Source organism: Clostridium sp. Marseille-Q5894 (assembly GCF_946902305.1).
In the GTDB taxonomy this organism is placed as follows: domain Bacteria; phylum Bacillota_I; class Bacilli_A; order Erysipelotrichales; family Coprobacillaceae; genus Thomasclavelia.
On the sequence record NZ_CAMPPT010000006.1, the window covers coordinates 57,672 to 115,342 of the forward strand.

Below are 57,671 nucleotides of genomic sequence, written 5' to 3' on the forward strand. Positions count from 1 at the left end.
AATATTAGTGCTAAAAAAGAAAATGATCATATTATCATAAAATTATCAAATTCTGTTAATTTTGTTGATAAGAATAAATTAAATCATATTTTTGAACCCTTTGTCCGTTTAGACGAATCACGAAGCAGTAAGACCGGTGGTTCTGGATTAGGGCTAGCGATAACTAAAAAGATCATCGAACTCCATCATGGGACAATTCGTGCTGATTTAAATAATAAATTAATTATCTTTACAGTTAAATTACCATTGTAAGAAATTTGTAAGAATTTCTTTAGTAAATGTCAATACATAACCTATTTTATCTTGTTATGATAACAATATAGAATAGGTTTTTAGATTGGAGGTAATATTTATGGCATTAAAAAAACCACATCTATCCAATTTTGTCCTGGGGTTTTGTTCTCTGATTTATTTTTGGATGTTAATTAAGATCATTTTACTTAAAAATGGTTTTACTAATCAAGGTTATAAAATAAATTTTATATTATTTGATTTTATTAACCAGTATTATGATCATGGATTAAGCCAAACTTTATTGATTAATATTTTAGGAAATATCGCATTATTTATTCCTCTAAGTATTATTTTATTAAATTATTTTAAATCCCTTACTTACAGTAATGTTATTTTTACAAACTTTATAACTAGTCTATCATTTGAATTAATTCAATTAGCAACAGGATGGGGAGTTTTTGATGTTGATGATATTTTTCTAAACACTTTAGGTGGTATTATCGGTTTAGTCATATACCATTTAATTACTCACAAAAAACGTAGTAAATTACCTTCAGCAATATTTCTCGTTAGTTTTGGCATGATTGGTTATCTTTCACTTCATGAGTTCTATCCTGTTCTATTACCATCATTTATACTATAAAAAGGAGCTAAAATTATGGAAAAATTATCTATTAAAGAAAAAGCAATCATCGTTATCATTCTTGGAGCAATTGCCATCTTTTCAATTGCTATTAAATACTATTCAATGACATTATGAAATTAAAAAAAGCACCTGCATTTATTTGCTTTATTCTTGTTCTAGCAATTGGCTATCTAGGTATTCAGATAGTTCCTCATTTCTTATATGATAATAACAATGATTGCCCTCAATATATCGAAGAATTTGTCAAAAATAACCCTCAGGCAATAGAATTAAAAACAAATTATCAAAGCGAAGAAAACGACGATCCGATCACTTTAGAAATCAATGATAAGATCCCCTTATTTATCCAGTGGGATAAGCGCTGGGCATATACTCCCTATGGTGATGAAATCATCGGAACTGCTGGCTGTGGTCCTACCTGTATCGCGATGGTAGCTGTCGGTCTTACTGGCAATACTGATTACAATCCTCGTTTTGTTGCTAAATATGCTAGTGAAAATGGTTATTTAGAAGGCAGTAAAACAACCTGGACTTTTATGGAAAAAGGATGTCAAGCTTTTAATTTAAAAGCCTCAGCCGTTCCCTTGGACAAAAATTCTATGATCAATCAACTAAATCAAGGAAATCCCATTATCTGTAGTGTTAAACCAGGTGATTTTACAACAACCGGGCATTTTCTAGTAATAACTAAAACTATTGATGGTGAATTCTATCTCAATGACCCCAACAATAAGGAAAACAGTCAACGTTCATGGACATATGAAAGACTTGCATCACAAATAAAAGCGATGTGGTCATACTCTCTTATATAATAAAATTGGGAGTGTAAAATAAAGTGTGTAAGTAAGTAATATGTGTTATATTACTGCTACACACTTTTCTTATTATCAAAATTAAAAATATGGAGGTTAATGAAATATGGCAAGAATAAAAAGAGATCCAAAAACAGTAGCTTTGGCTCAACAAATTATTGATACTTATAATCCACAATCAGCACAGGATATGGATGAAGCTTTAAAAGATATTTTTGGACCATTATTTGAATCAATGCTTCAGGGAGAAATGAACAACCATCTTGGTTATGCATCTAACAGTAAAGAAGAAAAAAAGACATTAAACAGAAGAAATGGTTATTCTCCTAAAAAAATAAAAACATCAAGAGGAGAATTAGATATTAATATACCTAGAGACAGGGAGGCATCTTTTGAACCGCAAATTATTCCTAAGAGAACGAGAGATGTTTCGGACATTGAAAATAAAGTCATCTCAATGTATGCAAAAGGAATGTCTCAAAGAGATATATCAACCACAATTGAAGATATCTATGGATTTTCGGTTTCTCATGAAATGATTTCCGATATAACCGATGCTATCATTCCTGAACTGGAAAACTGGCAAAACCGACCACTATCTCAATGTTATGCATTCTTGTTTGTTGACTGTTTATATGTGACAGTAAGAAATGATTATGAGGTAAAGGAATATGCTGTATATGCTGTTTTAGGCTATGACATCAATGGAAACAAGGAAATACTGGGGTTATGGTTAAACGAGACAGAAAGCAAGCATAAATGGATGCAGATTTTTGATGAAATCAAAGCGAGAGGTGTGGAAGATGTTTTCTTTATATCTATGGATGGTGTTAGTGGACTTGAAGATGGTGCGAAAGCAATATTTCCCAATGTTGTGGTACAAAGATGTATTGTCCACCTTATAAGGAATTCTATTAAATATGTCCCAAGCAAGGATTATAAGCGATTTACACAATCATTGAAAAAAGTTTATGGAGCTCCTAGTTTAAAGGCGGCCAAAAACGCATTTGAAACATTCAAGAATGAGTGGAAACAATATCCGGGAGCAGTTGATGTATGGGAAAGGAACATTCATCATGTAGAACAGCTGTTTGATTATGGATCAGCCATCAGAAAAGTTATGTATACAACCAATGCAATTGAAAGTGTCAATTCAAGTTTTAGAAAGGTCATAAAAAAAGGAGCATTTCCAAATGAGACAGCGGTATTAAAAGTGTTATATTTAAGAGTTCTTGAATTATCGAAAAAATGGTCAGGTGGGCGTGTATCAAATTGGGCAATGGTTATGAATCAATTAATGATGGATGATAGATTTTCAACAAGAATCCAAAAATATTTAGAAAAATAAAATGACCTATATATACTCGATATAAGTCATTTCTATAGTTCTTTGACAATTTAATAAAATTACTTACACAAATTTCTTGACATTCCCTCGATATAAGTCATTTCTATAGTTCTTTGACAATTTAATAAAATTACTTACACAAATTTCTTGACATTCCCATAAAATTTCAACAACACAGCATTTAAAATCTGCTGTGTTTTTTATTCTTTTCATAAAATACTACAATTCAACTAATTATTTATTATGTGCGCTGTAATAATCGTATAACTAGATGAATTAATCGTTATTTTAAGATTATCAACTTCACAGTACCAGTTTTTACCTTGTCTATAAATATTACAAGTTTCTTTCAAAACTTTATTTTTACAATATTCAACTACATCAATTTGATCTATTTTTAAATTTCTTTTAATTCTCTCAATTCCCATTTCCGTCGTATGAATTTTATCAATATTATCTAACAATATTTTTCTATCTTCCATTATTTTATCCTCCTATAAATTTCGATTTATTATGACATAATATATTTCATCCCATAATAAAAGTCAACCTAAGATACTATCTTAAGTTGACTTCACTTCATTAATCTTCTTTTCGTTTGCTTACTAAAACCGTAACCATACTTATTAATCCTAATCCCGCAAATACTCCAGTTAAAGTATCATCACCTGTTTTAATACTTACTGTTGAATCTCCAACTTTGACTGGATTACCTGCTTCAATTACTTCTAATCCGGCCATTGCCTTAGTTAAAGTATCTTTAGCATTATCAACCTGCTCTTGACTTGCTTCAGAATTATTTAACACTGCCTGTACATTGTTTAATGTTTCTTGTAATACATTCCATGATTCAGCACTATAACTTGCTGCATTTAAGCTGTTTGCTTTATTGATCAACTCTTGTAATAGATCCTTATTTGGAATCAATCTTAAGTTTAAGTATGCTCTTATCAATGCCTCATATGCTGCATCTACTTCTATTTGTGTCGCATCTGGATCTTCTAATACTACTATTGCATCATTTAATGCTTCATTCATTACTTCCCATGATGCTACTGTATAATTTGCCTCATTTAATCCATTTACTTTATTGATCAAAGCACTTAGTAAATCCTTATTTGGTTTTAATCTTAAGTCTAAGAAAGCTTTTACCAATTCTATATACGCTTCATCTATTTCTTCCTGCATTGCATTCTCGTTACCTAGTACATCATTTGCTTTATCTAACGCTGATAACATTGCATTCCATCTAGATTCAATGTATTTATCTGCTTCTAAACCATTGATCATATCTACTTGTTTTTGTAATGCTGTTTTATCACCTTTAAAGAATTCTAACATATGCATAGCATTCGCTAGTCGATCGAAAGCGTTATTTACTTCAACTTGTGTAGCTTTAGTATTATCATATACTTCTTTAGCATTTTCTAAAGCCTCATTAAATTCTGTTACTACAACTGGTAAGACATATTCTAAATTTACATCTTCAGCCATTTCAATAGCAATTTGTAAAGCTAATTTATCTGTTTCAATTACTTTTTCAACTAAAGCTTCTATAGCTGCATTTAAATTTGCTGCTGCAATATCAATTTCTTCTTGAGTCACATCTTCTTTAGCTACAACAATTTTTGCATTTGTTAAAGCATTTTGCATTACAGTCCAGCTTTCTGTCGTATAATCAGCTTCGTTTAAATTTTCAGCAACAATGATTGCCTCATTCAATCCTGCTTTATCTAAAATTTCGACATATACGATTTCAAATTTATCAAGCTGTGGTGATCTGCCTGCTGGTCCTGTAAACACTAATATTCCCTTACCAGCTTCTTTTACATTTAAGTCAAATTCTGCAATATGTGTTGCTGCTGTACTGCTAGCTCCAGCTGACACACTGCCACTTTCTATTTTTCCGCTTTCTTCTGACCATGCTAAAGCATTTGTCGTTGATCCACTTCGATAATATGCTTTTACATGATATATTCCAGCTTTTATCGCATTGTAATGATATTTAACGACATCACCTTGATTGATAGCATCAATAAATTTTCCATTACTTGCCCATGAACCTTCAGTAACGACACAAGGCCAGCCATTATCATTGCTTGGATCGTTGATGATCTCGCTTGCATATTCAGCTTCAAGAACTATCGTATCGTTTCCTTCAGGGAAAACAAATGGATTATTCTCTGTATATTTACTAAATACAAATATTACTTCAATTTTAGCGTTTGCACCAATATTTTCAAAAGTATAAGAATCAACTATACCGACAGATTTGCCATCTACAAGAACATCTTTGATTTCATATCCTTCATCAGCAATAATATTATATGTTTTACTATCACCTTCAGTAACCTCAGTTATACCTTCGTCACTAATTGTACCACCAGCACTGGCAATTGCTTCAATATTATATGTACTCAATTCAATATCACCAGGCGTAAAAACTAATTTATCAAGCTGTGGTGATCTGCCCGCTGGTCCTGTAAATACTAATACCCCATTACCAGCTTCTTTTACATTTAAGTCAAATTCTGCAATATGCGTTGCTGCTGTACTGCTAGCTCCAGCTGACACACTGCCACTTTCTATTTTTCCGCTTTCTTCTGACCACGCTAAAGCATTTGTCGTTGATCCACTTCGATAATATGCTTTTACATGATATATTCCAGCTTTTATCGCATTATAATTATATTTAACGACATCACCATGATTGATAGCATCAATAAATTTTCCATTACTTGCCCATGAACCTTCAGTAACGACACAAGGCCAGCCATTATCATTGCTTGGATCATTGATGATCTCACTTGCAAATTCAGCTTCAAGTACTGCTGATGTCTCTTTTTGCCAAGGGAAAACAAAAGGATCTTCTTGAGTATATTTTTCTCTTTTAACTAATCCATTTTCAGCAATTCTTAGATCCTCAATTGCTTTTTCAATTTCAGAAATAGCAGCATCTGATTTTTCAGCAATTTCTTGTGCATATATCAATGCAGCTTTAAACTGTACCCAACCTGATATATACCAGTCTTCAATCTTTTGTTTTCCTGATTCAAGAAGCATATTCAATGTTTCTAAAGAACTCGTTTCAGTATCTTTAATAGTAATATTTGCTTTATCATTAAATCCTAAAATCAAACCACTACTTGGTTCTGTTAATTCGACACTAAATACTCGATCACCTGTTGCATTAGTATTTCTTCTTGTTTCTACAGGAGCATAAGTTTCATTAACACCATCTTCCATTACGATATTAGTAATCAGTTCAGTATTAAAATCATCTTGAATCGCACTTCCTGGATTAGGTTGTAATTTTGCAGTTATTGTCCCTTTGTTGCCACCAACCCGAACTATTTTAACATTGATTCTCTCATTTTCATTCATTGTATAACTAGATTCTTCTAATCCAATCATACCTTTGCCACCATTGTTAATAACATATGCAGCTTCGATTCCAATCGCTTTTGAATCTACACTTAATGTTAAAGTATGTTCGCCATCTTCTAAATCTTTTGAAGCATAAATTATTTGTCCAGTTGCCCGTGAACTAGCATTTGTATCTATTTTTTCTGCTTCACCACCATCTATTGTAATAGTAGCAGTACCATGATTTGGATCCTTTGTACCCATCAGATAAACTTTGCTGCCTGTAAATGTAAGGGTTAAGGATGCCCCCGCATTAGCATAACGGTTTGTCCCATTAATACAAGTTGTAATATTTTCTTTATACCATGTACCATTAAATGTATAACCCATTCCATCTGAAATATCAGTATCCTCAATATCAATAACATCCATTCCTTCAGGAGCCATACCCGCTAGCTCAAATCCTTCGCTAGCTTTATATACACCTACTTCACTGATGATCGGCACCGCATCGCTTTTGTTTGTATCGACTGTAATTCGAATCTGATCAGCTCTTACAGTTGCTGTCCGGACTAATCTTTTAGCTCCGATCGTTTCCCCTTCATCCATGACTTTCCATTCGCTATTTTCGCCATTACGATATTCAACTTTATATTCATTGATACTTTGACCAAACTGAATGGCTTCTTCGATAGAAACAACATCAAATGATTTTGTTGAACCTAAATCTATTAACAGAGTACCTTCTTGTATCCCATCATCAACCGTCCAATATGTTTCATCATTTCCATCAATGACATTTCCTGGACCATAGGTAATGTCGTCACCACGCACACTTGAGGCTTTTACTGAGGCATTTGTTGAAGCTGCTAAATTATTATTAAATGTTTCTTCAATATTTTTCCCAAATTCAGCTAATCTATCTAATATTGCCTGATCAACTGTTCCATCTGAGTTTGGTGGTACATTTAATAACAATGGTGCATTATGACCAACTGAATTAAAATACATATTTCCTAAATCGGCAAGACTTTTAGGGGTATTCTTTCTTGTCCCCCAGAACCATCCTGATGTAATCCGCGCATCAGCTTCAGGTACTGTCCATTTATTGCCATTTTCATATCCCAATGAATAACTTCCCTGGACATTATCATCACATGTATCAGCTTCGATATCAACATTTGATTTTGACCAGGTATTTTTTGAAGCAAAACCATTTTCATTTCCAATCCAGCGAACTGTCGTATTAGCACCACATTGGAAAATCATGCATTCACTATCAAAGCCAGCTTCTAATCCTTCTTGTGTTTGAATCGTCTCATACCAACGTTTAAAATCATATTTTTGGGCATTGGCACCACTTCCTTTAGCGCCATCCATCCAAATTTCTGTAAAATGACCATTATTACCATATTTATCATTTCCTAAAATTTCATTTAACTGATTTACATAATAGTCATTATAATCTAACACATCATTTTCTTCAGTTGTCGCATTACCATTTTCATCATAATAACCATAACTAGAATCATGAATATCCCATGGTGATAAATACAATCCCATATCAATATCATATTTTGTACAAACTGCTGAAATTTCTGCCAAGATATCACCGTTACCATTTTTATAGCTTGTATTTGCAACATCATAATCTGTATATTGACTATTCCAAATACAAAAACCGTCATGATGTTTAGCAGTTACAATGATCTTCTTAAATCCAGCATCTTTAAATGCTTTTACCAATGTCTCGGCATCAAAATCATTTTCTAATTTAAATATTTCGTCTGGGGTTTTATTCCCATAATTTTCTCCCCATTCAATTTCATTGAAAGTATTAGGTCCAAAGTGAACAAAACCTGCTAATTCTTCTTTTTGATAACGATACTGCTCATTTGTCGGAGTAACTCCCCAAGGTTCTGGAGCTGCCACCTGCATAGTTGATAAATCACTATCACTAATATAACTTTCAGCTGCATTTATATGGTTTATTCCCGGTACCAGAGTCATGATCATCGTTAGTGATAACGCTATTTTACTTAACTTCATCATTTTTATCCTTTCATTTAATATTCTTTTCCCATAATTATCTTTTTAATTAAAATTCGTCTTATTATTTTATTTATCGCCTCCTCGTTTTAAATTCTATTTATTAACAAAACCGTTTTACTTAAACACAATAAAAATAGTATATTACTTGATCATGTGATGTAAACGGTTTCATAAATTTATCGTATCTTATTTATATAAAAACGTATTTAGTTTTTTAAATATATTTTTTGTCTTTTTTAATTTAATAATAAAAAATGATGATAACTAATTCACATAATAGTTTCATCATTTAATTTATCTATATTCTACTTAAGATCCTTAGTCCCATATTTAAGATGATACAGTGCTTCCAATACCTCAAAAATATACGTAATAGAAAACTTACCAATCAAAGACTGGTGATCTGTTCCTACTTGTAAAATCATATCTACTGAATTACTATATACAAACTCATCTAATTGCGTTATTACAATTTTATAAGCTGGAGATTTAGAAATCGCACGCATCACATCAGGATGATCGATCATAAAACCACCAGCAATACTCGATACAATAATCACATCATTTTTCGTTAACTGTTCAATTACTAAAAGCTGCTGCGATAAAGGATACATCCCGCTACATTCTTTTCCTAAATAAGAAAGTTCGATCTGTAGCTGCATGGAAACAGACTGCGTAAAAAAATTGCCTGCGAAACAAATTTTATTAGCACTATGGATCTTATCAACAATAAACTCTAGATCTTCATAATCGATATTATCGTAAGTTGCTCGTAAATTATCAATGATATTTTCAAAGTGTGCTTTAAATACTTCTTTACCTTTATGTAAATATTTCCGCTGCGGTAATTGATGATCAAACTGCAGTCTTAGAGCATCACGATTAAAATAATTAAGATTCATTGTAATATCCAATTTAAAATCAGCAAAAGATTCATAGTTAAGTTTTCGACATAATCTAGAAATCGTCGCTGTTGAAACAAAACAAAAATCAGCAACATCAGTTATCGTACTTTGAGGAATCAAATAAATATTCCGTAAGATCATCCTTGCGGCATTTGCATAAACGTCATTAATATTAGCTGTATTAATAAAATTAACTAAATTATAAAAAGCACTTCGCATCACTTATCCTCCCTTATGAATCACTGTAATTTGACCATCATTCAAACATAAACAATTTAATTGTCCAACTGTTCCACAAGCTAAACCACCATCAATTCCAATCTTATTATGATGAACTTCATCAAGCCAGATATTAAAACTATAATCCTTATTTAATAATGCCGTTGGTGTATGTCCAAAAATATAAATTTTAGTCAAATCACCACGTTGTAAATAAAATCCTTCCCTGATCCAAAGCAAAGTATCTAGATCCTGCTTATCTAAAGGACGTTTTACGTCAATTCCTGCATGGACTAAAACATAACTTTGATTATTAACTTCTATTTCTAAATATTCTGGTAAATTGTTTAAATATTCATATAAATTCTTTAAAAATGCACTTCTAACCACCCGATAATCCTCATGTTTTAATTTATCTTTTTGAAGATACTCGCGAATATTCTCCATCGTTGTATTTCCGCCATTAGCAATCCACAATTTAAAGGCTTTTGAAGGATAATCAATATCATCATAATAAACCCCATAATACAATGCCTCTTGCATCATATATTCATGATTTCCTTTAATTAAAATTATATTATCATGTTCTTGAATATAAAATAAGATCTTTAAACTATCTGGTCCTCGATCACATACATCACCAATTATATATAATAAATCAAATTCACTAAATGAGATTTTTTCTAATAATTTAATAAACAAATCATAATAACCATGTAGATCACTTATGACATAAACACGTCTCATTATTTCACCACCCACAAATATAATAACATAAACAAAGCCAAAATTTTTGATTATTTTCTTATCTTATCAGATATAACCACATTTATAACCACATTTTTAGCTCTTTTAACATTTTCCCTAATTATAATTTTGATCATAAACCCATTTGCTTTTTATACATAAAATCTTATCCCTTTATAGCTAGTCAGCTCAATAAGAGTCTTTTATCATAAGCATATCAAAATATTAGCATACTCAAAATCCTTTTTCACGAGATTTATTCCAATTTCAAACTTATCATTTTTACCTAAGATTTATCTTTTTATAAAAATAAACGAAGCATTGCTTCGTTTACTCTTTTCCTAAAGTTGCAACCATTACTGCTTTAATTGTATGCATTCTATTTTCAGCTTCATCAAAAACAACTGAATTAGCACTTCTAAATACTTCATCTTCTACTTCACGAATATCAATACCTTGTTCATATTTTTCTTTTGCCACAGTCGTTTCAAAATCATGGAACGAAGGTAAACAATGCATAAATAAAGTTTTTGGATTACCTGTTTTAGCCATCATCTCTTGTGTTACTTTATATGGTGATAAAAGCTTTACTCGTTTTGGATAAAGCTCTTCGGCTTCCCCCATTGATACCCAAATATCAGTATAGATGACATCAGCATCTTTAACAGCTTCATCAACATTGCTAGTAATTGTTAAACTTCCACCAGATTTAGCTGCCTCTTCCTTGCAATAAGCAACTACTTCAGGATCCATTTTTAATTCATCTGGTCCTAAAGCCACAAAATGCATTCCCATTTTAGCAGCTCCATACATTAAACCATAACAAACATTATTACGGATATCACCTGTAAAGACAAACTTCACTTCATTTAAAGGTTTGTCTAAATGTTCTTCGATCGTTAAAAAGTCTGCCAATGTTTGGGTTGGATGATCAACATCTGTTAAGCCATTCCATACTGGTACGCCAGAATAATCACGCAATGCTTCTACAGTACTTTGTTCAAAACCTCTAAATTCAATTCCATCATACATTCTTCCTAATACTTTAGCTGTATCTTCAATTGATTCTTTTTTTCCCATTTGTGAGTTAGATAAAAAAGTTACGTGTCCACCTTCATCTAATGCTGCTACTTCAAAAGCACATCTAGTTCTTGTTGATGTTTTTTCAAATAACAAAACAATATTTTTTCCGGCTAGACGATTACCTAAAATTCCTTTTTTCTTGTCTGCTTTTAATTTGTGAGCAAGATCCAGCAAATATCTTATTTCTTCTTTTGAGTAGTCTTTAAGTGTTAAAAAACTTCTTCCGTGTAGATTCATTTCTAATTCCCCCTTTATTCTATAGATTTTAACAAAAACAAAAGCAATAATCAACTAATTGATTACTGCCGGTTTTTCTTCCTTTTCAAACATTTCTTTAATATTGTCTTTAGATTGAATTATTAATTCTCGAACTTGTTTTAATGTTTCATCAGTTACTAAAATATCAAACGCTTCTTTAGCTGAATTTGCCTCAACAGCAATCGCTAAATCTAATCGAAATAATTTCTTTTCGTCCATGATAAAACCTCCTTCAATTTTTTAATAAGTATTTACTATATTTAGCTATTTGACTAGGATGCATCTCTATTTTTAAATAAATACTATCTTCTAAATACTGAAATTCTAGCACTAAACTATGTTGATGTAAATACTTAAATACTTCACCATCTTGATAAGGAATATTTAAATCATAAATTGCATAATCTTTAAAAAGGATACTGCTGATAACTGTTTCTAACTGATCTAATCCAATTCTCTCCTTAGCCGAAATAAACACATATGGTTCTATCGGTACAATAAAACCATATTTATTTAAATCAACTTTATTATATGCATAAATCATCGGGGTATCCTTTACTCCCAATTCATTCAATACTTGATTAGTCGTTTCAATATAAGCTTCATAATTAGGATTTGAAGTATCAACTACATGTATCAATAAATCAGCCTCAACAACTTCTTCAAGCGTTGAACGAAAAGCCTGAATCAAATGATGAGGTAAACGATCGATAAAACCAACTGTATCTGTAAGTAAACAGGCATGTTTATTTATTAACACATTACGAGTAGCTGTCTGCAAGGTTGCAAATAACATGTCCTTTTGCAATACCTGCTTGTTTTTATTAAGACAAAAAGCATTCATCAAGGTACTTTTGCCACTATTAGTATATCCAACTAAAGCAATAACTTTCATCTCATTATTCTTACGTCTTTTTCGTTGATTCTGACGCTGTTTAACAATTTTTGCTAATTGTCTTTTAGCCTGCGCTATTTGATTAGAAATAAGTCTTCGATCTAATTCTAACTGCTTTTCACCACTACCGCGAAACCCCGAACCACCTTGTTGACTATACAGATGTTCTTTCATCCCAGCTAATCGTGGTAATAAGTATTGTCCTTTAGCTATTTCTACTTGTAGCTTAGATTCTTTGCTTTTAGCTCTTACTTCAAAGATTCGCAAAATCAAATCTGTACGATCAGTTACCTCAACATCTAAAATATCTGTTAAATTTTTTACTTGTAAAGGTGATAATTCTTCATTAAAAATAACAATATCGATACCATCTAACTGTGCTTTGATTTCTTGTACTTTTCCTGTTCCAATATACAATGATGGATTGATCCTATCTAAATTCTGAATACATCTTTTAACTACCTGAATATTACACGCTTTACATAATTCTTCTAATTCAATCAATGAATTATCCAAATCATAATTCATTTCTTTATATTTAACACCTACAATTAAGGCACCCATTTTTTCACCTCATCTAATTTTACCCTATCTTATTCAATATTACTAGAAGGAAAATGTTGAAAATGAAATTTGTTGTTTATTAAAAATCAATAGTATTTAAATAATAATAGAAATGGAGGAAGACATGAAAAAGTTAAATTATTATTTTACTTTAGTTTTAGTCGCATTTATTACTTTATTTTCCTTTTTTAATATGTTTCAAATTGTTTCTCTTTCTAATAATGTGATTAAAATAGTTATTAATAATCTCCTTCCCTCGCTTTTACCTTTTATGATTTTAATATCACTATGCTTATCACTTGGTCTACTAAATTTATTTAGTTATTTAATTCAATGGATATTCAAACCATTATTTAAATTATCACCGATCATGTCTTCAATATACTTTATTTCTTTCTTTTGCGGTTACCCGACAAATGTTAAAATGATCAAAGAAGCTTATGAACTAAACTACATTAATCAAAATGAATTACAGCATCTACTCTCCATTGCCTCTTTTGCATCAATTTCTTTTATCTTTGTATCATTAAATTTAGAAAATCCCGCAATTATTTATTTTTGCCATTTACTTCCTAGTATTATTAAAGCCCTATTTTATCATCAACATTATCAGTTCCAAACTCTTCAAGAATCACTTACTAAATTAAAACAACCCCATTTGAACTTTGTTGAAGCCTTAAAGCAAAGTATTCTTAGCTCCTGTTATGCTTTTATTTTTATTTTAGGTTACATGTTAGTTTTTCAATTTATTGGTTATGCTTTATCACATATTATTAAAGACAGTTTTATAAACGCTATTATTCAAGGTATTCTTGAATTTAGTTCTGGCAGTTTACAGTTATTAGAATTTAAGCATACACCGCTTGTTTATAGTTTAATATGTTTTAATTTATCTTTTAGTGGCATTAGTGTAATGATGCAAACAGATAATTTATTGTATGGCATCGAATATAGTTTTAAAGAATATTTTATTGCCCGTTTATATCATGGTATTTTTTCATTTATGATCTGTTTAGTTTTATATACATTTATTTTATGATATTTATTGATTTAGTCTTATTAAGAATAATTATCATTAGTGTTGACTGTTTTAAAATAATATAATATTATAATAGTAACCATTACTATTATAAAAAGGAGTAAGCATATGACAAAAACCAGATATTCAAAACAACGGGAACTTATATATGAAAATCTAAAAGCCAGATGTGATCATCCGACTGCCGAAACAATTTATACAGAATTAAAAAAAGATAATCCTGGTTTAAGTTTAGGAACAGTGTATCGTAATTTGAATTTTTTAGCGGAAGCTAAATTAATAAGGAAATTGGATGTGGGTCAAACTACTGTACACTTTGATGCTGATCTTTCAGCGCACCATCATTTTATTTGTAAAGAATGTCAACAAGTATTTGATATTATTTATGATGATGAACGTATTAGTAATGATGTACAAAAGGAAACTGAACATCAAATTGAAAAAATCGACCTTGTTTTCAGTGGAACTTGTAAAAATTGTTTAAAAACTAAAAATTAAAAGACTTATGGAGGAAAACAAATTATGACACTTAAAGGAACAAAAACAGCAAACAACTTAATGCATGCTTTTGCTGGCGAAAGTCAAGCACGCAATCGTTACACTTATTATGCATCAATCGCTAAAAAAGAAGGATACGTACAAATTCAAAATATTTTCTTAGAAACTGCTAACCAGGAAAAAGAACATGCCAAAAGATTAATGAAATTAATGAATAAAGATTTTGCTGGTGAAAGTTTATATACAGATGGCAGCTTCCCTGTATTACTTGGAAATACTGCTGAAAATTTAAAAGCTGCGGCAGCTGGTGAAAATGAAGAATACACTGAAATGTATCCAAGCTTTGCTAAAACAGCACGTGAAGAAGGATTTGAAGATATTGCAGCTATTTTAGACAGCATCGCAATTGCTGAAAAACATCATGAAGAAAGATATTTAAAATTATTGGCAGCTTTAGAAAATGGTACAACATTTAAAAGAGAAACACCTGTAGTTTGGAAATGTAATAACTGCGGATTTGTTTATGAAGGTTTAGAAGCACCTGAAAGATGTCCAGCATGTGATCATCCTCAAGCTCATTTTGAAGTAAATACTTTCTTTTTAGGATAAAAGCCTTGCTATCAAGGCTTTTTATTTTGAAAAATATAATTCGATACTAAATTCAATTATTTCTAGTAATTCCTTGATTTTATTCATTGCTATCACCTCGTATTTTTAGCATACACCTGTAATAAATGAAAAACCATCGAAGTAAATTACATAATCTTACAATTTTGTCATTTATCATGTTATAATGTCCAAATGGAGGTGTATGAATGAAATTAATATTTGTCTGGTTGATCAATAACATCATCATCCTGCCTTTTAAAATAATAAATGCCATCATTAAAGTTATTTATCACATTATTAAAAATATTTATTTTAATAATTTTGATCTTGAATATATCAATAATCTTGATGGCTACCAATTCGAATCTTTTACTAAACTACTATTAGAAAAAAATAGTTTTAAAAATGTATCAATATCAAAAAGCAGCAATGATTATGGTATTGATGTCATTGCTACAAAAAATAATTATACTTATGCAATTCAATGCAAACGTTATAATAAACCTGTTGGAATCAAGGCTATCCAGGAAGCTATAAGCGGCTGTACATATTATAATTGTGATATTCCCGTAGTTTTTACTAATAACACATTTTCTAAAGCAGCCATAAATCTCGCTAAAAATAATGAAGTAGAGCTATGGGATCATGAAACGTTATGTTATTTTTTGAAAAAATCTAAATTACTAACTAAATCATTACCATTCTATTATCCTCTTATTTCATTATTGATAACCCTTTTATTGTTTTATGGAACAATAAAAAAAGAATCTTTTTTGATTCCTTTACTAATTAGTTTATTTTTCTTTATTAGCATTATCATTAAAATTATCAAAGATAAAACAAAGGCTTCGTTAAAAACAAAGCCTAAATATCTCATCCATGATTACCACGATACTATAGATTAGTATCGTTTATTATTTGCTTTTGTTTATACTTATAAAAAAGTAAACAAAATAGTGCCAGCATAATAACAATTACAACGATCAAGATAAAACAGTGCATAAAAAACGTTTCGGGTAAAATCTTAATTACCGGATCGCTTCGATAATCAAATATCCAAAAATCATTTCTAAATACTATTTTATGAAATATGACAAAAGCACGATCAAAATCTAATGCTACCACAAATCCTAACATCGCCGGAATGATGATCGTCAACATCCCTGTCAATTTAAAAAAGCGATACTCTTTTTCCTTTAAACGCCTAATCATCATCAAAATAGCTATTGAGCCACTGATAATCATTGTAATTTGAATCACTTCAAAAATAACTTTAACTTCTTGAAAATGAATTTTTCCACTAGCTGACATCGTAAAATCAGGTAAGCTTAAAGCCCCCTGATAAAAAATAGACTGGTAATTGATCAAAATATCATAATTTTCTTTGATCACCTTTTCACTCATACCACTGAGAGTATCAATATGCAAATAATCAATATCAAAATAATATAACTGTTTAAAAAAGACTGTAAAGACTATTGCTAATGTAATAATAAAAAGCATTAACATGATTGATAAAAAAATATCTTTTTTACTATAACTCATATAAAAAGTCTTCTCCCTTTTGAACCTCTACTTTAGAAAGATCGGGATAATTTTGCTGTCTTAAAACTTCATATATACAAATAGCCGCACAATTTGATAAATTCAAACTTCTAACTTTATCACTCATTGGGATTCTTAAACAACGCTCTAAATGCTTAGTCAAGATTTCCTTAGGGATTCCATCATGTTCATGACCAAAAAATAAGTAGTGCTCTTTGCTGTTATCACTAAAGTCCTGATCAGTGAAACATATATTTGAATAACGGGTAAAAAAATGATATTCACCAGGGTTATTTTGTTCAAACTCTTCATAACTGTCATAAACATGTAGATCTAGATCTTTAACATAATCCAAACCAGCCCGTTTCATTTTTTTATCATCTAAATCAAAGCTCATTGGTTTAATGATATGAAGACTAGTGTTTGTAGCAACACAAGTTCGCATGATATTTCCCGTATTTTGAGGAATTGCGGGATGTACTAAAACAATATGATTCATTATAATATCTCCTTTAAAATTGTATATAACTTTTTTAAAGCTTTTGCACGATGTGAGTGTTTATTTTTTTCTTCCATTGACATCATCGCAGAAGTCATCTTACAAGGAGGGAAATAGAAAATTGGGTCATAACCAAAACCATTTTCACCTTCTATTTTATCATTGATCATTCCTTCCATTGTCTCTTCGATTAAAATCGGTTCTTGACCAGGAATCACTAAAGCCATTGCACAAACAAAACGAGCTTTACGATCTTTATCTTTAACAGCATCGATAATATATTGATTTTTTATCTCGTAACTAGTATCGGCACCTAAAAAACGAGCTGAATATATTCCCGGCTGTTTATCTAAAGCATCAACTTCTAAACCACTGTCATCAGCTAAGACTGGTTTATTTACGATCTTGGCAATCGTACTCGCTTTGATCAAGGCATTTTCTTTAAAAGTTGTGCCATTTTCTTCAATTTCAATATCATCATCTAAAACATCATTCATTGCTAATACTTCAATATCGATATCTTTCAACATTGCTCTAATTTCTTTGATTTTTCCTTGATTTGTTGAAGCAACGATTAACTCTTTCATTCTTTTACCTCGATTCCTAAAACTTCTTTAACTTTGTTGATTGGCATATCCTGCCCCGTCCAAATTTTAAAAGACTCCGCACCCTGATACAATAACATCAATTCTCCATTCATTATTTCACAGCCTTTATTCTTAGCCATTTGCAGCATTTTTGTAACTGCTGGCTGATATATAATATCAGCTACTTTTAAACTGGGAACAAAATATGATTCATCAGGAACAACTGATCGATCAAGCATCGGTTCCATTCCTACTCCGGTAGTATTAATAAACAAATAGCTATCATGCATATCTTGTTTTAAGGCATTTAAATCACTTAATGATTTAAATGTAATCTTACAATTAGTTTCTTCGATCGTATTATTGATGATTTCTATAAATTCAGGCCGTTGACTACGATTATAAATAACGATCTCTTTTGCTCCATCCATAGCCATTTGAACCATGATCGCAGTAGCAGCGCCACCAGCTCCAACCATTGTAATTTTGTTATTTTTAATTGACCAGTTTTGTTCTTCCAAGCTTTTAATAAAGCCAACACCATCAGTAATAGTACCGTAATATTTATCATCTTCTAATTTAATTGTATTAACAGCATTACATAATCTCGATACTGTTGAAATATTATCTAAATAAGGAATGATCGTCTGCTTATGTGGCATCGAGACATTCGCCCCTTTTACTTTTAAAGCTTTTAAACCTTTAACAGCTGCTTCGAGCACTTCACTTTTAATATCGAACGCTAAATAAACGCTATCGATATTTAATTCTTTAAAAGCACAATTATGCATCGCTGGTGATTTAGAATGATGAGCTGGACTCGCAATAAAAGCATATAAACTAGTTGTTGCACTTATTTTTGATTTCATGATATTCCTCCGTATTTTGTGGTTATTATAGCATATCTGTAATTAAGTTTGCAGTTTTAGAAAAAAATATATTTTATTTTTTTTATCTATTATAATATAAATTATCAGAAAGGGGAAATTAATGTATGTCTAATTATGAATTGATTGCTTTGGATATGGATGGCACATTACTAAATAGTCAAAAAAAGATTTCAAAACCAACTATCGCAGCAATAAAAAAAGCAACATCCTTAAATAAGTATGTTGTTTTATCAACAGGAAGAGGTTTAGCTGAATTAAAAGATTATGAAAATGAAATTTGTGATATCCAATATGGAGTTTTAGAAAGTGGAGCTTTAGTCTATGATTTAAAAAATAGAAAAATAATTCACCAGGAATATATACCATTTAATATAGTTGATAAAATAATGGCGGTAGCTAGTCAAAGTGATATAATGGTTCATCTTTTTAATAATGGTTCTTCCATTGTTTCTAAAAAGAATCTTAGCGAAATGGCAAGATATCATATGGGAATATATCAACCAATGTTTCAACGAGTTACTACAATTGTCGATGATATTTATAGCTTTTCTAAAGATAAAATGATTGAAAAAATCAATCTTTATCATCTAAACGAAGAAGCACGCAAAAAAAGTTATCAATTATTAAAAGATCTGCCGCTTACATTCGCATTAGCTGAAACAACATCTTTAGAAATTTCGCCTTTAAATGTTACTAAAGCAAGTGGATTAATTAAATTATGTGATTATTTAGATCTTAAATTAGATGAAACTATTGCTGTAGGTGATGCTAATAATGATTATGATGTTTTAAAAACAGCAGGCTTAGCAGTTGCAATGCAAAATGCCAATGATGAGATTAAAGAAATTTGTGATGTTATTGTAAGTGATAATAATCATGATGGCTGTAAAGAAGCAATTGAAAATTATTTGATTCGATAAAAGGTTTTTACTAAGATCAGTAAAAACCTTTTTTAAACATTATAAATAATATTGTTGATAATAGTGGACTCTAAGCAGATCACAAATCGTCATGATCTGATAATTAAAATCAATTCCATCAAACTTACCTGGAACCTGGATTACATAATCTGCAATTTTATGTTTTCCAAAAGCATAATTCTTATTTTGAGTTATAAGAATCGATGTCGCTAAATCAACATCTTCTTCCTTTTGGATTTGCATAAAAGAATTCATCGCCCGTCCAGTAGCCGAGATAAAAATTATTACATCTTCTTGATCAAATTTAATATTTTGATCAAAACTATGATATTGAATTACTGGTTTACCAAAACTAACTAAATCAGTTTGAAATTCAACCGCAATCGACATTGGATATAAAGCCCCAATCAAAATAACTCTTTTTGCTTTAAAAATTGCTTCACAAATAATTGAAATATACTCTTTCATAGTTTCATTCGAACATGATTTTTCCATTCCCGCAATTAATTTTTCACTACTTACACCTAACATCCGTGCCCGAATTTGATCCAAACGAATCATATGATCTCTAATTAAACGCGCTTTAAACTTCTCATAATTATTAAATCCTAGTAAATCGCAAAAGCTTAAAACATCTGCTTCGCTAATACCGCTTTTTTCAATCACTTCACTAAAAGTCATATCTTCTAATTCTAAATAATTATAAATAACAAATTTACAAAAACGATAATGCTGATCATATATCAATGTCCCATTTAAATATGTTAATATTCTACTCAATAATAAATTCATAATCTTCCTCCCATTATAGCTCACCTTTTTTTATCACAAAAACTTCCATCGTATTTAAGCACATACAATTTAACTGTCCATTTTCAAACGGCCCCAAACCACCATCGATCCCAATCTTATCTTTAAAAACCGGATCATACCAAACATCAAAACACTCACCATTTTGATGGATATAACATGTTGGCGTATGACCAAAAATAATGATCTTATCATCCAGTCCTTTGGACATAAAAAAATATTCTCGCATCCAGGCACATTCTTCTTCTGTTTGTTCATATAAACCTTTTTCAGGATTAATTCCCGCATGAATTAAAACATAATCCTGATCATTACAATTAATTTCAATAAACGACGGACAACTATCTATATATTCAATCATCATTTTATAAAAAGCCGCTTTTAAAACTTTATAATCATATTCATCAAAAGCCTTTTTATGTAAGTATTGATGATAACTTGTACAAGTTTTATTACCACCATTTTGAAACCACATTCTTCTTTGTGAAGAAGCAGGATCATCAACTTTAAAAGCATCGCGCATCATAATTTCATGATTTCCTTTAATCAAATGAATATTTTTAAATTTTTGAATATATAAATATATCTTTAAACTGTCAGGTCCCCGGTCACAACAATCACCTAAAATATACAATACATCATCTTGACAAAATTTTATTTTTTCCAACATTTTAATAAATATGTCATAGTGACCATGCAGATCTGAAAGGACATAAATATTTTTAGGCATACTATCACCCCTTCTTATCTTAAGTTTATCATTATTCTAATCTTTTTTAAACTCCATCTTTTTATCTTTTAAGATTAAAAATAATCCAAATTTTAAAACTAAGTTCTTGAAATTTCTAAACACTTTCAAAATAAGATAATTGTAAGACAAACATGGAACAAAGTTGAGACAAAAAAACATATCTACCATGATAAAATATAAGCAGGTAGCTGCCTGCTGTTTTAATGGAAGGAGGAAACGTATGGTTAACATATTCCAGCGGGCTTATATTAAAAATAGTAGAGTTTCCAATTATGGAATACCTAATAATATTATTTCTAATTTTATATCTAATTAATTCTAAACGGATTTAATTAGAATAATAGCCCGTAAAACAGCGAAAAGGAAGAGTCGCACCTCTTCCTTTTCTTTTAGAATACCTAATTTACAAGTATATTTTACTCAATTATAAAAAAAAATCAAGAAATTTTATCATTTTATTTACTTTATATTCTTATATCCCATCGATAATTGATTATCTTACTACTAAAAAATCTCCAGTTAACCTGAAGATTTATTTCTTTGGTTTTATCATCATATATAGCGGGAATCCTAATAATATTCCCCCACCAACAATATTACCTAACGTTGCAATCAACATATGTAAAGGTAATAATGACCAGTCAAAACTTGTTCCTAATCCTGTTATTCCTAATGTAAAATATCCCATATTAGCAATACTATGTTCAAAACCTGGTAAAACAAACGCCATTACAACAATCATCATAATAATTGTTTTTGCTGTATCATCCTGCATCTTCATTCCAACATATGCCCCAACACAGACGATAAAATTACATAAAACACCTTTAATAAATAATTCTAATACATCAAATGTTAACTTACCACTAACAATGCTTTCAATATAAGTAACAAATAAATCATGATTGCTGCCACTTTTAACAAATAAAAAACAAATTAGTGCAATACCAATAAAATTCCCGATATAGCAAATGATCCACATAGGAATGATCTGGGTAAATTTTAACTTTTTACCATATACTGGTATCATCGTTGTAAAACAATTTCCTGTGAATAACTCAGACCCCAAAATAACGATAATAACTAATCCGATTCCAAAAGATGCCGCTACAGCAATCTTAGAAGCAATTAAATTACTTTGAAACAATAACGTTCCTAAAGTAACCGATAGAACCGTCGCTAACCCTAAATAAAGACCAGCTACTATCGAACGTGCAAAAAAACGTCCTGGTTCGTCACGACACATTTCATATTTTTTTATCCCTAAATTTGATAACATTTCAAAACTCATAGAAAAGCCCTCCAAATATATATAATTATAAACCATATTTCCCCTAAATTCAACAAACCATCAATTCTTAGCTATGCTTTAAAATTATAGGCTTATATACGAAATTAAATATATCGCAATTTTAAACAATTTCCCAGGAAATACTATCTTTTTATCTTCGATTTTCTTAAAAAAAACAATTATTCATTGTTAAGAAATAATATAAAGTGTACAATATAAACATTGGAGGAGATATAATGAAAGACGGATATATACGTGTTGCTGCTGCTTCATTTGATACAAGCATTGCTAACGTAAAAAATAACAGTTTACATATTTGTGAATTAATCAATCAAGCTTATGAAAATAACACTAAAGTTTTAGTATTTCCAGAATTATGTTTGACGGGATATACTTGTGAAGATCTATTTAACCAAGATCGGTTATTAAATGAGGCTAAAAAACAATTAGCGATCATTATTGATGAAACAATCAATAAAGATATTATTGTTGTTGTTGGAATGCCTTTTCAACATCTAAATAGTTTATATAATGTAGCTGCAGTTATTCATCAGGGTAAATTATTAGGGTTAGTTCCTAAAACACATGTACCTAATTATCAAGAATTTTATGAAGCTAGACGTTTTGAACCTGCACCAGAGGAAAATACGACAATTATTTTTAATAATCAAAAAATTCCTTTTGGAAAAAACTATATTTTTGCTTCCGCAACTAATCCAGAATTTAAATTTGGAGTTGAAATTTGTGAAGATTTGTGGTTACCAAACGCTCCTAGTATTAATTTAGCTTTAAACGGTGCAACTTTAATTTTAAATCCTTCAGCTAGTAATGAAGTTACTAGTAAAAAAGATTATCGCCATTTATTAGTAAATTCACAATCAGCTCGTTTGATTTGTGGATATGTATATAGTAATGCCGGCAATGGTGAAAGTACGACTGATGTCGTATTTAGTGGTCATCATATTATCAGTGAAAATGGAACGATGATCAAAGAGAGTCATGGTTTTGATAGTGAAATCATTTATGGTGATCTTGATCTAAAAAAACTATCTAGTGAAAGACGCAAAATGACCACATTTAAATCATTAAATACTTATGAAACTATTTTCTTTGAATCAACTAATATCGATCTAGATACGACCTATTACTATGATCCTCATCCTTTTGTTCCTAGTGATTTTAGGTTAAGAGAAAAACGTTGTAAAGAAGTATTTGATATTCAAACGCGTGGTTTAATGCAAAGATTACAAGCAACCAATATTAAAAAAGCGGTAATTGGAATATCTGGTGGATTAGATTCAACATTGGCTTTGCTTGTCTGTACGATGGCATTTAAAAAGTTGAATTATGATACTAAAAATATTATTGCTATTACGATGCCATGTTTTGGAACAACATCAAGAACTAAAAATAATGCTTTAGGTTTAATGGAAGAATTAAATGTTACTAGCTACGATATCGATATTACTGAATCTGTAAGAGTTCAATTTAAAGATATCCAGCAAGATGAAAATATTCATGATGTGACATATGAAAACGTCCAGGCAAGAACAAGAACTGAGATTCTAATGAATAAAGCTAATCAAGTTGGTGGTTTAGTTATCGGAACCGGTGATTTATCAGAAGTAGCATTGGGGTGGTCTACATATAATGGTGATCATATGAGTATGTATGCTGTCAATGTTTCAGTACCAAAAACTTTAGTTCGTTATTTAGTCGATTATGTTGCTAGTTTATATCACGGTCAAAAATTGGAAACAATTTTAAAAGATGTTTTAGATACACCAGTTTCTCCTGAGCTATTGCCACAAGAAAATGACAAGATCGTACAAAAAACAGAAGATATCGTTGGTCCTTATGAATTACACGATTTCTTTATTTATCACATGGTTCGTTTTGGTGATGAACCACGTAAGCTATTTAGAAAAACTAAACTTGCATTTAAAGACAAATACAATGATGAAACGATCAAAAAATGGCTTACTAAATTTTACTGGCGCTTCTTTAGTCAACAATTTAAACGCAGCTGTATCCCTGATGGTCCTAAAGTTGGTACTGTTTCTCTATCACCACGTGGTGACTGGCGAATGCCTAGTGATGCTAATGTAAAAGAATGGATCAAAGAAATTGAAGAATTATAATCCTAAAAAGGTAGTCGTTTGTTTAAGGTTCTTACTCGCTTATGGGTAAATGAACTTATTAGACAGCACAAGAAATTGTGCTGTTTTTGTGTTCTAAAATATCAATTAGCTTAAAATCTTTATTATTCATTAAAAATGGTATGTAACATTTCCTAAAAAGATTGACTATTTTACTTCTTCCATATAAAATACGTTTGATGAGTTTGAATTTGTTGTTGTTTCCTTCAACAAATCCCGAACTATATGGATAAGATATTGCGTTCTTGATCGGGGCAATATCTTTTTCTATACCTTCTATAAATCCTTTTAATACTGATTCTCTATAATTATCAATAAACTTATCTAGCTGATCAGTATCTGCCTCCTTGATCGTGCTGTAAAACGAATCATATATTTTTTCTAGTTCAGTTATAATTGGATATCTTTCCTTGATTATTTGAATGTTTTTTTCAACTGTTTTATTTTTCTTTGTTTTCTCATTTTTAGTTGTTATGTATTTTAATATTTCATTTCTTTTTATGATGATGATATTATCTGGATATTTATACTTAATATACCACCCCATTGAAAGAGAAATACTAAAATTATTTTTTAATAAGTATACAATTCTGTTATCCAATGACTTCCACGTACCTTTATATCCTTTCATAATGACATAGCTAAAGATTATTTCTGGCTTTATTCCATCCAGGATCATTTTATAGATCATATTGATATAGTCATCTGTAGCTGTTTTTCTTTGTTTGTATTTCTTTGGACTGTCCAACAATTGAATATCCTCTTCACTCATATTTACATATTTTTTAGCTACAATATTTGATATTGAAAATTCTTTAGCTATTGTTGTGTATTTCTTTTTTTCGAGTTCCTCCCATCTTTTTTGAATGTCAATGATCATTTTCTGTTTTTTTTACGGCTTTCAGCCTGCTGTCTGTGTTGTTTATCGTTTTTATCATAACATACCGCATCAAAATCAATCATATTTCCTTCTTTATCAACTGGCATACTGTTGTCATAGTCATATTTTTCAAGTTCCTTTGAATTTGGATCGATTTTTAATGCTGGAACCTTTTGAGGTTCCTCTTCCAGTACCTTTCCATCTTTTATGAATACTGTTTCCGGTATTTCCGTTTTAAAAATATCTTTTATTCTGTCAATTAAATTTTGAAGAAGATGAAATCTGTCTGCAATCTGGATACATTCAGGTAAAACTTCACTGATTGCAGAAGCGTATGCACTTGCTCTGTCACGTGTGGCAATCTTTATTTTTTGATGATTTTTTAGCCATTCAACAACTGTTTCCTTATCTCTTCCATCTAAAAGCGCAATAAGATGATGATCTTCCATATCATATATGGCAGTTGCATAAGCCTTTCCTTTTCTCATCGCCACATCATCTATTCCAATAGACTCGACATCAGGGTCATCTTCAATAATGATCTTATCAGTCAGGCGTTTGATAGAGTCATTGCTTACATTGACCCCAAGAAGTTTCAGTACTTTACTGGCACCTTCATTGCTTAAAAAGAGAGAAACTGCAAGGATAAGACAGTTAAGCTCATATGTTCTTCTTTGAGAGGGAGAAACAAAAGGAAGATTCTGCATAATAACCTTTCTATTGCATTTGTCATTAGTACAGTCATATTTATAAGCAATCACATCAATAAAAGTTGTTTTATTTCTAACAGGATAAGCCTGAATCATTCTATGATAGGTATTATGTAAAGAACTTGTAGGAGAACCACATACAGGACATACATCATCATGAGAAGTCGCTTTCACATATATTATGATTTTATTATCTGATTCTTTCCAGTCATAGACAATGAAGTCATTACCAAAGATTTTTTCATTCAAACTGATTTCATTATATTTCATATGTATCACCATCCATACATATATTGTATCAAAATGCCCAAAAACAAGAAATACAAACTAAAGAAAAACAGCACAATTTCTTGTGCTGTCTAATAAGTTCATTTACCCATAAGCGAGTAAGAACCTCAGTAAAAAGATATCTGTTTTTTAAAAGAATCAATCGTTTTTATATCAATACTGATTCTTTAACAACTGAAGAAAAAAATTACATTATTAATCATATTAATAAAAGAAAATCTTTACTATAGAGACATCTTATTAAAAGATTTTAAAAATGTAGCGATTTAAATTTCACCTCATATAATAGTGTTCTAATATAAACTGGTCTTAACTACAAAACCATTATATTATTTTAAATTGATGAGATCATCTATTCATTGATTTTCAAATAAATTTTATTATTATCCTCTTTAAAAGTAATCATTCTTTCTTTAATAATTCCATTATTATATTCTATCAACATTTTAATTTTACAAGTTTGTAATACTTGTATAACTTCTTTTTTTATCTCTTGATCAGTTATACTTAAATCATCAATATTTAAAGGAGTATATATCATACTTCTATAATTTAATCTATCTTGTTGATTATATAATATAGACATCTCTTTTCCTTGTTTGATTCTAATCCAAAATAACCAACCATATTTTTTTATACTATCTTGACTATAATCTGCACTTTCTAATCCTTCTAAACATGTCTTTTCAATTTTCAAAACATCTTCATTATAATATTCTTCTAGTTCATCTGCTTCTATGTTATACCAGCTTTTTAAAATCAGCTTATCACTTTCACGTAACTGGTCAAACAGTTTATACTGCATATTTATATTATTGTTATTTTTTAAATCTATCAAATTGTCTTCAAGTAGATCTAATGATATTACTCGATATAAATCAATATTTCCACTTTCAATTTCATAAGTTATTTTATTTATATTATGTCCTATAACTCGTATATCAAATGGCAAGAATGCTCTTTTTCGATTATACTGCCAGTATGATCCAAACATATCTGTGCTCATATCTATAGTTATATCATCATCATTTAATTCATAACTTTGGCTATTAGCATAAATATTGGTAATAAAATAATTATTATCATTAGTCTTGATATCATTATTTAATCCTAAATCAAAATACATTATTCCAGCTATTATAATAGCTGCTATTACTGGATATAATACCAATTTACGCTTACTGCTTTTTTTTGTTAAAATCTTGATTTTAATTTGATCGAGTTTTTGCTCAGAAATATTTATTCTATCAATAATCTTTTTATAATCATCAGCCATCATGATCCTACCTCCAGTTCTATCTTCAATTTCTCACGTGCTCGTTTTAAACGCTGTTTAACCGCTGAATCACTAATTTTCAAAATTGCAGCTATTTCTTTTACAGAATAACCTTCGTAATAATATAAGTGAACCACACCTTTGTATCTAGGAGATAATTTAAATATTAGTTCCTGCAAATTTAAATCTCTATTATTTTGAAAATAATATTTTTCTTCAAAAGAAACAACATTTCTCTGCCAATAACTTTTTAAATTATTTTTACATAAATTGACAGTAATTCTAAGCAGCCATCTTTTTATATGTTCCTCATTATTAAAATCCTTTTTCTTTAGTAGCTTAAAAAAAGTATTTTGAACAATATCTAATGCATCAGCCTCATTTTTCAAATATAAAAATGCAATCTTATATACCATTTGACTATAACATTCAAATATCCGTTCGAATTCAATTTCATCCATTAATTCTCCTCCCTTCACTAAACTAACAATTCAATACCATAAATAGTGACAAAATATAAATAAAAAACAACCTATTTCAATTACCAGGTTGTTTTTTATCAATCAAAACTTGATTTTTAGCTTAATAGCACATAACTAAACCTCTATAATTTATAGCTATTAACCCTTCTAACAAAAAATATTTTATCTGTTTCATATACATCTACATGATTACTGCTTTCAAGCCAGACCCTATATTCAACATATATTTTATCATTATTAAATTCAATTTTCGTCGTATCAATATTAAATATCGCTTTATTAAAAATAGAAAAAGAAAAAAGGATGATAATCGTAATTATACTAAACCCAGTTCCTGTTATAATGGTCTTTAATATTATTTTAATGATTGATCTTTCTTCTTTTAAAATATCAATTATTATAAAAACAGATGGTAAAATCAAGAAATTTATTATAAGCAGGATGTTTATAAAGATACTAATTAATGGGTGAAAATAAACGCGAAAATCTAATTTACGATTTATCAAACAGTACAAAAAAACAAGACCAAATGAACAGATATACCATATTAAAATATTTCTATTAATTTTATTAGAATTAAAATCAATAATAACTTTCTTTACTTTTTCCAACATATCCAAAACAACTCCACAACTAATATCAAAATTTATTATTTATATCACATATTTTAAATAGATAATATTAGTCTATACTGTATGAGACATAATGTAAATATTTTAATACTTGATTTTTACTAATAAAAATAGGTTAATTAAATCATAAAAAAGCTTATTTATAAGAATTTGCTGTAAGATATAATAGAAAATAAACCGAGAGTCGATAAAGATAAAATAAAAAATTAATATGAATTATTGCAGAAGACAAGAAAAATGATATTATTAAAGTGACCAGAACAAAAAGGTATTGCTGTTACTCATTGACAAACATATCAATTAATAAAGGTTAATCGTTATTTTAAAACATCTTAACTATTCATAAAGAACTATTATGAATCGTACATTGCTGTTATAGTTTAGACAACGATTTTATCATTGATGTGCATTAGCTAAGAAAACAACAATATTTGGAAAATCTAAGCTATACTCGTCTTACAAATTTGAAAAACCAAGTAATAAAGATAGATGGTCACAAAGAAAGAAGGATATGTATGGAACAAATCATTTTTAAACCAAAACTTTATAAATTTAATACGTGCAAAGAATTTATCGATGAATTTAATCTTACAAATAAAGATCTTATTCTTACAAACAAATATATCTTTGACCCGTATTTTGATCAAGAAAATTGTCCAGCTGCAATTATTTATCAGGAAAATTATGGTAACGGTGAACCTACAGATATTATGGTTGATGCTATTATTCAAGATGCTTCTAAAAATAATTATGATCGTTTGATTGCTATTGGTGGTGGAACCGTCATTGATATTGCTAAAATACTGGCAGTAACTAAAGGAAATAATGTAGATTATTTGTATGAACATAAAAATGAACTAACTAAGTATCATCAATTATTGATCATTCCTACTACTTGTGGTACTGGTAGTGAAGTAACTAATATTTCAATCATCAATCGTACTCGTTTAGGCGTAAAAATGGGCTTGACATCTTCTAATATGTTTGCAGATTATGCTATCTTAATTCCTGAATTATTAAAAACTCTACCCTTTAAAGTTTTTGCAACTAGTTCTATCGATGCTCTAGTTCATGCTGTAGAATCAAGCTTGTCACCTAAAGCAACTGCTTATACAAAGCTTTTTGGTTATAAAGCTATTGAAATGATCATCACTTCTTACCAAAAATTAGTTGATCAAGGAAAAGAAATTTTACCTGATTTAATGAGTGATTTTTTAACTGCTAGTAATTTTGCTGGATTAGCCTTTGGAACTGCCGGATGTGCTGCTGTTCATGCATTAAGTTACCCACTTGGTGGTACTTATCATGTTCCTCATGGTGAAAGTAATTACGCTATTTTCACTGGTGTATTAAAAAATTATAAGAAGATCAAGACTGATGGTGAACTTGCTGTAATGGAAAAATATCTAGCTAATCTATTAAATTGTAATACTGACATAGTTTATGATAAACTAGAAGCTCTATTAAATCAAATCTTACCCAAAAAAGCACTTCATGAATATGGTGTAACAAAACAAGACCTTAATGATTTTACTGATAATGTTATAAATACTCAGGAACGCTTAATGGCTAATAATTTTGTTCCTTTAAACCGACAGCAAATATATCAAATTTATCAAGAATTATATTAGAAACAAACTTATGAGGGTTCATATGAACCCTTTTCATTTTAACTAATTCTTTAAATGTTCTAGCAGTTTATTATACTAAAAAGAATAGAAAATTTTAGCTTCCTATTCTTAATGTTATAAATTTTTAATTGATTCTCCAACCTTCAGCTTTTTCTCTGATTTCAATGAAACGCTTATAAATTCCTTCTTGTTCAATCAATTCATGATGAATACCTTGTTGCACAACTTTTCCCTCATCAATAACAAGAATCTTATCTGCATTTTGAATTGTTGCTAAACGATGGGCAATCGTTATAATTGTCTTACCATCTGTTAATTCGCTGATTGCTTCTTGAATCAAATGCTCATTTTCAGGATCAATACTTGCTGTTGCTTCATCAAGGATGATAATCGGAGCATCTTTAAGAATAGCCCGAGCAATCGAAACTCGTTGTTTTTCACCTCCAGATAAAGAAGAACCACCTTCACCAATAATCGTATTATAGCCATCAGGCAATGTCATAATAAAATCATGACAGCGTGCTTTTTTTGCAGCTGCAATAATTTCTTCGTCACTAGCATTGCTCTTACCAAACTTAATGTTATTTTTAATGGTATCATGAAATAAATACACATTTTGAAAAACCATACTCACATTACTAAGTAAAGAATCACAAGTAAACTTTTTAATATTTATTCCATTGATTTTAATAGCTCCTTGATCAACATCATAAAATCTTGCTAATAAACTACATAATGTAGATTTCCCGCTTCCAGAACGACCAACAATTGCTGTAGTCGTATTTTGAGGAATTTTAAATGAAATATCATGCAAAATTTCTCGTGAATCATAACCAAAAGATACATGATCAAATTCAATATCAAAACTATTTAACTTTATTTCTTTACCATTTTTATCAATATAATTAGCCTGTTCAATTGCTTCAAGTTTGTCCATAGCAGAATCAATAACTCCTAGTACATGAGCAGAATCATTTACGGACTCTACACTACCAAAAATAGTAAAAGAAAACATACAAAACATCAACATGATAGGTAATTCCATTTCTCCTTGATAAGTCATCAAAGCAGTTATTAAAACTAAACATACAGAAGCTAACTTTAATACAAATAAATGTAAACAATTATAAGGGGTAAAACCCATTTCAATCTTAATATTAATTTTTTTACTATCATGACAAGCCTTTTTCATACTTGCAATTGATGCTCCTTCTTGTCCAAATGATTTAACTATTGGTAAACCACGGACATATTCAATAACAGCATTTGACATTTCCTCTACTGCCTTTTCATTAATCGGTGCATTTTTTTCACTTTGACAAGTTATTCCATGTAAAAAAACTAATGATAAAACAACTCCAGCAATCGCTACTAATGCAGCACTAATGCTAAAAAAAGCCAAACAAATAATACAAGCTGCAACATTAATATAACCATTAACAACTTCATTGATCATTTTCATTCCCTGCAGTTCTAATGCCGATAATTCTGTCGTCACGGTACTTAAAATATCTCCTGCCCTATTTTTTTGAAAATAGCCTAAAGATACTCGTTTTAAAACATCACCAATTTTTATTCTTTGTTTTGCAGCAATCTCATAACCAATACTTTCTTGTAATTTAGCTCGCCAATACGTAAAAACATAACGTAATAAGACTAAAATAACGATACCAAGAAAAGATAAAATAATTAAATTATTATCAAATGGCTGTTTGTATTTACTACTATCAATTACTTCTCCTAATACATAAGCAGCTACTATCGTTGGTGCTGCTCCAAACCACGTTGCAAAAAAGGCACAAACAAATCCTAGATACATTCTTTTTTTATACTCGTGACACCATTGAATGATCCTTCTTGTCGTTTTAAACATACTCCTTCACCCCTTTTTTTGATACTGACCAGACTTTAGCACCAATATGCGCTTTCCACATATCTGCATATAGTGAACTGTTTTGCAATAACTCATCTTGTGTTCCAATTGCATCGACTTGACCATCTTTTAACAAAACGATTTGATCGGCATTTTGAATCGTTGATAATCGATGAGCAATAACAAGTAATGTTTTCCCTTTAGTAAGCGCCATAATAGATTTTTGAATCTTATCTTCATTTTCAGGATCAGTAAAGGCTGTGGCTTCATCAAGAATAACAATTGGAGCTTGCTTTAAAATTGCTCGTGCAATTGCGATTCGCTGCTTTTCACCACCAGACAATTTCTTTCCAGCATCACCAGCAGAAGTTTCATAACCATTTTCTAACTTTGCAATAAATTCATCACAACAAGCAGCTTTAGCAGCTTCATAAACTTCTTCATCACTAGCTTGAAGATTGCCAAGTCGAATATTTTCTTTTAGTGAACAATTAAACAGAAAATTATCCTGAGTCACAAAGCTGACCAGCTTAGATAATTGTTTTAAAGGAATATCTTCAATTTTTTTATCACCTATTTTAATACAGCCCCTGCTAACATCCCAAAATCTGGCAATCAATCGCGCTACCGTTGACTTACCACTGCCACTAGGTCCTACTAAAGCTGTAAAAGTACCTTGGGGTAACTTCAAATTAATATTTTTTAATACATTATCAGTTTCCTTACCTGTATATGAAAAATCAACATTTTCTAATTCAATATCATAATTTTTTAAAACAACATTTTCTTTAGCATCTTTTAATTCAGGCATATTGATAAACGCTAAAGTTTCTTTAATTCCATATTCCATCACTTTTAAATCATTAATAAATATTTGTAAACGCATCAATGGTGCCATAATACTTAATGATAAGATCAAACACATACATAGCTGCGCAGCTGTTAATGAGTCATTAACATAAAGACATAAACCTGCTGGTAAAGTAACCAACAATGTTGATGGTAGAATTGAAAACGCTAGATACATCAACTTCCACGTGCTTTGATACCATGCTAACGTAAATTCTTTAAAAGAATCAACAGCTTTAGCAAATTTCTCATAAGAACTGCTTGTTTGATTGAATGCTTTAACTACTTCAATTCCTTCAACATATTCGACGATCACACTATTAACATAATTGTTTGCTTTCATATAGGCATCATATTTTTCATTAAAATTTCTCATCATGATCTTAAAAGGTATCAGTGCCAAAGGAATCGTAGCTAATGCCATTCGTCAATCAAAAATAAATAAAAAAATAAATATTCCTAGAGGAACCACTGTATTTCCTGTGGCTTCAGGAATAAAATGTGCTAAAGGCGGTTCAATTGATTCAACTTGATCAACAATTACATTTTTTATTTTTCCGATCGTTTGATTCATAACATCACCTAATGGCGCTTTCATTAATTTATCAGCAATCTCCATTCGTAGCGTCTCTAAAATAGTATAAGCGCTAATATGTGATAAAATCGTTGAAATCGCAAAAAATACTAAACGGACGATATATCCACTAATACTAATACCACACCAAAATAATATTTTATAAGAATCTATCCCACCTTCAATAAATAATTTTATAATTTGGTAAACCCCAATAAAAGGGACAAATCCACCGCATACACTAATAATCGAACAAAGTACTGATATCATCATTTTTCCTTTACAGCGCGAAGCAAATGATAACAATGCTTGAATCCATGTTTGTTCTTTTTTCACAAAAAGCCCTCCTTTTACTTGAATTAATTGAAAATAATTGCTATATAATAGTTAGAAATTTCTAACTAATTTACAAAAATAATTTAAAACTAATTTATCATTTAAGCAATACTTTCATCGTAATTGTGTTGAATCGTGCTTAATGTTCGTTGAATGTGGCTCATGGAGGAAATTATGAAAAATAAAGTTGATAATTTACTAGAAGATTGTTTAAACCAATTAGGCTTTTTGCCTTGTCCTTGTAAAGATAACGTAAATATAGAAGGCACTTGTTATGAACTGCCTCATGATTTAGGTGAAGGTTATTATTGGTATTATGAAAGAGAGGGAATGTTTGCAATTGGCATGATCGATATTCGTTTTAAAAAAGATAAGGTTATTGCTTATAAACAGCAGGATTTTATTTCTATTAGCTACTATGATACTATTTTTGCTGAGGAATTAGCACCATATAAAAGATTGAATGCAAATTGTATTAGAGGACATGTTTCTAATCATCAAATATATCGTGCTAAATATCATAAAAATGTTCCTATCAAAGGAATTGAATTAATATTGATGCCTGGTTATTATCATGATTATTTGAAGCAAAAATATCCTAATGAGTTTCTTGATTATAAAAATGCTTTCTTGAGTATCGATGGTATTAATGATTTTCCCCAGTTAGTCCTATTGATGCGCCAATTACAAAACTTTAAGGGAACGGGATTAGCAGCTCATTTATTTTATGAAAGTAAAGTTTCTGAAGCATTATCCTTGATCATTGATAAATCGATCAAAAGTAAAAATATTGTTTCTCATAATGAGTTATCAAAAGAAGATCTAGTTAATTTAGATGCTGTAAAATCATATATAAACGATCACTTTGCTTTTAATATTAAAACTGATACCCTTACAAAGATTGCTTGTATGGGACAAACAAAATTACGTAATTCATTTAAAAAATGTTATGGCTATACGATAACCCAATATATCCAAAATAAACGTATTGCTCATGGCGAATATTTATTAGTAGCGACAGATTTTACAATCAAACAAATAGCACAATCCGTTGGATATCACCACGCTGGTCGTTTTGCTGCCTTATTTCAAAAAAATACCGGACTCTATCCTGATGAGTATCGAAAAATAATGAAAAAATCAAATAATTGATTTGGTTATCATACATTACCATAAAAAAACTAGCACTTTCATGCTAGTTTAATTTCCATTCATTACTCATATTTTGCAAATCAACCATTCTTTTATAAACACCATTTTGTTTTATTAATTGCTCTGGTGTTCCTTGTTCAACAACCTGTCCATCTTCTAAAACAACTAATTGTGAAGCATTGGCAACCGTCCGCATTCTATGGGCAATCATTATAACTGTGCGCCCAGTAATTAAATGTGATAAAGCTTTTTGAACAAATGTCTCACTTTCAACATCTAATGAAGCACTGGCTTCATCTAATAAAATAATTGGAGCATTTTTTAAGATTGCTCGAGCAATTGAGATTCTTTGACGCTGTCCCCCAGAAAGTTTTGAACCATTTTCTCCAATTATTGTATTATAACCATCAGGTAAAGTTTCTACAAATTCATCACAAAACGCTAAGCGAGCTGCTTCTTTGACTTCATCGTCAGTAGCATCTTTTTTACCAATTCTAATATTTTCTAAGATCGTATTATTAAATAAAACGACATCTTGAAAAACGATTGAAAATTTTGATAATAAAACTTCTGGATCAATTGTCGCAATATCGATTCCTCCAATTGTAATCATTCCTTGATCCAATTCATAAAAACGAGCTGCAAGAGAAGCACAAGTTGTTTTACCGCCACCACTATTACCGATCAAAGCCGTTATTTCATTTTGTTTTGCAACAAAATTAACATTTTTAAGTACCTGCTTTCCTTTTTGATATGAAAAACTTACATTTTTAAACTCGATATCATAGTTAGTAGGATCAAATGTTTCTTGTCCAGTTTGTAGGGGATAGTTTTCAATTTCATTAAGACGATCGATTTTAGGATCACAGCCAATTATCGCAGCTAGATTTTGTAATGTCGCACTCAATGGATCGTAAAGACGTGAGGCAACGATCAAAAAGAGCATAAAAATCTTTAAATCAATCGTATGATCAATTAATGAAGTTACACCATATATTACAACTGTTGCGATTCCTAATTTTAAAATCAATTGTGAACTTACCACAAATAGAGCGTTTGTTAACTCTGTTTTAATTTGACTTTTTTCACAATCATCAATTACCTGATCAACTTCCGTTAAATATTCATCAACAAAATGATTTGCTTTTAAGTCTCTAATTGTTTCCATTCCTTCTTGAATCTTTTCAGTTCTTACTAATTGCTTTTGCCGATCTTTAAACCCTGCATTACTTAGTTTCCTTTTAGCCAAAATGACTAATAAAAATGATACTGGTACGCACCAAACAGCAGCTAATGCCATCTTAAAATCAAAGAAAAACATTGATAATGAAAGTAAGATCGTAGAAGCAATCGAACCAAAAAACTCTGGAATAAAATGTGATAAGGCCTGCTCCATTCCCGTAACATCTGAAAGAATCGTTGTCGTTAAATCCGAAAGATCACGCTTTGAAAAAAACATTAACGGAAATTGTCGTAATTTTTCAGCTACTCTTATTCGTAGTCTCGCACTTTCTTTATAAGTGTTATAAAATGTCATGTTATATTGAATATAATGAGCCACGTAGATCAATACTACAACAACAATAAATTCAATAAGATAGATACCATAAGATATATTTTTATCGTTAAACAATAAATCTAAAACATCACAAGTAAAATAATATAAAATACCGATAGACATTGCAATGGCTAAATATGAGATCGTACATGAAATACATGCTTTAACCAAGTTTATAGCACCTAAGCGCGTCAATGCAAAACGTGCCTGAATCTTTTCTATCATGATGCTTCACCTACTTTCCAGTCAACAGATTGACAATATTGTTTCCACATCTTTGCATATAGCCCGTTTTCTTTAACTAATTGTTCGTGATTACCACTTTCAACGATGCTTCCACCATCAACAACATAAATACAATCAACATTGACGATCGTTGATAAACGATGAGCTATCATGATCGTTGTTTTATTATTAGTTAATTCCATAATTGCTTTTTGCATCAGAATTTCATTATCACTATCAGCATATGCTGTTGCTTCATCAAGCAATAATATAGGTGCATTTTTAGCAATCGCTCTAGCTAAAGTTAACCGCTGTGTTTCACCACCCGATAAATAAACTCCTTGACTGCCTATCTTTGTCTCTAGTCCTAAGTCAAACTTTTTAATTATCTCACTACATTGGGCTTTATCGACAGCTTCAATGATTTTATCTTCACTAACTTGTAATCCCATTTTGATATTATCTCTAAAGCTTTTCTTTAGTAATCGACAATCTTGAAAAACAAACGAAATTTTATTCATCAATTCTTTTTCACTTAAATCTTTAACATTGATACCACCAATTTTGATATTACCTTTAGTTACATCATAAAATCTAGGAATCAAAGAAACTAAAGTTGATTTACCACCACCACTTTTGCCTACAAAAGCAACTGTTGTACCACTTTTTATTTTTAAATTGATATCATGAAGTACCTCATTACTACTACCTGGATATGAAAATGAAACATGTTCAAACTCAATGTCATTATTAATGATCTTATTTGTACTCTTTGAATAAGAAAAAGGTTTTTCATTAATGATTCCTTCGATTCGATTTACGCCATCTTGAGCTAACATCGTATTTTCGCTAGCAAACATGATTTTATTTGTAGTTACAGCAATTATTGGGGTAAAAATCACATAAAATAGAAAATCAGGCATTAATTTTCCTAAATTAAAACCATTTAAAATCAATAATATCATTGCCCCGATAATAAAGATGAAAATACTATTAATAAAAGTAGTAAATAAAGTCATTGGTATACGCATTTTATTGGTGTAACCAATTGCAAATTTTTCATAATTTTTTATTGCCTGATGAAAACGATCAAATGAAAAAACAGTTTGCTGGAACGTTTTAACTACTGGAATCCCACGAATATACTCTACCGCCTCATTGCTCATTCCTTCTAATGCATCCATATATGCTTTCATTGAATCTTGCAAATCAGGTCCAACCATTTTAAACATATTGGATAAAGCTAATAATGTTGGAATCAATGATGCAACTGCAAACTTCCAGTCAAAAATAAATAAACAAACAATTACAGCACATACAGTTGTTATCAACTGTGCCATATCTGGTAATTGGTGTGCTAGATATGTTTCTGTTGAAGCTGCTGCTTCATCAATAATCTTTCTTAATTTTCCACTACCCTCTTTGGAAAAATAACCTAATGGTAATAATACTACATGGTGTAAAGCTGCTTTTCGCATATTTGAGGCAATTCGAAATGCGGCTAAATGCGAACATAATAAACCAGCAACATATAATAGAATTCCAATTACTGCACAAATTAAAGCATAATAACCATATTGAATCGCAACATCACCTTGACTATAATTTGGATATACATCCAAAATGACATCAATAACTTTCCAAATCCAAATAAAAGGCATTAACAACATAATTGCACTTATTACTGAAAATATGATGGAAAGAATTGTTAAATATTTATATTTGCCGGCATAAGCAAATAATTTTTTTAATACTGCCATATCATCCCTCCTTACAAAAGTTAGTTAAAGCTAACTTTTATAAAAGTATACCGCTATATTTAACTTAACGCTACTCCAAAATATTATAATTGCTCCATTTTAAGATGCAGTTTACGATATTGCTGTGGTGTCATTTCAGTATATTGGTAAAAAGCTGCTGCATATTTACTAGGATTACAATAACCTACTTCATTGGCTATTTCAATAATTGATTTATTTGTATTTACTAATAAACCAATACTGTACTCTAATCGATATTCTTTATACCATTGATATATTGGTTTACCATAAATTTCTTTAAATGCTTTTCTAAAAGTATGAATATTAATATTATATTTATTTACTAATTTTTCTAAATCATATTTATCAGATAAATTTTTACTTAGATCAGCTTTGATTGCTTTAATTATCTCAATTTGTTTTTTGGGATAATAGCGCTTCTTATTTTCTAAAATTCCAAAATCATGGTGACTTAAAAATAATAACAATTCCAATACCTTGATTTTTAAATAATCTCTTTTCATTTCTTCTTCTATTTCATACATTTCCAAACAAATATGTTCAATTTGAGCTGTTGCTCTAAAAATATATACTCTAGAATTATCTTTTAATCTTTGAGCAATCGAATCAATATCGATATGAAATGCTTCCAATATTTTATTATGTCTAGCTGTATCGATTTCTATTAAAATTTCAACACCATTATAATAACCAAGCGGAAATGAATGGGTCATTTTATCAATAGGGTTAAAACTAATCGCTAAATCACCTTGAGATAAATAAGCATAATAATTTTTATCATACTGACATTCAAACTTACCTTTTAAACAATGGTTGATTTCAAGATAGCATTTCTTATTAGAATTATCTGTTGGCGCTTCAAAGCAATGAAAATCGTTATAAATAACTTGAATACCAGGGTAGACATCAATACTATACATTACACCTTTACCATCAGTTTGACCTATCTGATATTCATTTTCATATTTATTTATATTTTTTATCTTAACAAACGGTAATTCGATATCCTCTAACATTCTTTTCCCTCCGTAATATCGAAAACAGAATAACGATCGTTATTCTGTATCTTTTAATGATTCTCCTAAATCAATTCTTTGAATCTGTTTATTTAAAAATATGTTAACAACAAGATATGTAATTAAACCAACAATAAATATCATTACATATAAATACCATGAAATATATATTTCAAGATATCCTGCAAATCTAACCATCGCTTGAATAAATAAAATTTTTAGGCCATATTTACAAATTGGTAAACTAATCAACAATGAAAAAATAACTACCAAAGTTGTTGCTTTAAGATAAACCTTACTGATTTCTTGATCATCATATCCCATAACCTTTAAAAAAGACATATAACTAGCATTCCGATCTAATACTAATTTCGTTAAAATATACATTACAACTAAATAAATAATTATTGCAACAGCCGTCATAATAGGAATTACTTGAGAAAAAGATTCTATCATCTGTTGACCAATTTTTAAAACATCATCTCTTGTAATTGTTGTTGCGATATATTCATCATCGATATTCAATTTTTTATCAGATAAATAACAATTATAATAATCCAGATCCTGCTTCAACAACTCATTCAATGAGCTACGTGACATATAAGCACTAATGGTCGTACGGCTATCATAAATATCATAAACTTTTAATATATATTCTTTATCAGTATATATATTAGTAAAAGTAACAGTATCACCCTTTTTTATTCCTACTTTTTTACTAAAGTCATAAGATATTACGATTTCATTATCGTCTGGTAATTTGATATCTGGATAATATTTTGAGTTATTATCTAAACCATAAAACGATACATCTAAATCAATATCCCCAGCTTTGAAATATGTTTCTAAAGAAGTATAAACTACTCTTTCCCCATCAGCTTCAACGGGAGCTTTTAAAATATATTGGTAATTAGATTTTACACTATCATTCATATTATCAAGATATTTGTTGATTGAAGGAGCAACACAGAAACCAAAAGTCAATAAGAAGCTGGCAAAAACAATTCCAATCATTAAAACTAAATAACTTCCTTTATTTTGAAGAATTACTCTTTGGCGATAACGTTTAATAAAGGATTTTTGTTTTAAATGAACATAGTGACGTTTTTTATTTTTACTTAAATCTCGTCTTAAAAATTTTAATGGTGAAATATTTAATTTACGCCAAAGCATTACGTAATTCACTACAAATATAATAGCGACGGGAAGTATAGTAGTATTGATAAATGTTTCGTAAATAAATTTTAATTGTAATGGTGGTAAACAATAGTTACTATAATACATCGTTGAAAAAAATGAAGGCATTAGTGTGTATCCCAAAATATTACCAATAATTGCACTAATAATAACGATGATCATTGGTACCGCTAAATAATGATGAATCAATTCATATTTAGTATACCCATTAGCCAATAATGTACCTATGACAGTTGCCTGATCTTCAATAACTGCTTGAGAAATAACAACAAAAATAAAGGCTAAAATGACCAAAATTATGTAAAATAACATATTCATCATTGGGATATCGCCACCCATATCATTTGGCAAAAAGGAAATTGTTTGATTCATTTGCTGTGTCATCATTCCTTTTGGCATGAATCCATTTTGAAGACAAATATCTCTAATTTTATTTAGCTGATCATAGTTTTCTTTATCACTAGCATCATCATTATTTAAAAGATAACTATATGTGTAATTTATATTTATATCGCTTAATTGTTCAAACAAATCATCATTTACGATCGCTACCCCAAAATGAATTGCATCCATCATCAAATCATTATTATCTTCAATTAATGAACTATAATCAGGTAAACTTATATACCCAACGACTTTTAATTTCATTTTATCAATATTGATCATACTATTTATTTCATAATTATTTTTAATAGCGAATAACCGATCTAAAACAATTTCTTGATTATTTTTTGGCATCCGACCTTGATAAACAGTAGCCAGATTAATATTTTTACGTTCTTTATAAATTCTTAATGTTGCATCATTTTTAATATTTTGTTCACTATAAAAATTTTCATAAATGCTTAATGGTTCTTCATTAATTTTATTAATTACTTCTTGTGTCAAAGGAGAATTAAGGGTAATTTGGCCATCTTCAACAAGACACTCTTCTTGACTTTGTTTAAGTAGATCTTTAACGCTATAAGCAACGCTAAAGAAACCTGATATTGTTGCAATCATAACGATCATTACTAAAGCAATGGCTAAATAGCGAGCTAAGTTATTAGTGAATTCTTTTTTTAAACTTTTATTTAATGGATTTTTCACACTTACCACCTACCATTCTAATTTTTTGGCAGTAATTCTTGATGAATTTAATGAGTTAGAAATAATTTGTCCATCATGTAAACGTAGTATTCTTTGAGCCATTTTAGAAATGGCATCATTATGAGTAACGATTAAAATCGTCGTTCCATAATCATTATTGATTTGTTCTAATAATTCTAAAATATCCTTAGATGTATAATAATCTAATGCTCCAGTTGGTTCATCACATAATAGTAATTTTGGATTTTTAGCTAAGGCTCTTCCAATAGCCGTTCTTTGCTGCTGCCCTCCTGATAATTGATTAGGATATTTATTTCGATGTTCGCTTAATCCTAATTTATTTAATAGTTCTTCTACAGATAAGGGATCTTTACTTAGATATGCCCCAGTTTCGATGTTTTCTTTTACCGTTAGATTAGGTACTAAATGATAAAACTGAAACACAAATCCCAAAGTATCACGTCGATACACTCCCAACTTAGCTTTTGATAAAGTAGAAATATCAATACCATCAACAACTATTTTACCACTATCAATCGTTTCAATTCCACCAATTAGATTCAACAAAGTAGATTTACCAGAACCTGATGGTCCTAACATGACACATATTTCACCCTTTTCAATTTTACCATTAACGCCTTTTAATACTTGAATTCGGTTCTCTCCCTCCCCATAATATTTTTGAACCTCCCTTAATTCTAAATACATAAAGCTCCTCCTTTATCTTAAAACTTCTGTTATTTTAGCTGCGCGATATCCTGCTGATTTAACTAAATCGCTAATAGTTTCACTTGTCACAGGTTGTTTTGTTAAAAGCGTTGCTACATGATTATCTAAATCTACTTCCATATAATAACCATCGATTTGATTAAAAATATTTTCAATCCGTCTTTGACAATTACTGCAAGTCATTCCCTTGATTTCCATTGTTGCACAATATCGATAATGTTCTTTTTTTAAATCCTGTGGTTTGATTTTTTTAGCAGGACTATCTGTTTCACCACCACAACATCCTCGGGTGATTTTTTTTAAATATGACTTAACACTAAATATGCCTAAAACAATCAAAATGATTACAATTATTGTTGTTGTCATACGGTCCCTCCTTTTGTGTTAGCTTACTCTAACTACATATATCTTATGCTTGATTGTTAGTCTTGTCAAACAAATAAATAATAAAATATTGACTTTAAAATAAAAAGAAAGCTTTAAAATCAACAATTTTAAAACTTCCTTATTTTATTAATCCTATAAATCATCTTCAATTGCACAAGATTTAGCATAAGCAGTTGATTTAGCTTCAAAAAAATCAGTTTTGATATTATTAGCATTACTATAAATACTTACCCATTTCATCGATTCAGGCTCTTTTTCATAACCTTCATAAAGTGTTCCAAAATTTAATGATACTGCTCGTAAATTCCCTAAATAATGAATATAATCACTAATCATTTTGCTAGTTAATCCTTCGATTCGATCACCTAAAACATATTGTCCCCATGAAATTTCTTCTTCGACACCACGTTTTAACATCTGGCGATATTCTTTTATTTTATCTACAGTAAACAAATCTGGTTCTTCTTTTTGTAATTCAAGAATAATATTTCTAAATAACCAAAGATGCGTATTTTCATCACGATTAATATAGCGAATTTCCTGCGCTGATCCTGACATTTTACCCATTCGTCCTAAATTATAAAAGAACATAAATCCCGAATAAAAATATATTCCTTCTAAAATATAATTAGCCATGATCGTCTTCATTAAATGAAAACTATCTTTATTTTCAAGAAAAGCATTATACTGCTCACCAATAAAGTTATTTCTTTTTAATAGATGTTCATCATATTTCCATTGATATAATATTTCATCTCTTTTAGCCGGCGAACAAATCGTATCAAGCATATAACTATAACTCTGTGAATGTACTGCCTCTTGAAATGCTTGAATCGTTAAACAAAGATTCACTTCATTTGCTGTAATATATTCACCAATATTCGGAAGATTCGCAGTCTGCAAAGAATCTAAAAATACTAAAAAAGATAAAATCTTATCATATGCTGTTCTTTCAGCCTCACTTAATATTCGATAATCTTGGATATCCTGAGTTAAATTAATTTCTTCAGGAATCCAAAAATTATTCATCGCCTGGCGATACCAGCTGCTGACCCATGCATATTTCATATTATTAAAGTCATTTAAATTAGTCGTATTACCATTGATCATCCGACGTTTTCTTACATCAATATCACCAGATGCATTAAATAACGCTTTTTTCTTTAATTCCATTTTAACCTCCTATGAGCTGCATGATTCACACTCTTCAATTTCAAGAGATTGACTACGAACATAATAGATCGTTTTTACTCCATATTGCCAAGCTTGAAGATACAGATCCAATAATTTTCTAAAAGTAAATTCATTAGTCATATATAAATTAACCGATTGCGCTTGATCAATATGACGCTGGCGAATTCCAGCAGCTTTAATGATCCAGTTTTGATCAATATGATGAGCATTTTTATAAAGCCAAAATGTTTTCATGTTCAAATCTGGTGCCACGCGAATAATCATGCTGCCCTTTTTTTCTTCCATAAAATATTTTTTCATAATTGGATCTACAGCCGCACTAGTTCCTGCAATAATTGAAGTCGAACTAGTTGGCGCAATAGCTAAAAGATAGCCGTTTCTTAAGCCATATTGTTGAATCTTCTTTTGCAGCTTTTGCCATTTTAAATCATTATATTGGCGTTTTTGAAAATATGCTCCTGTTGCAAAGTCACTACCTTTAAATAATTCATAGCTGCCTTTTTCTTTAGCTAGATTACAAGAAGCTTCTAAAGTTAAATAATTAATTTTTTCATAAAGATGATCAACAAACTTTAAATGTTCATCACTTTCAAAAGCAATTCCCTGCTTCACCAGCATATGATGGTAACCACTTGTTCCTAACCCAATTGGTCGATATTTTTGATTAGTTATTCGGGCAAAAGGAACAGGATAATAATTTAAATCGATTACATTATCTAAAGCCCGAACAACTACATTAATAATATGTTTTAATTCGTCATCATTTGTAACATCTATTCGCCCTAATGTTAATGAAGCAAGATTACAAACCACAAAATCTCCAGGTTTAGTTTTTTCAACTATTATTGTTTCTTGATCAACTTTAATTTCTTCATAAGGCAAAATTTCCATCGCTTTCATATTTTGCGCTATTTCTGTACATAAATTACTACAATAAATAATTCCTTGATGACCATTAGGATTCATTTTATTTACATGATCACGATTAAACGTAAACGGTGTCCCCGTCTCTACTAAAGATTTAATAATTAATCTTACAACTTCTTTAACTGTCATCACGCGTTTTGAAATTCGTTTATCTACAACACATTCATAATACTTTTGTTCCCAAACTTCACCATAGTAATCTTCTAAATAATATCCTTTAGCTTCATAAATCTCATGCGGACACATCATATACCAAGGTGCATCTAAATCATTTTTAGCTAATTTCCAAAACAAATCAGGGTAACAAACAGCCGGAAAGATATCATGTGCTTTCATCCGATCATCACCATTATTAGTCCGAAGCTGTAAAAATTCTGGTAGATCTTTATGCCAAACATCTAGATATACTGCAGCAGCACCTTGTCTTACACCTAATTGATCTACTGCAACTGCAGTATCATTAACTAATTTGATCCAGCGAATCACCCCACCAGCAGCACCTTCAAATCCACGGATACTACTGCCATTTGCACGAACTTTTCCAAAATAAAGACCCATCCCGCCACCATTTTTAGATACCTTAGCAAAATTATCAACACTTTTATATATTCCCGCTAATGAATCATCAACTGTATCAATAAAACACGAACTCATTTGGTGAAATGGTTTCCTGGCATTGGACATTGTCGGAGTTGCCATTGTTACTTTCAATGTACTTAAAATATCATAAATTTCTCTAGCCCATTTAACTTTATCTTTTTCTTTTAAAGCTAAATGCATCGCAATCAACATAAACATCTCTTGGGGTTTTTCTAAGATTTCACGTTGATGATTTTGGATTAGATAGCGTTTCATGATCAACTCTAAACCACTATATGTAAACAATTTATCACGTTCATCTTCTAAATAATTACTCAATTCTTCAATTTCATATTGGGAGTAATGTTCTAAAATATATGAACCATAGTAGCCTTGTTTAGTTAAAAATTTAATTTTATCATAAAAAGTAGTAATATTATATTCTTTCATTTTTTTATCTACTCTTTGATATATATCATAACTTAAAAAACGTGTTGATATCATTTCCCATTTTGGAGCTTCTTTACTAGTTAATTCATTTGCTGCCTTTATCAACATTGTTAAAGCTTCTTGAAAACTCATCTCTTCTTTATAAAAAGATTTAAATTTCGCTAATAATAATTGTAAAGAGTATTCTTTGTCGGGATAATCTTTTTGAATCGTATTAAAAATTTCTATTAATCCTTCATCTTTTATTAAAGCAATTAATTCATTTATGATATCCCGTTGCTCACTATGTTTTTGACGATATAAAATATATGCCTTTGCTACTTGAAGATATCCTTGTTTCATTAATGCCTCTTCTACTTTATCTTGAATCATTTCAACATTAATTTGATCAGCTAGATCTTTTTCAACTTCCTCAATAATCTTATCTAAATCAGTTTTACCAATAATTTGATCAAGACTATTAAAAGCCTTTTGAATAGCTAGTTTTATTTTATTTTTATCATATTCTTGATATAAACCATTTCTTTTTTGAATTTTCATCATTTCACATCCTTAGGTAGCCATTCTAGCATACTACTTATAATTGCTTCAATCGATATGCTTTTAATTAAAATTTTGATCATAAAAATCTTCACATAATTGTAATAAAAAATGCTTTTTTTCTTGTTGATAAAAACGTCTGATCAAAAAAATTATTATTGTCCCTGCCACTAATGCACAAAGCATATCAGTCATTGAATCATGTACACCGGTTTTATAATGATTAATACAGTCGTTATTAAACAAGATCAACATCATATATTCAAACAATTCCCATAACATCGCAATTGCAAGATTTGTATTAAAAACAAATAATATAAATATCTTGTATTCTTGATGATCTATGATCTTTTTTTCTTTTTTTATTATATAAAAAAGAATAACAGCTAATAGAGAAGCAAATATCCCACTTGAAAAGTGTAAAATTTTATCAAAAAATGGTAAATTATATCCATTAAAACAGCTCCCAATCAATGATGCAAAATACATAAAAATAAGATTAATAATATAAATCTCATTTGTAGCCTTTAATTTAAATAAATAAAATAGGCAAGGAATTATTAATGGTGTTATTAATGCTGCAAATCCCATAAAAAAAGCCGTAGAATTATTATTTACATAATTAAGATAAAAACCAATAATTGAAGTTAAAATATATATTATAATGCATAATTTTAAAACTAACTTATACTGTTTTTGTTTGCTTAACATATCAATAATCACCTATCATTTATTTTAGTATTAATATACCCATTCATCCTATATTTTTACTACTTTATTATATTAATAATTATAAAATATATTCAAAGTTAATATTCTTTTGCTTTTTCTTTATTTTATATAAAAAAACTTAAAATAAGAATATTTCAATTTAATATTTCTAAAAATGATAAATTATTATTAAAAATTAATTAAGTATTAATATAAAAAGTGTTAAAATAAAAATAGATCATAAAGAAAGGAAGTATTGTTATGAATAATATTAGTGATGATTTAAAAAAAGTATTTTTAGCAGGAATTGGAGCTGCCGCTTTAACTTTTGAAAAATCAAAAGAAGTTATTGATGAATTAGTTCAAAAAGGAGAATTAACCGTTGAACAAGGGAAAGCATTAAACGAAGAATTAAAACATAATCTTACTAAAAAAATGGAAAAACCTGTATCAGTAGAAAAAATGAGTAAAGATCTAGAAAATGCAAGCCCTGAAGATCTAGAAATTTTAAAAGCAAAAATTGAAGAATTACAAAATGCTACAAACAAACAAGAATAGCCAAAAAAATATGAGCAGTAAACGACGTCTTATTCAAATTATTAATATTTTGAAAAAACATCATCTTACTAAAGGAATCGATCCTGTTAAATTTAGAATTATATTAGAAGATTTAGGACCTACTTTTGTAAAAATTGGACAAATTATGTCTTCTAGACAGGATATGTTTTCACAGCGTTACTGTAAAGAATTAATAAAACTGCGTGATAATGTTGCTCCGCTTGATATTCAAACGGTTCGTAATGTAATTGAAAATGAATATGGATGTGAATTAGAAGAAATATTTTTAGAATTTGATGAAAATCCTTTAGGAAGTGCCTCAATTGCTCAAGTACATAAGGCTACTTTGAAAAATGGGAAAGCTATTGTCGTTAAAGTTCAAAGACCTAATATTTATGAAACAATGGAGCAGGATATCTCATTAATTCGACGTGCAATCAAATTGCTTAAAATTAATGAGGCCTTAGGTAATGTTGTTGATTTAAATATTGTTTTAGATGAATTTTGGCATACTGCTAAAGAAGAAATGGATTTTTTAAATGAAGCAAAGTTTGCAAATTATTTTACTGACCTAAATAAGGATATAGCTTGCATTGGTACTCCTGTTATTGAAACAGATTACACGACTAGTAAGATTTTGATAATGGAATACATAGACGGCTTTGAAATCGATCAAATTGAAATGCTTTTAAATAATGGCTATCAGCGTAAAGAAATTGCTGCAAAATTAGCTGAAAATTATATCAAACAAATTGTTGATGATGGCTTCTTTCATGCCGATCCCCATCCTGGTAATCTTAGAATAAGAGATGGTCAAATTATCTGGATTGATTTTGGGATGATGGGTATCTTAAAGCCTGAAGACAAAACTCTAATGAAAAGTGCTGTTATGGCCATTGGTAATAACGACACACAAAAGTTAGTAGATGTTATTTTAACTTTGGGCAATCATGATAATCGCATTGACTATACTTTGTTTTATGATGATATTGAAACCTTTATGCACCATTACGTTAATACCAATTTAAAAGATATCAACCTGGGAGATGCAATTCAGGAAATATTTACAATTGCTCATAAACATCGTATTTCTATGCCCAAAGGCATCAGTATGTTAGCACGAGGTTTAGTAACCATTGAAAGTACTGTTATGTTAATAGATCCTCATATAAGTATTGTTGAAATTGCAGCTAATCATGTTGCTAAACATATGTTTAGTCATTTTGATTTAAAAAAAGAATTAACGTCAACAGGTAAAAAAACTTATGATGCTTTTAAACATACTATTGATCTTCCAATTCAGTTATCTGAAGTCATTAATATGATTAGAAAAGGCCGTTTAAAAGTTAATTTAAATATTATGGATTCCAGTGTTCCATTAAAATCTGTTAATCATATGGTTAATAAATTAACTGTAGGCATTGTTAGTGCTGGATTATTAATGGCCAGCAGCCTTTTATGTACGACCCAAATGACCCCTAAAGTATTTGGAATTCCTGCTTTAGGTTTTATTGGCTATATTACAGCTGTAGGACTTGGGATATGGCTATTATTTACCGTTTTGAAAGAAAGAAAACATCCTAAATAGTAAAATAAATAATCGTAAAATCTAAATAAGACGTTTAATATATCTAAAGCTAAACTTAAAAAATAGAAAAGATAATTATTTAAATTAAAAATCTGATAATAACCTTGGGGATAAATTATATTTAACTGAATATGTAAAATAATCTATAATTTACATGAATAATTAATCTAATCCCATTATTATCAAAATCTTGGTTATTAAAATGATAAAGAAATTGAATTAAAATTCTAAAATCTTTAAATCATATATTTAATCAAGATTCTTTTTATTGACATTAATTTCAAATGTAGTACATTGCTATTTAAGGTACTCAACAAGGGAGGTAAACAGATGATATATGATTTTGAAACCCTAATCAATCGTAGTACTAAAGGTTCATGCAAATGGGATGAAATGAAGATAATCAGTGCTAATATTCCTAATAATATTGCGCCATTATCAGTAGCTGATGTTGATATTCCTTTAGCTCCTGAAATTAGAGATGGGTTAATTGAATTTTTAAAAAATGATGTTGTTTTGGGATATACTAATCCCACTGATAAATATTATCAAGCTGTAATAAACTGGATGAAAAAAAGACATAATTATGAAATAAAAAAAGACTGGATCGTTATTTCAAATGGAATCGTACCAGCATTATTTGATGCTGTATCCGCATTTACAAATGAAAATGATGGTGTAATAGTATTTACACCTGTATACTATCCTTTCTATCAAGCCATCAAAATAAATAATCGTCAAATCGTAAAATGTCCATTAATTAATCAAGATACCAGCTATACAATAGACTTTGAAAAATTTGAAACACTAGCTAAAAAACAAGAAAATAAGCTATTAATTTTATGCAATCCTCACAATCCAGTGGGACGCGTCTGGCAAAAAGCAGAATTGGAAAAACTAGCAAGAATATGTTTAGATAATAACCTTATTCTTGTTAGTGATGAAATTCATGAAGATTTAATTATGCCTGGCTTTAAGCATTATCCTATTGCTACTTTAAATGATGAGATTGCTAATATTACTATTACATGTACTGCTCCAAGTAAAAGTTTTAATTTAGCGGGGTTACAAGGATCAAATATTATTATTAGAAATCCTGATTTAAAAAATAAATTTATTTTACAGCAAGAAAAAAGATGTTTTCACAGCTTAAATACAATGGCTTATGAAGCTACAATTTTAGCTTATAATAAAGGTGAAAACTGGTTAGAAGAATTTAAGAAATTGATTGCAAAAAATTATCGATTATTAGTTGATTTTATTGATCAAAATATACCACAAGTCAAAGTATATCCTTTACAAGGAACTTATTTAGCATGGTTGGATTTTAGAGCATTTGGTTACAATTATCAAGAATTAGAGAAGAAAATGTTTAATGCTAATTTATATTTAGATGAAGGATATCTTTTTGGTCAAGAAGGTGAAGGATTTGAAAGGATAAATATTGCTTGTCCTACTGCTGTTCTACTTGAAGCCTTGGAACGTTTAAAAAAAGAATTTGCTTAAAACAGGTTATAAAACCTGTTTTTATATTAATAGTTAACCATAACAGTTATTTAAGTTCTATATATAAATGGCAATTTAATACTTATTTGCTTCTTGATAAAATATCTTCGCATATTCATAACTAATATTTGGAAGTTTGTTGTTTATATACAGTCATGTTATTTATTTAAATAATCTAAACAAATTAACTAGAAATACAATTTAAATTAAAGGATAAACCGTACTTCAGTTTATCCTTTACATGCCTCTTATATTTATTCACTTATAATTAGTACTCTAACTTATCTTCTTCCTGCACCTACGTGCTAAAGATAAAATACGAAGTATTCCAGCACGTACATAAAAGAAATCACACCACAAATGTACATATAAAATATATTTTTTATCTGTTACAGAAATAAATTTTCCATCTCTAGTAATTCCAGTTAATACACCAATAATCATATCATCAGTAATTCCATATTCTTTAATATAACAATTGTCTCCACAAATGATATAGTCATTATCTCGAACCTTTAAAATACGATGTAAAACTAGTTTTCCATTTGCACGTCGATACAAAGGTACATCATATTTGTTTAACCTTCCATTTGTCTTTTCGATTAAAATAATATCTTTTCTTTGACGTAACAAAGGCATCATAGAATAGCCAACAACTGTAGTAATACAACTTCCATGATCTGCAATCTCTTTAGCAATATCTACATTACGTATCATTCAAGAAAACCTGCTTTTTCAAATTCACTAATAATGTTATCTACATCTTTTTCCACAATCTCACGTTCAACCTCATATTTTTTTAAAATATTAATAATAATTTCTTCTCTAGTTGTATCTTGTAATAATAAATTCGCAATATATGCTGCAGTCTTATTATTACGAACGATTCCTCTAAATTCTTTACTTGCTTCTCCTGTTGCAACCATAACTGTTTCCCCAGCCATTTCTTGTATAACAAAACCATCTTTTAACTTCATTTCAATTCTTTCCCTTTCTAATTTTATTTAGATCTATTGATTTCATAGTTTTATAAGCCAATTCTACTGCCTCTTGAGATATATTACAACCCATTTTATATAATGGAACAGACTTTAATAATTTATCTGTTAATTTCAAAGTTTGAAGATATGCTTGAGAATCATCAATAGGATGATAAATCTGCTGCATTATTGCTACAAGTGCTTCGCTTTCATCTATTCTTTCTATGTGATTTTCTTTTGCCTGGTGTAATATACATATTCCCTGTAAAGGAACGCTTGTATTTTTACTTAAATGATGTTTTCCATCCCAAGGTGTGCCATATGCAATAACTGTTTCTCCTATTTTTAATAACGGTTTATCATCATTAACCATATATGCATGCTCTTTAAACTTTTCCATCCATAATCGGGTATGTGTTGATTTCCCTGTTCCACTTGGAGCAGTAAAAAGATAGCCTTTTTCATCTACTGCTATTACAGAACCATGAAAAAGTAAAACATCATATCGTGGCATGATTGTAGCAATTTTACGATACACTGCAAGTGTTTCTAAATAAGCATCAGAAAAGTGGCGTGTACTTATTCCTTGTTTTTCATCTTCTTGGGCCGATTTGATTCGTTCACTATTAATATCAGTCTCTTCTATTTTTATAGAGAAATCAGCTGTTTCATTGGATAAATAATCTTGACAAAAATGCCTCGTTTCTAAATATAGTGCAGATATATTAATAATCTTTTCAGCTAATTTTATTTTAAAATCGTACATTATTTTCCCCTTTTTACTATTTTAAATATTTGTTCATATATTCTTTATCGTATTTAGAAATTTTAGTTTCCATGAAATCTATCTGTTTTTGATAATCACTTTCTATATCTCGACGTAATACTTTCGTTTTTTGCTCTTTAATAAACCCAAACTTATTCAAACTAATATCTTTAGCCTCTTCTATGATAACTTCCTATTAATCATTGACTATTCATTAAACTATATCATTTTAATTATCCAAAACTTTTTACATTTCTTAATAGTATTATTAATCATAAAATCTCTTTATTACTCAAAAATGACAACCAATATAGACAATGTTTCATTTTTAATATCATGATAATATATTAATTACCCCTAATTTTTTTCATAACATCAAATTCATTATTTTTTGACAATTACTAAGTTTACTTATTTTAATTAGTCACTAGATAATAAATTCAAATTATTAATATAGCTAAAATTTCCTCTAATCAATTTCAAAAATTAATCATGTTATCCTTTACAATCCATTTTATTTTTTAGCAATATAAAATAATTTCAAAAACCTATTAAATAACTAATTTTATAAAATTATAGCTAGGTATATCAAATCATATTTAATTATATTAAAAAATTTTATAATACAACAAGAATACATTCACACTATGAATTTAAATTACCAAATGAATATGAAAAAAGATACAGGTTAGCTAAGACCAATAAAGCAAATAAAAATTATTTGACAAATTTCGTAATTTAAGTTAGCCACAACTCTGTCATAGAGACACTTTTATTTTTTTCTTATTATAAACTTTAATTCACTAAAAAACTTTCCTGGTCTTAATACTATTGAATTTATAATTCTGTATACTGTAAAAAACGGAATCAAATATGTATGTCGATAAAGTATGGGATATGAATCTTTATACTCTTCTTTAGATAAAAATAACCGCTTTTTCATGTATTTCAGCTTCTTTATTTTATCACAACCTTCTTGTCGATCATATGTCCTTTCAAAAAAGTTCATTACATTTCCATATGTCCCACTCATAATCATATAAATTAATAAATTCTCATCATCTTCATCTAGTGACATTTCACTAAAGCAGGCTAAAGACAATTTTTTCAGTTTATTATGAAAAACATCTAAACCCATTAATTTCATTTCATGATCAATATATTTCCAGTCCAATTCATCTTTTTTCTTCTCTAAAAAAACATACAAATCAATTAAACACCTAATACCACAGCCAGAATTATCAAAATGTTTATATGTATGAGCAATCATATAAATATACTCATCCTCATCTAAATAATAAAATTCATATTTATCATCAGAACATCGTTTTGCTTTAAACCAAGGATCTTCATAATAATCATGAAACTTTTGTCCAGAAATAAACAGATGCCGATGCATTTCAAAATTAAACATTGGCTTTTTTTTAAAAACATCAGCATTACCACGTGTTATTTGACATTTATAGCCCCTCTTCATCATAATATTTACTAAAATCTTTTGTGCAGATTTTATGTTTTTTTCTTTCTCTTTTTCATTTTTACCTAATCGACAATAATAACCATTTTCCATTCCAACAAAACCATAAATAATATCATTATCAGCCATAAATCGCATTCCTGGTAAAGGATAGTAATCAACTAATTTTGCTCCTTTAATTGGCAGATATGATAATTTATTTTTTTCCATTTCCTGGCATATCGCCTTTCTTTCATTTTCAAAAAGAAATTGATAATAAACCGTTCTATCATAGTCCTTTTTCCAATCATCCATGATTTTTGATGGAATACCCTGTATATATTTAACTCCTAAATACGTAATTCCTTCTACATGATTATACTTTGATAAATAGTAAATAATATTCCATAGACGTTCACTTTTTTCAAGATTTATTTTTTCTTGACCTAATGAAGCTTTGATTAAATATATCAGAGCATAGCTAGCCTCTTTATATTCGTCTATTGATATTTTATTATCCACAACCTTCATTCCTTCCAGTTATAATGTTAATATTATCCAGTTATCTTTTTCATATGCTTCTTACTATACGACCAATTTTAAATCTTAATTTCATAAAAACAGCTCGTAAAGGATAGATAAAACACCAAAATTTATAGTAACTAACATATCGTATATCATCTATCCTAATTAATCTTTCACCACGATAAAAAGAAGCTAAAATACCAATAACTTGACTATCTAAAACAAATTCATCATAAAGACAATTATCCCCTCTAATCAAATAACCATTTTCTAACACCTTAACAACTCTATGTAAAACATAATTATTTTCTCTTTTATACAATAGAACATCATACTTTTTTAAACAACTATTTACAGGATATATCACAACTGTATCCTTTCTATTTCTTAACATTGGAAACATACTCGCACCAGAAGTTGTACTTACAAAATATCCTTCTTTTTCTAATACAGACTCTATCTTATTCATTTAAAAGAAATCCTGCTTTATCCATTTTATCTATCATTTGACGAACATCAAATTCAGCCTTATTTTTATCCACATCGTACTTATCTAAAAGTTTTGAAATAATTAACTCTTCAGATAAACCATCACTAATACCTTCCCAAATGATTTTACCAGTTTGATTCAATTTTATCATCCCGTAAAAATCTTGACTCGCTTCACCAGTTGCAACAACAACGGTTTGATTACCAATATCTCTTAAAACAAAACCCTCTTTAATCTTCATAATATAATCTCCTAATTTGGTTTAATTAACAGTACCAATCTATTTCTTGTATATATTAACATAATTTTCAACAAAGAACAATTCACCTCTTACTTATAGGATATTATTTATTACTCTCTAATAAATAATACCCCATAAGTTTCTATTTTAAAAGAATTATGTTAGAATCAAATAAAGAAATGAGATGATCCGTCTTTAAAAGTTAGCACCATATTTGTTTAGAAGTCATTTTTCATATTATCTTAAAATATAGTATTTATGTGATTTTTTTGTTTATAAACTATTTTCATTTTTTATTTTTGTTATAATAATGGTGTTATATATTGGAGGATTTCCATGGCTTATTTTTTAAACATTTCTAAACAGCAGTCTCGTACTTTTCTTGACATAGTACCAAAGTTTAGACAGCGTCTTTAGAAAGTCCACAAAAATCAGTTTAGTATTTCCCATAGATGAAAGTTTATTTAAATCACTATATTTGGCACAAGAAAAATCACTGCTGAATGGAATATACCATATAGCAACTGGGGCATTACATATTCCAGTCTTCAAATCATATTTGAAGATAGGATATAATAGATCATTGACAACAGTTATGACTATGATAATATTATAAAAAAAGAGGCAATAAGCTAATGTTATTTTAACTTAATGACATTGGCTTACTGCCTCTTTTTACATAGTTATTTAATTATTTATAATTCAACATCATGTTCATCTGAATCGATAATTTTTTCTTTCTCATTTTTATCTATATACAATTCTTCATTATCCAGCACATAATTTGTCTTTAACAAAAGGTTGGAGAAAAATTTATATAAAAAGCTTTTATCTTCATATACATCTATACTTATATCACGATAGTTTGCCCTAACAAGAGCATTTCGAAAATACTTCGAATTATCTTTAAATATTTCATTATTCATTTTTCCCAAGCCAAGATACTGAATATACTTTTGAATAAATAAAGCAGTTGTTCTTGTATTTCCTTCTCCAAAAGGATGTATTTGCCATACATTTGATGTAAAAGCTACAAGATGTGATACTATTTCATCAGTAGACTTATTAGAATAGTCATAATTTCTTTCTTCATTAAAATCATATTTCAATGTATCTTTTATTAAAAAATGATTAGTATATGCAACTGAAGCACCATTTATAATTGGTTCCGATTTAGATATATTATAATCTCTAAAGTTACCTATATATTTTCTTGAAATGCCTATATCAAGACCGTCAAATAAATACTTATGATATATACGGTAAGTATTATAATCAAATCTAAATGAGTTATCACTTAAAAGCTGAACCAGCCTAACTGAAACTATATCAGCCTCTTGTTCACTTAGATTATTTTTTGATTCAGGACGGACGTTATAATATTCCTTAATTTCTTTTTCTACATCATCATATGTTTTTTTCCCATTAATATTTTCCGTAGCTAAATCTATCATATATTTTGATGGTTTAAGGTTGTCAACTTCCTGCAATCCAAACGCAATATTCCAATATAATTGTTTAAGCTTTCCATCTTCTGTTTCAGATATTATTTCATACTTAAATTCTTCATACTTTTCATTATAATTTTGCATATTCCCTCCATTAACCAACTATAAAAAGAAATTTCTATTTATTTTAAATCATCGATTTTATTATATCATTTTTAAGAATCAAAATAATATATATTATATTATTTAAATTTATAAAATAACCTAATAATTCTTAATAATCACTTCTTATCTTATTCTTATACAAGAATTTCCAAAAA

General features: G+C 29.3%; 53 protein-coding genes and 1 pseudogene (2 of these 54 cut by a window edge). 15 read left to right on the forward strand and 39 right to left on the reverse strand.

Features of this window, described 5'->3' with window-relative positions; all coding sequences use genetic code 11:
- The 4 genes from OC535_RS10030 to OC535_RS10045 form a co-directional block, all read left to right on the forward strand.
- A protein-coding gene (locus OC535_RS10030; RefSeq protein WP_498823728.1) for a sensor histidine kinase crosses the window boundary here: on the forward strand, positions 1-252 show its 3' portion. The gene continues 834 nt to the left of window position 1, outside the view; the window shows 252 of its 1,086 coding nt (coding positions 835-1,086); the start codon falls outside the window, past its left edge; the stop codon is at positions 250-252.
- Between the two features lie 100 nt (positions 253-352).
- On the forward strand, positions 353-877 hold the full coding sequence (locus OC535_RS10035; protein WP_027089568.1) for a VanZ family protein: 525 nt from the start codon (positions 353-355) through the stop codon (positions 875-877).
- Between the two features lie 113 nt (positions 878-990).
- Positions 991-1,692: a C39 family peptidase gene (locus OC535_RS10040; protein ID WP_024721276.1), complete on the forward strand. Its 702-nt coding sequence runs from the start codon at positions 991-993 to the stop codon at positions 1,690-1,692.
- Between the two features lie 106 nt (positions 1,693-1,798).
- Positions 1,799-3,040, forward strand: a complete 1,242-nt coding sequence (locus OC535_RS10045) for an IS256 family transposase (protein ID WP_498822983.1) — start codon at positions 1,799-1,801, stop codon at positions 3,038-3,040.
- A gap of 230 nt (positions 3,041-3,270) precedes the next feature.
- On the opposite strand, the gene OC535_RS10050 is transcribed toward OC535_RS10045, so the two are convergent.
- The 7 genes from OC535_RS10050 to hflX all read right to left on the reverse strand — a co-directional run bounded on the left by OC535_RS10050 (position 3,271) and on the right by hflX (position 13,129).
- On the reverse strand, positions 3,271-3,522 hold the full coding sequence (locus tag OC535_RS10050; RefSeq protein WP_027089567.1) for a DUF3781 domain-containing protein: 252 nt from the start codon (positions 3,520-3,522) through the stop codon (positions 3,271-3,273).
- Between the two features lie 100 nt (positions 3,523-3,622).
- Complete coding sequence (locus tag OC535_RS10055; protein ID WP_498823729.1) at positions 3,623-8,455, reverse strand: alpha-L-fucosidase; 4,833 nt, start codon at positions 8,453-8,455, stop codon at positions 3,623-3,625.
- Positions 8,456-8,763: 308 nt separating this feature from the next.
- Positions 8,764-9,582, reverse strand: coding sequence for a MurR/RpiR family transcriptional regulator (locus OC535_RS10060; protein WP_027089566.1), 819 nt, complete (start codon positions 9,580-9,582; stop codon positions 8,764-8,766).
- Positions 9,583-9,585: 3 nt separating this feature from the next.
- Positions 9,586-10,329 (reverse strand): metallophosphoesterase, encoded by a 744-nt coding sequence (locus OC535_RS10065; RefSeq protein ID WP_051409448.1) that lies wholly within the window; start codon positions 10,327-10,329, stop codon positions 9,586-9,588.
- A gap of 330 nt (positions 10,330-10,659) precedes the next feature.
- Entirely contained in the window at positions 10,660-11,649 is a 990-nt protein-coding gene (gene argF / locus OC535_RS10070) for an ornithine carbamoyltransferase (RefSeq protein WP_027089565.1), read from the reverse strand.
- 54 nt (positions 11,650-11,703) lie between these two features.
- Complete coding sequence (locus OC535_RS10075; protein ID WP_024721270.1) at positions 11,704-11,889, reverse strand: hypothetical protein; 186 nt, start codon at positions 11,887-11,889, stop codon at positions 11,704-11,706.
- 13 nt (positions 11,890-11,902) lie between these two features.
- A complete protein-coding gene (gene hflX / locus OC535_RS10080; protein WP_027089564.1) occupies positions 11,903-13,129 on the reverse strand; it encodes a GTPase HflX in 1,227 nt (408 codons plus the stop codon).
- 124 nt (positions 13,130-13,253) lie between these two features.
- Here hflX and OC535_RS10085 point away from each other — a divergent pair, with 124 nt between their 5' ends.
- The 4 genes from OC535_RS10085 to OC535_RS10100 all read left to right on the forward strand — a co-directional run bounded on the left by OC535_RS10085 (position 13,254) and on the right by OC535_RS10100 (position 16,180).
- Positions 13,254-14,168 (forward strand): nucleoside recognition domain-containing protein, encoded by a 915-nt coding sequence (locus OC535_RS10085; protein ID WP_027089563.1) that lies wholly within the window; start codon positions 13,254-13,256, stop codon positions 14,166-14,168.
- A gap of 108 nt (positions 14,169-14,276) precedes the next feature.
- Positions 14,277-14,666, forward strand: a complete 390-nt coding sequence (locus OC535_RS10090; RefSeq protein WP_024721268.1) for a Fur family transcriptional regulator — start codon at positions 14,277-14,279, stop codon at positions 14,664-14,666.
- A gap of 21 nt (positions 14,667-14,687) precedes the next feature.
- Positions 14,688-15,275, forward strand: a complete 588-nt coding sequence (gene rbr, locus OC535_RS10095) for a rubrerythrin (protein ID WP_027089562.1) — start codon at positions 14,688-14,690, stop codon at positions 15,273-15,275.
- A 206-nt stretch (positions 15,276-15,481) separates the two neighbouring features.
- On the forward strand, positions 15,482-16,180 hold the full coding sequence (locus tag OC535_RS10100; RefSeq protein WP_027089561.1) for a restriction endonuclease: 699 nt from the start codon (positions 15,482-15,484) through the stop codon (positions 16,178-16,180).
- On the opposite strand, the gene OC535_RS10105 is transcribed toward OC535_RS10100, so the two are convergent.
- The 4 genes from OC535_RS10105 to aroE are packed head-to-tail and all read right to left on the reverse strand — an operon-like array spanning position 16,170 to position 18,775.
- The gene (locus OC535_RS10105) at positions 16,170-16,820 is read right to left on the reverse strand and encodes a TIGR01906 family membrane protein (RefSeq protein WP_027089560.1); all 651 of its coding nucleotides are present in this window, start codon (positions 16,818-16,820) and stop codon (positions 16,170-16,172) included. The two genes, OC535_RS10100 and OC535_RS10105, sit on opposite strands and share 11 nt — an antisense overlap.
- Positions 16,810-17,319: a tRNA (cytidine(34)-2'-O)-methyltransferase gene (locus OC535_RS10110; protein WP_027089559.1), complete on the reverse strand. Its 510-nt coding sequence runs from the start codon at positions 17,317-17,319 to the stop codon at positions 16,810-16,812. The genes OC535_RS10105 and OC535_RS10110 overlap by 11 nt, the downstream gene beginning before the upstream one ends.
- A complete protein-coding gene (gene rdgB / locus OC535_RS10115) occupies positions 17,319-17,906 on the reverse strand; it encodes an RdgB/HAM1 family non-canonical purine NTP pyrophosphatase (RefSeq protein WP_027089558.1) in 588 nt (195 codons plus the stop codon). Before rdgB ends, OC535_RS10110 begins: the two co-directional genes overlap by 1 nt.
- Positions 17,903-18,775 carry a shikimate dehydrogenase gene (aroE, locus tag OC535_RS10120; protein ID WP_027089557.1) on the reverse strand — a complete coding sequence of 291 codons (873 nt, stop codon included), beginning with the start codon at positions 18,773-18,775 and terminating at the stop codon, positions 17,903-17,905. The genes rdgB and aroE overlap by 4 nt, the downstream gene beginning before the upstream one ends.
- A gap of 125 nt (positions 18,776-18,900) precedes the next feature.
- On the opposite strand from aroE, the gene OC535_RS10125 reads away from it, so the two are divergent.
- A complete protein-coding gene (locus tag OC535_RS10125; RefSeq protein ID WP_498823730.1) occupies positions 18,901-19,716 on the forward strand; it encodes a Cof-type HAD-IIB family hydrolase in 816 nt (271 codons plus the stop codon).
- Between the two features lie 39 nt (positions 19,717-19,755).
- Here OC535_RS10125 and OC535_RS10130 read toward each other — a convergent pair whose 3' ends face one another.
- The 3 genes from OC535_RS10130 to OC535_RS10140 all read right to left on the reverse strand — a co-directional run bounded on the left by OC535_RS10130 (position 19,756) and on the right by OC535_RS10140 (position 22,568).
- Positions 19,756-20,508 carry a MurR/RpiR family transcriptional regulator gene (locus OC535_RS10130; protein ID WP_498823731.1) on the reverse strand — a complete coding sequence of 251 codons (753 nt, stop codon included), beginning with the start codon at positions 20,506-20,508 and terminating at the stop codon, positions 19,756-19,758.
- A 13-nt stretch (positions 20,509-20,521) separates the two neighbouring features.
- Positions 20,522-21,256, reverse strand: coding sequence for a metallophosphoesterase (locus OC535_RS10135; RefSeq protein WP_024721260.1), 735 nt, complete (start codon positions 21,254-21,256; stop codon positions 20,522-20,524).
- 553 nt (positions 21,257-21,809) lie between these two features.
- Positions 21,810-22,568 (reverse strand): formate/nitrite transporter family protein, encoded by a 759-nt coding sequence (locus tag OC535_RS10140; RefSeq protein WP_024721259.1) that lies wholly within the window; start codon positions 22,566-22,568, stop codon positions 21,810-21,812.
- A 236-nt stretch (positions 22,569-22,804) separates the two neighbouring features.
- On the opposite strand from OC535_RS10140, the gene OC535_RS10145 reads away from it, so the two are divergent.
- Entirely contained in the window at positions 22,805-24,709 is a 1,905-nt protein-coding gene (locus OC535_RS10145; protein ID WP_498823732.1) for an NAD(+) synthase, read from the forward strand.
- Positions 24,710-24,767: 58 nt separating this feature from the next.
- Here OC535_RS10145 and OC535_RS10150 read toward each other — a convergent pair whose 3' ends face one another.
- From OC535_RS10150 to OC535_RS10170, 5 genes are all read right to left on the reverse strand, one after another.
- Positions 24,768-25,607 (reverse strand): transposase, encoded by an 840-nt coding sequence (locus OC535_RS10150; protein ID WP_498823495.1) that lies wholly within the window; start codon positions 25,605-25,607, stop codon positions 24,768-24,770.
- Positions 25,604-26,587, reverse strand: coding sequence for an ISL3 family transposase (locus OC535_RS10155; RefSeq protein WP_498823494.1), 984 nt, complete (start codon positions 26,585-26,587; stop codon positions 25,604-25,606). The genes OC535_RS10150 and OC535_RS10155 overlap by 4 nt, the downstream gene beginning before the upstream one ends.
- A 370-nt stretch (positions 26,588-26,957) precedes the next feature.
- Positions 26,958-27,884, reverse strand: coding sequence for a hypothetical protein (locus OC535_RS10160; protein ID WP_498823733.1), 927 nt, complete (start codon positions 27,882-27,884; stop codon positions 26,958-26,960).
- Positions 27,881-28,342 carry an RNA polymerase sigma factor gene (locus OC535_RS10165; RefSeq protein ID WP_227053719.1) on the reverse strand — a complete coding sequence of 154 codons (462 nt, stop codon included), beginning with the start codon at positions 28,340-28,342 and terminating at the stop codon, positions 27,881-27,883. Before OC535_RS10165 ends, OC535_RS10160 begins: the two co-directional genes overlap by 4 nt.
- 143 nt (positions 28,343-28,485) lie before the next feature.
- Positions 28,486-28,977 carry a hypothetical protein gene (locus OC535_RS10170; protein ID WP_498823734.1) on the reverse strand — a complete coding sequence of 164 codons (492 nt, stop codon included), beginning with the start codon at positions 28,975-28,977 and terminating at the stop codon, positions 28,486-28,488.
- Positions 28,978-29,510: 533 nt separating this feature from the next.
- Between OC535_RS10170 and OC535_RS10175 the strand changes: the two genes are divergently transcribed.
- The gene (locus OC535_RS10175; RefSeq protein ID WP_498823735.1) at positions 29,511-30,626 is read left to right on the forward strand and encodes a 4-hydroxybutyrate dehydrogenase; all 1,116 of its coding nucleotides are present in this window, start codon (positions 29,511-29,513) and stop codon (positions 30,624-30,626) included.
- Positions 30,627-30,750: 124 nt separating this feature from the next.
- On the opposite strand, the gene OC535_RS10180 is transcribed toward OC535_RS10175, so the two are convergent.
- Complete coding sequence (locus OC535_RS10180; protein WP_498823736.1) at positions 30,751-32,499, reverse strand: ABC transporter ATP-binding protein; 1,749 nt, start codon at positions 32,497-32,499, stop codon at positions 30,751-30,753.
- Positions 32,492-34,195, reverse strand: a pseudogene (locus OC535_RS10185) (ABC transporter ATP-binding protein). The gene OC535_RS10180 and the pseudogene OC535_RS10185 overlap by 8 nt, the downstream one beginning before the upstream one ends.
- 237 nt (positions 34,196-34,432) lie before the next feature.
- On the opposite strand from OC535_RS10185, the gene OC535_RS10190 reads away from it, so the two are divergent.
- A complete protein-coding gene (locus OC535_RS10190; RefSeq protein ID WP_498823737.1) occupies positions 34,433-35,410 on the forward strand; it encodes a helix-turn-helix domain-containing protein in 978 nt (325 codons plus the stop codon).
- A 43-nt stretch (positions 35,411-35,453) separates the two neighbouring features.
- Here OC535_RS10190 and OC535_RS10195 read toward each other — a convergent pair whose 3' ends face one another.
- From OC535_RS10195 to OC535_RS10235, 9 genes are all read right to left on the reverse strand, one after another.
- Positions 35,454-37,193, reverse strand: coding sequence for an ABC transporter ATP-binding protein (locus tag OC535_RS10195; RefSeq protein WP_498823738.1), 1,740 nt, complete (start codon positions 37,191-37,193; stop codon positions 35,454-35,456).
- Positions 37,190-38,953: an ABC transporter ATP-binding protein gene (locus OC535_RS10200; RefSeq protein WP_498823739.1), complete on the reverse strand. Its 1,764-nt coding sequence runs from the start codon at positions 38,951-38,953 to the stop codon at positions 37,190-37,192. The genes OC535_RS10195 and OC535_RS10200 overlap by 4 nt, the downstream gene beginning before the upstream one ends.
- Positions 38,954-39,036: 83 nt before the next feature.
- Positions 39,037-39,990 carry a helix-turn-helix domain-containing protein gene (locus tag OC535_RS10205; protein WP_227053478.1) on the reverse strand — a complete coding sequence of 318 codons (954 nt, stop codon included), beginning with the start codon at positions 39,988-39,990 and terminating at the stop codon, positions 39,037-39,039.
- A 39-nt stretch (positions 39,991-40,029) separates the two neighbouring features.
- A complete protein-coding gene (locus OC535_RS10210) occupies positions 40,030-42,276 on the reverse strand; it encodes an ABC transporter permease (RefSeq protein ID WP_498823740.1) in 2,247 nt (748 codons plus the stop codon).
- A gap of 9 nt (positions 42,277-42,285) precedes the next feature.
- Entirely contained in the window at positions 42,286-42,984 is a 699-nt protein-coding gene (locus tag OC535_RS10215; RefSeq protein WP_498823741.1) for an ABC transporter ATP-binding protein, read from the reverse strand.
- Between the two features lie 12 nt (positions 42,985-42,996).
- Positions 42,997-43,371 (reverse strand): heavy-metal-associated domain-containing protein, encoded by a 375-nt coding sequence (locus OC535_RS10220; RefSeq protein WP_227053475.1) that lies wholly within the window; start codon positions 43,369-43,371, stop codon positions 42,997-42,999.
- 153 nt (positions 43,372-43,524) lie between these two features.
- Positions 43,525-44,565: a ribonucleotide-diphosphate reductase subunit beta gene (locus tag OC535_RS10225; RefSeq protein WP_498823742.1), complete on the reverse strand. Its 1,041-nt coding sequence runs from the start codon at positions 44,563-44,565 to the stop codon at positions 43,525-43,527.
- 9 nt (positions 44,566-44,574) lie between these two features.
- Complete coding sequence (locus OC535_RS10230) at positions 44,575-47,082, reverse strand: ribonucleoside-diphosphate reductase subunit alpha (protein WP_498823743.1); 2,508 nt, start codon at positions 47,080-47,082, stop codon at positions 44,575-44,577.
- Positions 47,083-47,145: 63 nt separating this feature from the next.
- Positions 47,146-47,793 (reverse strand): DUF2238 domain-containing protein, encoded by a 648-nt coding sequence (locus OC535_RS10235; protein WP_498823744.1) that lies wholly within the window; start codon positions 47,791-47,793, stop codon positions 47,146-47,148.
- A gap of 261 nt (positions 47,794-48,054) precedes the next feature.
- Between OC535_RS10235 and OC535_RS10240 the strand changes: the two genes are divergently transcribed.
- The 3 genes from OC535_RS10240 to OC535_RS10250 all read left to right on the forward strand — a co-directional run bounded on the left by OC535_RS10240 (position 48,055) and on the right by OC535_RS10250 (position 51,445).
- Complete coding sequence (locus tag OC535_RS10240) at positions 48,055-48,351, forward strand: phasin family protein (RefSeq protein ID WP_227053472.1); 297 nt, start codon at positions 48,055-48,057, stop codon at positions 48,349-48,351.
- On the forward strand, positions 48,329-49,939 hold the full coding sequence (locus tag OC535_RS10245) for an ABC1 kinase family protein (RefSeq protein ID WP_227053471.1): 1,611 nt from the start codon (positions 48,329-48,331) through the stop codon (positions 49,937-49,939). Before OC535_RS10240 ends, OC535_RS10245 begins: the two co-directional genes overlap by 23 nt.
- A 330-nt stretch (positions 49,940-50,269) precedes the next feature.
- Positions 50,270-51,445: a MalY/PatB family protein gene (locus tag OC535_RS10250; RefSeq protein WP_498823745.1), complete on the forward strand. Its 1,176-nt coding sequence runs from the start codon at positions 50,270-50,272 to the stop codon at positions 51,443-51,445.
- Between the two features lie 276 nt (positions 51,446-51,721).
- On the opposite strand, the gene OC535_RS10255 is transcribed toward OC535_RS10250, so the two are convergent.
- The 9 genes from OC535_RS10255 to OC535_RS10295 all read right to left on the reverse strand — a co-directional run.
- A complete protein-coding gene (locus OC535_RS10255; protein WP_227053417.1) occupies positions 51,722-52,162 on the reverse strand; it encodes a S24/S26 family peptidase in 441 nt (146 codons plus the stop codon).
- Entirely contained in the window at positions 52,159-52,422 is a 264-nt protein-coding gene (locus tag OC535_RS10260) for a PqqD family protein (RefSeq protein ID WP_227053416.1), read from the reverse strand. Before OC535_RS10260 ends, OC535_RS10255 begins: the two co-directional genes overlap by 4 nt.
- Position 52,423: 1 nt before the next feature.
- On the reverse strand, positions 52,424-53,191 hold the full coding sequence (locus OC535_RS10265) for a hypothetical protein (RefSeq protein WP_498823746.1): 768 nt from the start codon (positions 53,189-53,191) through the stop codon (positions 52,424-52,426).
- A gap of 16 nt (positions 53,192-53,207) precedes the next feature.
- On the reverse strand, positions 53,208-53,351 hold the full coding sequence (locus OC535_RS10270) for a hypothetical protein (RefSeq protein WP_498823747.1): 144 nt from the start codon (positions 53,349-53,351) through the stop codon (positions 53,208-53,210).
- A 612-nt stretch (positions 53,352-53,963) separates the two neighbouring features.
- Positions 53,964-55,169 carry a nucleotidyltransferase domain-containing protein gene (locus OC535_RS10275; RefSeq protein WP_227053414.1) on the reverse strand — a complete coding sequence of 402 codons (1,206 nt, stop codon included), beginning with the start codon at positions 55,167-55,169 and terminating at the stop codon, positions 53,964-53,966.
- A 49-nt stretch (positions 55,170-55,218) separates the two neighbouring features.
- Positions 55,219-55,641: a hypothetical protein gene (locus OC535_RS10280; RefSeq protein WP_227053413.1), complete on the reverse strand. Its 423-nt coding sequence runs from the start codon at positions 55,639-55,641 to the stop codon at positions 55,219-55,221.
- Positions 55,634-55,903 (reverse strand): PqqD family protein, encoded by a 270-nt coding sequence (locus tag OC535_RS10285; RefSeq protein ID WP_227053412.1) that lies wholly within the window; start codon positions 55,901-55,903, stop codon positions 55,634-55,636. Before OC535_RS10285 ends, OC535_RS10280 begins: the two co-directional genes overlap by 8 nt.
- A gap of 695 nt (positions 55,904-56,598) precedes the next feature.
- Positions 56,599-57,495, reverse strand: a complete 897-nt coding sequence (locus OC535_RS10290; protein WP_227053411.1) for a Fic family protein — start codon at positions 57,493-57,495, stop codon at positions 56,599-56,601.
- 144 nt (positions 57,496-57,639) lie between these two features.
- Positions 57,640-57,671, reverse strand: partial view of a hypothetical protein gene (locus tag OC535_RS10295; protein ID WP_498823748.1) — the final stretch only. It continues 214 nt past the right edge of the window; the window shows 32 of its 246 coding nt (coding positions 215-246); its start codon lies beyond the right edge, outside the window; it ends in the stop codon at positions 57,640-57,642.

Coding starts and splice junctions, on each gene's coding strand:
- OC535_RS10035 (WP_027089568.1), top strand. CDS start 353: ATGGCATTAAAAAAACCACATCTATCCAATTTTGTCCTGGGGTTTTGT.
- OC535_RS10040 (WP_024721276.1), top strand. CDS start 991: ATGAAATTAAAAAAAGCACCTGCATTTATTTGCTTTATTCTTGTTCTA.
- OC535_RS10045 (WP_498822983.1), top strand. CDS start 1,799: ATGGCAAGAATAAAAAGAGATCCAAAAACAGTAGCTTTGGCTCAACAA.
- OC535_RS10050 (WP_027089567.1), bottom strand. CDS start 3,522: ATGGAAGATAGAAAAATATTGTTAGATAATATTGATAAAATTCATACG.
- OC535_RS10055 (WP_498823729.1), bottom strand. CDS start 8,455: ATGAAGTTAAGTAAAATAGCGTTATCACTAACGATGATCATGACTCTG.
- OC535_RS10060 (WP_027089566.1), bottom strand. CDS start 9,582: ATGCGAAGTGCTTTTTATAATTTAGTTAATTTTATTAATACAGCTAAT.
- OC535_RS10065 (WP_051409448.1), bottom strand. CDS start 10,329: ATGAGACGTGTTTATGTCATAAGTGATCTACATGGTTATTATGATTTG.
- argF (WP_027089565.1), bottom strand. CDS start 11,649: ATGAATCTACACGGAAGAAGTTTTTTAACACTTAAAGACTACTCAAAA.
- OC535_RS10075 (WP_024721270.1), bottom strand. CDS start 11,889: ATGGACGAAAAGAAATTATTTCGATTAGATTTAGCGATTGCTGTTGAG.
- hflX (WP_027089564.1), bottom strand. CDS start 13,129: ATGGGTGCCTTAATTGTAGGTGTTAAATATAAAGAAATGAATTATGAT.
- OC535_RS10085 (WP_027089563.1), top strand. CDS start 13,254: ATGAAAAAGTTAAATTATTATTTTACTTTAGTTTTAGTCGCATTTATT.
- OC535_RS10090 (WP_024721268.1), top strand. CDS start 14,277: ATGACAAAAACCAGATATTCAAAACAACGGGAACTTATATATGAAAAT.
- OC535_RS10100 (WP_027089561.1), top strand. CDS start 15,482: ATGAAATTAATATTTGTCTGGTTGATCAATAACATCATCATCCTGCCT.
- OC535_RS10105 (WP_027089560.1), bottom strand. CDS start 16,820: ATGAGTTATAGTAAAAAAGATATTTTTTTATCAATCATGTTAATGCTT.
- OC535_RS10110 (WP_027089559.1), bottom strand. CDS start 17,319: ATGAATCATATTGTTTTAGTACATCCCGCAATTCCTCAAAATACGGGA.
- rdgB (WP_027089558.1), bottom strand. CDS start 17,906: ATGAAAGAGTTAATCGTTGCTTCAACAAATCAAGGAAAAATCAAAGAA.
- aroE (WP_027089557.1), bottom strand. CDS start 18,775: ATGAAATCAAAAATAAGTGCAACAACTAGTTTATATGCTTTTATTGCG.
- OC535_RS10125 (WP_498823730.1), top strand. CDS start 18,901: ATGTCTAATTATGAATTGATTGCTTTGGATATGGATGGCACATTACTA.
- OC535_RS10130 (WP_498823731.1), bottom strand. CDS start 20,508: ATGAATTTATTATTGAGTAGAATATTAACATATTTAAATGGGACATTG.
- OC535_RS10135 (WP_024721260.1), bottom strand. CDS start 21,256: ATGCCTAAAAATATTTATGTCCTTTCAGATCTGCATGGTCACTATGAC.
- OC535_RS10140 (WP_024721259.1), bottom strand. CDS start 22,568: ATGAGTTTTGAAATGTTATCAAATTTAGGGATAAAAAAATATGAAATG.
- OC535_RS10145 (WP_498823732.1), top strand. CDS start 22,805: ATGAAAGACGGATATATACGTGTTGCTGCTGCTTCATTTGATACAAGC.
- OC535_RS10150 (WP_498823495.1), bottom strand. CDS start 25,607: ATGATCATTGACATTCAAAAAAGATGGGAGGAACTCGAAAAAAAGAAA.
- OC535_RS10155 (WP_498823494.1), bottom strand. CDS start 26,587: ATGAAATATAATGAAATCAGTTTGAATGAAAAAATCTTTGGTAATGAC.
- OC535_RS10160 (WP_498823733.1), bottom strand. CDS start 27,884: ATGATGGCTGATGATTATAAAAAGATTATTGATAGAATAAATATTTCT.
- OC535_RS10165 (WP_227053719.1), bottom strand. CDS start 28,342: ATGGATGAAATTGAATTCGAACGGATATTTGAATGTTATAGTCAAATG.
- OC535_RS10170 (WP_498823734.1), bottom strand. CDS start 28,977: ATGTTGGAAAAAGTAAAGAAAGTTATTATTGATTTTAATTCTAATAAA.
- OC535_RS10175 (WP_498823735.1), top strand. CDS start 29,511: ATGGAACAAATCATTTTTAAACCAAAACTTTATAAATTTAATACGTGC.
- OC535_RS10180 (WP_498823736.1), bottom strand. CDS start 32,499: ATGTTTAAAACGACAAGAAGGATCATTCAATGGTGTCACGAGTATAAA.
- OC535_RS10190 (WP_498823737.1), top strand. CDS start 34,433: ATGAAAAATAAAGTTGATAATTTACTAGAAGATTGTTTAAACCAATTA.
- OC535_RS10195 (WP_498823738.1), bottom strand. CDS start 37,193: ATGATAGAAAAGATTCAGGCACGTTTTGCATTGACGCGCTTAGGTGCT.
- OC535_RS10200 (WP_498823739.1), bottom strand. CDS start 38,953: ATGGCAGTATTAAAAAAATTATTTGCTTATGCCGGCAAATATAAATAT.
- OC535_RS10205 (WP_227053478.1), bottom strand. CDS start 39,990: ATGTTAGAGGATATCGAATTACCGTTTGTTAAGATAAAAAATATAAAT.
- OC535_RS10215 (WP_498823741.1), bottom strand. CDS start 42,984: ATGTATTTAGAATTAAGGGAGGTTCAAAAATATTATGGGGAGGGAGAG.
- OC535_RS10220 (WP_227053475.1), bottom strand. CDS start 43,371: ATGACAACAACAATAATTGTAATCATTTTGATTGTTTTAGGCATATTT.
- OC535_RS10225 (WP_498823742.1), bottom strand. CDS start 44,565: ATGGAATTAAAGAAAAAAGCGTTATTTAATGCATCTGGTGATATTGAT.
- OC535_RS10230 (WP_498823743.1), bottom strand. CDS start 47,082: ATGAAAATTCAAAAAAGAAATGGTTTATATCAAGAATATGATAAAAAT.
- OC535_RS10235 (WP_498823744.1), bottom strand. CDS start 47,793: ATGTTAAGCAAACAAAAACAGTATAAGTTAGTTTTAAAATTATGCATT.
- OC535_RS10240 (WP_227053472.1), top strand. CDS start 48,055: ATGAATAATATTAGTGATGATTTAAAAAAAGTATTTTTAGCAGGAATT.
- OC535_RS10245 (WP_227053471.1), top strand. CDS start 48,329: ATGCTACAAACAAACAAGAATAGCCAAAAAAATATGAGCAGTAAACGA.
- OC535_RS10250 (WP_498823745.1), top strand. CDS start 50,270: ATGATATATGATTTTGAAACCCTAATCAATCGTAGTACTAAAGGTTCA.
- OC535_RS10255 (WP_227053417.1), bottom strand. CDS start 52,162: ATGATACGTAATGTAGATATTGCTAAAGAGATTGCAGATCATGGAAGT.
- OC535_RS10260 (WP_227053416.1), bottom strand. CDS start 52,422: ATGAAGTTAAAAGATGGTTTTGTTATACAAGAAATGGCTGGGGAAACA.
- OC535_RS10265 (WP_498823746.1), bottom strand. CDS start 53,191: ATGTACGATTTTAAAATAAAATTAGCTGAAAAGATTATTAATATATCT.
- OC535_RS10280 (WP_227053413.1), bottom strand. CDS start 55,641: ATGAATAAGATAGAGTCTGTATTAGAAAAAGAAGGATATTTTGTAAGT.
- OC535_RS10285 (WP_227053412.1), bottom strand. CDS start 55,903: ATGAAGATTAAAGAGGGTTTTGTTTTAAGAGATATTGGTAATCAAACC.
- OC535_RS10290 (WP_227053411.1), bottom strand. CDS start 57,495: ATGCAAAATTATAATGAAAAGTATGAAGAATTTAAGTATGAAATAATA.